The sequence below is a fragment of the Magnetospira thiophila genome (assembly GCF_054657015.1).
In genome coordinates this window covers 453,195-508,911 of sequence record NZ_BAAHXF010000002.1, presented here as the reverse complement: position 1 = coordinate 508,911, position 55,717 = coordinate 453,195, and the positions used below count along the sequence as shown (strand labels likewise).

57 protein-coding genes, 1 tRNA gene and 1 pseudogene (2 of these 59 only partly in view) are annotated in these 55,717 nt (G+C 60.8%); 23 read left to right on the top strand and 36 right to left on the bottom strand.

Annotated features, from left to right (window positions below; all coding sequences use genetic code 11):
* The 8 genes from ACYQ1P_RS12045 to ACYQ1P_RS12010 form a co-directional block, all read right to left on the bottom strand.
* On the bottom strand, window positions 1–985 hold the 5' portion of the coding sequence (locus ACYQ1P_RS12045; protein ID WP_460020596.1) for a hypothetical protein. Its footprint begins 344 nt before the window's first position; 985 of the gene's 1,329 nt are visible here — the first part of the coding sequence; its start codon is at window positions 983–985; its stop codon lies off the left edge, out of view.
* A gap of 90 nt (window positions 986–1,075) precedes the next feature.
* A complete protein-coding gene (locus ACYQ1P_RS12040) occupies window positions 1,076–1,627 on the bottom strand; it encodes a NapC/NirT family cytochrome c (RefSeq protein WP_460020595.1) in 552 nt (183 codons plus the stop codon).
* A 160-nt stretch (window positions 1,628–1,787) separates the two neighbouring features.
* Window positions 1,788–3,089, bottom strand: a complete 1,302-nt coding sequence (locus ACYQ1P_RS12035; protein ID WP_460020594.1) for an FCSD flavin-binding domain-containing protein — start codon at window positions 3,087–3,089, stop codon at window positions 1,788–1,790.
* A gap of 16 nt (window positions 3,090–3,105) precedes the next feature.
* Window positions 3,106–3,741, bottom strand: a complete 636-nt coding sequence (locus tag ACYQ1P_RS12030; RefSeq protein ID WP_460020593.1) for a c-type cytochrome — start codon at window positions 3,739–3,741, stop codon at window positions 3,106–3,108.
* A 265-nt stretch (window positions 3,742–4,006) separates the two neighbouring features.
* Window positions 4,007–5,071: a class II fructose-bisphosphate aldolase gene (gene fba / locus ACYQ1P_RS12025; protein ID WP_460020592.1), complete on the bottom strand. Its 1,065-nt coding sequence runs from the start codon at window positions 5,069–5,071 to the stop codon at window positions 4,007–4,009.
* Between the two features lie 35 nt (window positions 5,072–5,106).
* Window positions 5,107–7,083: a transketolase gene (tkt, locus tag ACYQ1P_RS12020; protein WP_460020591.1), complete on the bottom strand. Its 1,977-nt coding sequence runs from the start codon at window positions 7,081–7,083 to the stop codon at window positions 5,107–5,109.
* 66 nt (window positions 7,084–7,149) lie between these two features.
* Window positions 7,150–8,091 (bottom strand): phosphoribulokinase, encoded by a 942-nt coding sequence (locus ACYQ1P_RS12015; RefSeq protein WP_460020590.1) that lies wholly within the window; start codon window positions 8,089–8,091, stop codon window positions 7,150–7,152.
* Window positions 8,092–8,281: 190 nt separating this feature from the next.
* Window positions 8,282–8,917, bottom strand: coding sequence for a LuxR C-terminal-related transcriptional regulator (locus ACYQ1P_RS12010; protein ID WP_460020589.1), 636 nt, complete (start codon window positions 8,915–8,917; stop codon window positions 8,282–8,284).
* A gap of 241 nt (window positions 8,918–9,158) precedes the next feature.
* On the opposite strand from ACYQ1P_RS12010, the gene ACYQ1P_RS12005 reads away from it, so the two are divergent.
* The 3 genes from ACYQ1P_RS12005 to ACYQ1P_RS11995 are packed head-to-tail and all read left to right on the top strand — an operon-like array spanning window position 9,159 to window position 13,791.
* Window positions 9,159–12,077: a molybdopterin oxidoreductase family protein gene (locus ACYQ1P_RS12005; RefSeq protein ID WP_460020588.1), complete on the top strand. Its 2,919-nt coding sequence runs from the start codon at window positions 9,159–9,161 to the stop codon at window positions 12,075–12,077.
* 1 nt (window position 12,078) lies between these two features.
* Complete coding sequence (locus ACYQ1P_RS12000; RefSeq protein WP_460020587.1) at window positions 12,079–12,822, top strand: 4Fe-4S dicluster domain-containing protein; 744 nt, start codon at window positions 12,079–12,081, stop codon at window positions 12,820–12,822.
* A gap of 18 nt (window positions 12,823–12,840) precedes the next feature.
* Window positions 12,841–13,791, top strand: coding sequence for a dimethyl sulfoxide reductase anchor subunit family protein (locus ACYQ1P_RS11995; RefSeq protein WP_460020586.1), 951 nt, complete (start codon window positions 12,841–12,843; stop codon window positions 13,789–13,791).
* Here ACYQ1P_RS11995 and ACYQ1P_RS11990 read toward each other — a convergent pair.
* Together ACYQ1P_RS11990 and ACYQ1P_RS11985 are read right to left on the bottom strand one after the other, a co-directional pair.
* Window positions 13,788–14,384: an OmpA family protein gene (locus ACYQ1P_RS11990; protein WP_460020585.1), complete on the bottom strand. Its 597-nt coding sequence runs from the start codon at window positions 14,382–14,384 to the stop codon at window positions 13,788–13,790. The genes ACYQ1P_RS11995 and ACYQ1P_RS11990 overlap by 4 nt on opposite strands.
* A gap of 18 nt (window positions 14,385–14,402) precedes the next feature.
* The gene (locus ACYQ1P_RS11985; protein WP_460020584.1) at window positions 14,403–14,867 is read right to left on the bottom strand and encodes a FecR family protein; all 465 of its coding nucleotides are present in this window, start codon (window positions 14,865–14,867) and stop codon (window positions 14,403–14,405) included.
* A 329-nt stretch (window positions 14,868–15,196) separates the two neighbouring features.
* On the opposite strand from ACYQ1P_RS11985, the gene ACYQ1P_RS11980 reads away from it, so the two are divergent.
* The 4 genes from ACYQ1P_RS11980 to ACYQ1P_RS11965 all read left to right on the top strand — a co-directional run bounded on the left by ACYQ1P_RS11980 (window position 15,197) and on the right by ACYQ1P_RS11965 (window position 17,961).
* Window positions 15,197–15,517 carry a c-type cytochrome gene (locus tag ACYQ1P_RS11980; protein ID WP_460020583.1) on the top strand — a complete coding sequence of 107 codons (321 nt, stop codon included), beginning with the start codon at window positions 15,197–15,199 and terminating at the stop codon, window positions 15,515–15,517.
* Window positions 15,518–15,540: 23 nt separating this feature from the next.
* A complete protein-coding gene (locus tag ACYQ1P_RS11975; protein WP_460020582.1) occupies window positions 15,541–16,821 on the top strand; it encodes an FCSD flavin-binding domain-containing protein in 1,281 nt (426 codons plus the stop codon).
* 83 nt (window positions 16,822–16,904) lie between these two features.
* Entirely contained in the window at window positions 16,905–17,468 is a 564-nt protein-coding gene (locus ACYQ1P_RS11970) for a thioredoxin family protein (RefSeq protein ID WP_460020581.1), read from the top strand.
* A gap of 19 nt (window positions 17,469–17,487) precedes the next feature.
* Window positions 17,488–17,961 carry a deoxycytidylate deaminase gene (locus ACYQ1P_RS11965; RefSeq protein WP_460020580.1) on the top strand — a complete coding sequence of 158 codons (474 nt, stop codon included), beginning with the start codon at window positions 17,488–17,490 and terminating at the stop codon, window positions 17,959–17,961.
* Between the two features lie 65 nt (window positions 17,962–18,026).
* On the opposite strand, the gene ACYQ1P_RS11960 is transcribed toward ACYQ1P_RS11965, so the two are convergent.
* Window positions 18,027–18,230 carry a hypothetical protein gene (locus ACYQ1P_RS11960; RefSeq protein WP_460020579.1) on the bottom strand — a complete coding sequence of 68 codons (204 nt, stop codon included), beginning with the start codon at window positions 18,228–18,230 and terminating at the stop codon, window positions 18,027–18,029.
* 314 nt (window positions 18,231–18,544) lie between these two features.
* A tRNA-His gene (locus tag ACYQ1P_RS11955) sits at window positions 18,545–18,621 on the bottom strand.
* A 298-nt stretch (window positions 18,622–18,919) separates the two neighbouring features.
* Here ACYQ1P_RS11955 and ACYQ1P_RS11950 point away from each other — a divergent pair.
* The gene (locus tag ACYQ1P_RS11950) at window positions 18,920–19,258 is read left to right on the top strand and encodes a P-II family nitrogen regulator (protein WP_460020578.1); all 339 of its coding nucleotides are present in this window, start codon (window positions 18,920–18,922) and stop codon (window positions 19,256–19,258) included.
* Window positions 19,259–19,306: 48 nt separating this feature from the next.
* Window positions 19,307–20,728 (top strand): type I glutamate--ammonia ligase, encoded by a 1,422-nt coding sequence (gene glnA / locus ACYQ1P_RS11945; RefSeq protein ID WP_460020577.1) that lies wholly within the window; start codon window positions 19,307–19,309, stop codon window positions 20,726–20,728.
* Between the two features lie 110 nt (window positions 20,729–20,838).
* Here the strand turns inward: glnA and ACYQ1P_RS11940 are convergent, their stop codons facing one another.
* Window positions 20,839–22,254: an IS4 family transposase gene (locus tag ACYQ1P_RS11940; RefSeq protein ID WP_460018917.1), complete on the bottom strand. Its 1,416-nt coding sequence runs from the start codon at window positions 22,252–22,254 to the stop codon at window positions 20,839–20,841.
* A 203-nt stretch (window positions 22,255–22,457) separates the two neighbouring features.
* Between ACYQ1P_RS11940 and tnpA the strand changes: the two genes are divergently transcribed.
* The 6 genes and pseudogenes from tnpA to ACYQ1P_RS11910 form a co-directional block, all read left to right on the top strand.
* Window positions 22,458–22,829, top strand: coding sequence for an IS66-like element accessory protein TnpA (tnpA, locus tag ACYQ1P_RS11935; RefSeq protein ID WP_460020576.1), 372 nt, complete (start codon window positions 22,458–22,460; stop codon window positions 22,827–22,829).
* Window positions 22,826–23,173, top strand: coding sequence for an IS66 family insertion sequence element accessory protein TnpB (gene tnpB, locus ACYQ1P_RS11930; RefSeq protein ID WP_460020575.1), 348 nt, complete (start codon window positions 22,826–22,828; stop codon window positions 23,171–23,173). Before tnpA ends, tnpB begins: the two co-directional genes overlap by 4 nt.
* Before the next feature lie 65 nt (window positions 23,174–23,238).
* Window positions 23,239–24,900: an IS66 family transposase gene (gene tnpC, locus ACYQ1P_RS11925; RefSeq protein WP_460020574.1), complete on the top strand. Its 1,662-nt coding sequence runs from the start codon at window positions 23,239–23,241 to the stop codon at window positions 24,898–24,900.
* Window positions 24,901–24,904: 4 nt separating this feature from the next.
* Window positions 24,905–25,132 carry a hypothetical protein gene (locus ACYQ1P_RS11920; protein ID WP_460020573.1) on the top strand — a complete coding sequence of 76 codons (228 nt, stop codon included), beginning with the start codon at window positions 24,905–24,907 and terminating at the stop codon, window positions 25,130–25,132.
* Between the two features lie 119 nt (window positions 25,133–25,251).
* Window positions 25,252–26,667, top strand: a complete 1,416-nt coding sequence (locus tag ACYQ1P_RS11915; protein WP_460018917.1) for an IS4 family transposase — start codon at window positions 25,252–25,254, stop codon at window positions 26,665–26,667.
* Window positions 26,668–26,676: 9 nt separating this feature from the next.
* Window positions 26,677–27,330 (top strand): annotated as a pseudogene (locus tag ACYQ1P_RS11910) (IS3 family transposase); the annotation flags it as partial.
* Between the two features lie 289 nt (window positions 27,331–27,619).
* Here the strand turns inward: ACYQ1P_RS11910 and radC are convergent.
* The 5 genes from radC to ACYQ1P_RS11885 form a co-directional block, all read right to left on the bottom strand.
* Window positions 27,620–28,579, bottom strand: coding sequence for a RadC family protein (gene radC / locus ACYQ1P_RS11905; RefSeq protein ID WP_460020572.1), 960 nt, complete (start codon window positions 28,577–28,579; stop codon window positions 27,620–27,622).
* A 5-nt stretch (window positions 28,580–28,584) separates the two neighbouring features.
* Window positions 28,585–29,385 (bottom strand): type I methionyl aminopeptidase, encoded by an 801-nt coding sequence (gene map / locus ACYQ1P_RS11900; protein WP_460020571.1) that lies wholly within the window; start codon window positions 29,383–29,385, stop codon window positions 28,585–28,587.
* Window positions 29,386–29,414: 29 nt separating this feature from the next.
* Window positions 29,415–30,119 (bottom strand): DNA/RNA nuclease SfsA, encoded by a 705-nt coding sequence (gene sfsA / locus ACYQ1P_RS11895; protein ID WP_460020570.1) that lies wholly within the window; start codon window positions 30,117–30,119, stop codon window positions 29,415–29,417.
* Between the two features lie 3 nt (window positions 30,120–30,122).
* The gene (locus ACYQ1P_RS11890; protein ID WP_460021644.1) at window positions 30,123–30,980 is read right to left on the bottom strand and encodes a methyltransferase domain-containing protein; all 858 of its coding nucleotides are present in this window, start codon (window positions 30,978–30,980) and stop codon (window positions 30,123–30,125) included.
* Between the two features lie 100 nt (window positions 30,981–31,080).
* Window positions 31,081–32,430: a c-type cytochrome gene (locus tag ACYQ1P_RS11885; protein ID WP_460020569.1), complete on the bottom strand. Its 1,350-nt coding sequence runs from the start codon at window positions 32,428–32,430 to the stop codon at window positions 31,081–31,083.
* A gap of 212 nt (window positions 32,431–32,642) precedes the next feature.
* On the opposite strand from ACYQ1P_RS11885, the gene ACYQ1P_RS11880 reads away from it, so the two are divergent.
* Complete coding sequence (locus tag ACYQ1P_RS11880) at window positions 32,643–34,058, top strand: IS4 family transposase (protein ID WP_460018917.1); 1,416 nt, start codon at window positions 32,643–32,645, stop codon at window positions 34,056–34,058.
* Between the two features lie 213 nt (window positions 34,059–34,271).
* Here the strand turns inward: ACYQ1P_RS11880 and ACYQ1P_RS11875 are convergent, their stop codons facing one another.
* The gene (locus tag ACYQ1P_RS11875) at window positions 34,272–34,928 is read right to left on the bottom strand and encodes a hypothetical protein (protein WP_460020568.1); all 657 of its coding nucleotides are present in this window, start codon (window positions 34,926–34,928) and stop codon (window positions 34,272–34,274) included.
* A gap of 53 nt (window positions 34,929–34,981) precedes the next feature.
* Between ACYQ1P_RS11875 and xth the strand changes: the two genes are divergently transcribed.
* Complete coding sequence (gene xth, locus ACYQ1P_RS11870; protein ID WP_460020567.1) at window positions 34,982–35,773, top strand: exodeoxyribonuclease III; 792 nt, start codon at window positions 34,982–34,984, stop codon at window positions 35,771–35,773.
* 4 nt (window positions 35,774–35,777) lie between these two features.
* On the top strand, window positions 35,778–36,677 hold the full coding sequence (locus tag ACYQ1P_RS11865; protein WP_460020566.1) for a D-hexose-6-phosphate mutarotase: 900 nt from the start codon (window positions 35,778–35,780) through the stop codon (window positions 36,675–36,677).
* Between the two features lie 63 nt (window positions 36,678–36,740).
* On the opposite strand, the gene ACYQ1P_RS11860 is transcribed toward ACYQ1P_RS11865, so the two are convergent.
* The 4 genes from ACYQ1P_RS11860 to ACYQ1P_RS11845 form a co-directional block, all read right to left on the bottom strand.
* Complete coding sequence (locus ACYQ1P_RS11860) at window positions 36,741–38,132, bottom strand: NAD(P)(+) transhydrogenase (Re/Si-specific) subunit beta (RefSeq protein WP_460021643.1); 1,392 nt, start codon at window positions 38,130–38,132, stop codon at window positions 36,741–36,743.
* A gap of 24 nt (window positions 38,133–38,156) precedes the next feature.
* Window positions 38,157–38,576 (bottom strand): NAD(P) transhydrogenase subunit alpha part 2, encoded by a 420-nt coding sequence (locus tag ACYQ1P_RS11855; protein ID WP_460021642.1) that lies wholly within the window; start codon window positions 38,574–38,576, stop codon window positions 38,157–38,159.
* Window positions 38,577–38,607: 31 nt separating this feature from the next.
* Window positions 38,608–39,759: a Re/Si-specific NAD(P)(+) transhydrogenase subunit alpha gene (locus ACYQ1P_RS11850; protein WP_460020565.1), complete on the bottom strand. Its 1,152-nt coding sequence runs from the start codon at window positions 39,757–39,759 to the stop codon at window positions 38,608–38,610.
* Window positions 39,760–39,862: 103 nt separating this feature from the next.
* Window positions 39,863–41,170, bottom strand: a complete 1,308-nt coding sequence (locus tag ACYQ1P_RS11845; protein WP_460020564.1) for a hypothetical protein — start codon at window positions 41,168–41,170, stop codon at window positions 39,863–39,865.
* A 255-nt stretch (window positions 41,171–41,425) separates the two neighbouring features.
* Here ACYQ1P_RS11845 and ACYQ1P_RS11840 point away from each other — a divergent pair, with 255 nt between their 5' ends.
* Together ACYQ1P_RS11840 and ACYQ1P_RS11835 are read left to right on the top strand one after the other, a co-directional pair.
* Window positions 41,426–42,760, top strand: coding sequence for an ammonium transporter (locus ACYQ1P_RS11840; protein WP_460020563.1), 1,335 nt, complete (start codon window positions 41,426–41,428; stop codon window positions 42,758–42,760).
* A 31-nt stretch (window positions 42,761–42,791) separates the two neighbouring features.
* Window positions 42,792–43,130, top strand: coding sequence for a P-II family nitrogen regulator (locus ACYQ1P_RS11835; RefSeq protein WP_460020562.1), 339 nt, complete (start codon window positions 42,792–42,794; stop codon window positions 43,128–43,130).
* Window positions 43,131–43,184: 54 nt separating this feature from the next.
* On the opposite strand, the gene ACYQ1P_RS11830 is transcribed toward ACYQ1P_RS11835, so the two are convergent.
* Genes ACYQ1P_RS11830 through miaA form a run of 3 tightly spaced genes read right to left on the bottom strand, consistent with a single transcriptional unit; the run spans window position 43,185 to window position 45,240 of the window.
* Entirely contained in the window at window positions 43,185–43,514 is a 330-nt protein-coding gene (locus ACYQ1P_RS11830) for a YbjQ family protein (RefSeq protein ID WP_460020561.1), read from the bottom strand.
* A gap of 13 nt (window positions 43,515–43,527) precedes the next feature.
* Complete coding sequence (locus tag ACYQ1P_RS11825) at window positions 43,528–44,268, bottom strand: DUF4197 domain-containing protein (protein ID WP_460020560.1); 741 nt, start codon at window positions 44,266–44,268, stop codon at window positions 43,528–43,530.
* A 15-nt stretch (window positions 44,269–44,283) separates the two neighbouring features.
* Complete coding sequence (miaA, locus tag ACYQ1P_RS11820; protein ID WP_460020559.1) at window positions 44,284–45,240, bottom strand: tRNA (adenosine(37)-N6)-dimethylallyltransferase MiaA; 957 nt, start codon at window positions 45,238–45,240, stop codon at window positions 44,284–44,286.
* 63 nt (window positions 45,241–45,303) lie between these two features.
* On the opposite strand from miaA, the gene ACYQ1P_RS11815 reads away from it, so the two are divergent.
* Window positions 45,304–45,969, top strand: coding sequence for a B3/B4 domain-containing protein (locus tag ACYQ1P_RS11815; protein ID WP_460020558.1), 666 nt, complete (start codon window positions 45,304–45,306; stop codon window positions 45,967–45,969).
* On the opposite strand, the gene ACYQ1P_RS11810 is transcribed toward ACYQ1P_RS11815, so the two are convergent.
* The 6 genes from ACYQ1P_RS11810 to hflK all read right to left on the bottom strand — a co-directional run bounded on the left by ACYQ1P_RS11810 (window position 45,970) and on the right by hflK (window position 52,654).
* Entirely contained in the window at window positions 45,970–47,232 is a 1,263-nt protein-coding gene (locus ACYQ1P_RS11810; RefSeq protein ID WP_460020557.1) for a DUF1015 domain-containing protein, read from the bottom strand.
* An 81-nt stretch (window positions 47,233–47,313) separates the two neighbouring features.
* A complete protein-coding gene (locus ACYQ1P_RS11805; protein WP_460020556.1) occupies window positions 47,314–48,684 on the bottom strand; it encodes a TrpB-like pyridoxal phosphate-dependent enzyme in 1,371 nt (456 codons plus the stop codon).
* A gap of 124 nt (window positions 48,685–48,808) precedes the next feature.
* The gene (locus ACYQ1P_RS11800; protein ID WP_460020555.1) at window positions 48,809–50,338 is read right to left on the bottom strand and encodes a DegQ family serine endoprotease; all 1,530 of its coding nucleotides are present in this window, start codon (window positions 50,336–50,338) and stop codon (window positions 48,809–48,811) included.
* A gap of 118 nt (window positions 50,339–50,456) precedes the next feature.
* Entirely contained in the window at window positions 50,457–50,639 is a 183-nt protein-coding gene (locus tag ACYQ1P_RS11795; protein ID WP_460020554.1) for a DUF2065 domain-containing protein, read from the bottom strand.
* Window positions 50,640–50,642: 3 nt separating this feature from the next.
* Window positions 50,643–51,506: a protease modulator HflC gene (gene hflC, locus ACYQ1P_RS11790; protein ID WP_460020553.1), complete on the bottom strand. Its 864-nt coding sequence runs from the start codon at window positions 51,504–51,506 to the stop codon at window positions 50,643–50,645.
* A gap of 2 nt (window positions 51,507–51,508) precedes the next feature.
* The gene (gene hflK, locus ACYQ1P_RS11785) at window positions 51,509–52,654 is read right to left on the bottom strand and encodes an FtsH protease activity modulator HflK (RefSeq protein WP_460020552.1); all 1,146 of its coding nucleotides are present in this window, start codon (window positions 52,652–52,654) and stop codon (window positions 51,509–51,511) included.
* A 143-nt stretch (window positions 52,655–52,797) separates the two neighbouring features.
* On the opposite strand from hflK, the gene ACYQ1P_RS11780 reads away from it, so the two are divergent.
* Entirely contained in the window at window positions 52,798–53,898 is a 1,101-nt protein-coding gene (locus ACYQ1P_RS11780; protein ID WP_460020551.1) for an Mrp/NBP35 family ATP-binding protein, read from the top strand.
* A gap of 198 nt (window positions 53,899–54,096) precedes the next feature.
* On the top strand, window positions 54,097–54,309 hold the full coding sequence (locus ACYQ1P_RS11775; protein ID WP_460020550.1) for a hypothetical protein: 213 nt from the start codon (window positions 54,097–54,099) through the stop codon (window positions 54,307–54,309).
* On the opposite strand, the gene ACYQ1P_RS11770 is transcribed toward ACYQ1P_RS11775, so the two are convergent.
* From ACYQ1P_RS11770 to ACYQ1P_RS11755, 4 genes are all read right to left on the bottom strand, one after another.
* Window positions 54,306–54,803 (bottom strand): dihydrofolate reductase, encoded by a 498-nt coding sequence (locus tag ACYQ1P_RS11770; RefSeq protein ID WP_460020549.1) that lies wholly within the window; start codon window positions 54,801–54,803, stop codon window positions 54,306–54,308. The genes ACYQ1P_RS11775 and ACYQ1P_RS11770 overlap by 4 nt on opposite strands.
* A gap of 17 nt (window positions 54,804–54,820) precedes the next feature.
* Window positions 54,821–55,231: a type II toxin-antitoxin system VapC family toxin gene (locus tag ACYQ1P_RS11765; RefSeq protein WP_460020548.1), complete on the bottom strand. Its 411-nt coding sequence runs from the start codon at window positions 55,229–55,231 to the stop codon at window positions 54,821–54,823.
* 8 nt (window positions 55,232–55,239) lie between these two features.
* The gene (locus ACYQ1P_RS11760) at window positions 55,240–55,506 is read right to left on the bottom strand and encodes a type II toxin-antitoxin system Phd/YefM family antitoxin (RefSeq protein WP_460020547.1); all 267 of its coding nucleotides are present in this window, start codon (window positions 55,504–55,506) and stop codon (window positions 55,240–55,242) included.
* A gap of 68 nt (window positions 55,507–55,574) precedes the next feature.
* Window positions 55,575–55,717 carry the 3' portion of a thymidylate synthase gene (locus ACYQ1P_RS11755; protein ID WP_460020546.1) on the bottom strand. It continues 652 nt past the right edge of the window, so the window shows 143 of its 795 coding nt (coding positions 653–795); the start codon falls outside the window, past its right edge; the stop codon is at window positions 55,575–55,577.

The following is a 55,717-nucleotide window of genomic DNA, read 5'->3' as shown; positions in this document are numbered from 1 at the left end:
AGCGATCCATACCATGAGTCTGGTCCTCAAGGATCTTGACGATGGTCAGCGGATGCGCCCCGGCCATGTTACGGATGCCGCGGAAACCCGCCGTGCCCTTGTAGTCCCAGCCGTGACACTCGATGCAACGCCAGGAGTTGCTGCCCACGTCCACCTTCTTGTCCTTGGGATAGAGCGGATGGGGGTCCTCCGGATAGCGCCGGTCCACCGAGGCGGCCCAGTCGTCATACAGCTTGCCGCCCCGGGAAATGGAGGCCAGGCGGTCCCTGGAGGGCAGGGTCTGAGAATAGGCCAGCACCCCCAGAATGGTCTGGATATTGAAGGCCCGCAGGGCCGGCATGTCATCACCCGGGTGACCATTCAGCATTTTGTGCAAAGCCTGCCAGGGATCGGCCCGGGACACATCGCCAATGGGCGGAATGGTTTCCATCATCCGGCCGTCCGCCCCGTGGCAATTGACGCAAATGGTCGAGAAATAAACTGACGTCATTTGAGGTTCGGCTTTGGCGCGACGGCTCACCGGGTCGATCACCGAATCCACATCGGTCTGCCCGGACTGGACGAACGTCGCCAAATCGAGCAGTTCCTGATTATTCAACAGATCGCCATACCCATGCTTGGGATCGGAGAGAATCTCCACGATCTCACCGATGGGCGCCCCCTTCTTGCCGACGATGCCTTTGGCTCCGGTGAAATCGGGGCCAGTATGAAACACCCCGTCCACGCCCTTGTAATCCCAGCCATGACAGGTCACGCACCGCCAGGTCTGCCAGGGTTGCTTGGAATACTGACCTTCTTTGGGATAGAGCGGATGCAGGTCGCTGGGCTTGCGGGCCGCGGTCTCACGCATCCAATCGTCATAGAGGCGACCACCGGAGGCCACCGAGGCCACCAGATTGTCCTCATGGGTTTCGGAGACCTCCCGGGCTTCGGCGTGCGCTCCCCAAAGAGCCCCCGCCATGAGGAGGGCGGCAGCGGCAACCATCCCTCCAAATTTGTAACGACAAAACATATCTCGGCCTTTCCTTATCCAAATCGGGTTGGGTTCTTATAGCGTGAATCGCCGGACAAGGCTTCAGCCTTCGTAGCCTTGTGGCAATTCATGCACGACACCTTTGTGACATTGGATGCAATGGCCGCCCTCATTTCGGGCTTCGGCATGCTTGCGTTGGGCGCGTCGCCCCTGCTCGTCGGACAGCATGTCCTCGAAATCATGGCAGGTCCGACATTCGCGAGATTCGGTGGCCTCCATCTTGGCCCAGACCCGCTGAGCCATCTCCATACGATGTTGCTCGTAGAGTTCCGGAGTCGCGATACGACCAATAATCTCACCGTAGACATCCTTGGCGGCCATGATCTTGGCGATCAGCAGGTCTGGATAGGTATGTGGCACATGACAATCTGGACATTCAGCCTGTACACCGACCGTATTTTTATAATGGAAACTCTTTTTATACTCCGCCAACGGAAAGGTCATGGAGTGACAAGACGTGCAGAACTCCAAGGTGTTGGTATGCGCGACCACGACATTGAATCCAACAATCCCCGCGAATGTCCCCACAACGCCAATAATCAGCCCCCATCTGGCCCCCGGATTCTTCAGCCAATTCCAGATTTTGCGCACCATCGTTTCCCTCCCTACGTATGCTCCAACTCGACCACACCCCATGTCGAGTCAATAACGTTACTGATTTTTTGTTATTCGTCGAGGCGGCGGAAGGCCCCTGCCCGCCAGGGACAAGGGCCTTCGCCATTTGGGTTCATCTCTTCCTGGACGGAAACCCGGTTCAGCCCCAGGTATCCTTGAGGATGTTGTCGTACCAGCTGTAAGCGAATTCCACCTCGCGCCGACGCATCTCGGCGGATGCATCGCCCGGAGTCAGACCGCCCGATCCGGCGACACCTGCAATGACGTCTTTCTCCTTGTCGTACTTGTAGACTGCGGCAACGGAGAAGCCATAGTCCTTGCCGGCAATGGAGTAGCAGGTATTGACGTAAGACGGAGTCCCCATCTCCTGACCCTTGAGGGCCGCATTGATGGCCACCGCACAGACTTTGCCCTGCGAGTTGGCGGAATAGCCCGACTTGAGCATGGAAGTCGCCACTGAAGCGTCGCCCAGCACATGAATGCCCGGATGCACTTTGGACTCGAAAGTCACTTTGTCCACATCGCACCACCCCTTGTCGTTGGTCAGACCAGCCGAGATGGCGATCTCACCGGCCACTTGCGGCGGGATGTAGTTGATGACGTCGGCTTTGACAGTCTCGAAGTCGGTCTTGACCGTCATGGTCGAGGGATCAATGGACTCGATAGTCCCCACCTCGGCCGCATTCACCCAGCGGATGATGCTGTTGTCGGTGCCGTAGCCATACAGTTCCTTCCAGGCCCCCATGAACAGGCCCTGCTTGGAGAACTTGTCCTTGCGATCAAGGATGACGACCTTGGATTTCGGCTTGTTGTGCTGGAAATACATGGCGATCTGGCTGGCCCGTTCGTACGGCCCCGGAGGACAGCGGAACGGGTTTGGCGGGGCCACCAGACAGAAAGTGCCGCCATCGGGCATGGCTTCCAACTGCTTGCGCAGCAGGGCGGTCTGCGGACCGGCCTTCCAGGCATGCGGGATCTTGTCGAACATGGCATCGGACACACCGCCGAACCCATCGAGCTTGAAGGAAATGCCCGGGGCGACCACGCAACGGTCATAGGCAAAGGTTTGCCCTCCGGCGGTGGACACCTTCTTGCCCGCCGCGTCGATGCCGGAAACCGTATCCTTGACCACATTGATGCCGATGGCCTTCAGGCCGTCGTAGGTCACAGCAATCTGATCCAGGGTCCGTTCGCCGGACAGCACCTCATTGGACATGAAGCAGGTGTGATAAGTGGCATTGGGCTCGATCAGTGTGACGTCAATGGCCGGATCGGCCAGCTTCAGATAGCGCGCGGTGGTCGCACCACCCACACCGCCACCCACGATGACAACCTTGCCCCCGGCGGCCTTGGCCACATGCGGGGCAGCCACGACGGCTCCGGCAACGGCGGCAGCGCCACCCGTCAGCTTGAGAAATCCGCGACGATTAAAATTGGTCATTTGTATGTCTCTCCCCTTACTTGCGGCTGCCGTAGAATTGAACAACGGCCTCCACACCGTCCTTGCCGAATTTCTCGTGGAGATCCTGAAGTTTGCCCTTTTTCTTCCGGAGTTCCTTGGCGGACAACGCCGGATTTTCATCCAAGTTCCTCGCGCCGGATTCAAAATCGGCCAGATTGTTGCGCAGATAGGGCATCATCTGACCGGCCAGAACGGGATAATCTTCGGCAACATAGCCGTCCTTCTCGTGACAACCCTCACACAGGTCCCGAGTGATTTTCTGCCCCATCTCGACCATTTTAGGATCGGCCGCCTGGTTCGCGACACGTTCAAGCTTCTGGCCGGTGAAGTATTTCGCAATGGCCGTCAGTTCCGCATCGCTATACCCCTTGGCAATCCGCCCCATGATGGTCGAGGAACGCTTGCCATTCTTGTAAGCGATTAACGTATCAGTCAGATACAGGTCGTTCATGCTGGCGATAGAGGGAGTAGCCGGCCCATAACTGCTCCCGTTGGGGCCATGACAGCCGTTACAGGTATTGGCCAGCATACTGGCTGTTGCCATGTCCTCTGCGTGAGCAGCTCCGGCACCAGCCAGACCGCCAACAACGGCAGCGGCGAATGCGGCACGTAAAATCATCTTGGACACCATTTTGCCTCCCTGAAATAGACGTTTGTGAGAAAAAGCGATACCACACTAAATTTAGCCTGAAAACACAAAAGTATAATATTTATTGTTACAGAGCCCCATATACAGAATATAATTTCAACACGAACAACACATTCATCAAATGTTTCTAATTTTAGAATATTCTAATATTTAGTAAAAAGGCATGCAGATAAATACAAAAGGGGCACTCAAAGAGCGCCCCTTTCATAAATATTACACCCAACGAAAATCCGTTGAGTAAATCCGATTAGTTGATTTTCGGATTCAACTTGCCAGCTTCATAATCCATGAACATCTTCTCGAGGCTGACAACCTTGATCTTGTCGGCGTTGCCGGCCGTCCCGAAGGCTTCATAACGGGCCTTGCAGATTTCCGTCATGGCGTCCTGGGCCACTTTCAGGTACTTGCGCGGATCGAAGTTGGAACGGTTTTCATCCAGGTGACGACGGATGGAACCGGTGGAGGCCATACGCAGATCGGTGTCGATATTGACCTTGCGCACCCCGTGCTTGATGCCTTCGACGATTTCCGCCACCGGAACGCCGTAGGTCTCGCCCATTTCGCCCCCGTGTTCGTTGATGATCTTCAGCCAGTCCTGCGGCACCGAAGACGAGCCATGCATCACCAGATGGGTATTGGGGATGCGGGCGTTGATTTCCTTGACCCGCTGAATGGCCAGGATGTCACCGGTCGGCGGACGGGTGAACTTGTAGGCCCCGTGGCTGGTGCCGATGGCGATGGCCAGGGCGTCCACATGGGTCTTGCTGACAAAATCAGCGGCTTCGTCGGGGTCGGTCAGCAACTGGGAATGATCCAGCTTGCCCTCGGCCCCGACGCCATCCTCGGCTTCGGCCTCGCCGGTCTCCAGAGAGCCCAGGCAACCCAGCTCGCCTTCGACGGAAACGCCGCAGGCATGGGCCATGTCGACCACCCGACGGGTGGTTTCGACGTTGTATTCATAGGACGACGGAGTCTTGCCGTCGGTCATCAGGGAGCCGTCCATCATGACCGAGGAAAACCCGGACTGGATGGAGCGCTGGCAGACCGCCGGAGAGGTCCCGTGATCCTGATGCATGCAGATCGGAATATCGGGATATTCTTCAATCGCCGCGATGATCAGGTGACGCAGGAAGGCTTCACCGGCGTACTTGCGCGCCCCGGCGGAACCTTGCAGGATGACCGGGCTGTTGGTCGCCTGGGCGGCCACCATGATGGCCTTGACCTGCTCCATATTATTGACGTTGAACGCCGGGATGCCATAGTTGTTTTCGGCCGCGTGGTCGAGCAACTGACGCATGGATACTAGAGGCATAGTTTAACTCCTTTACAGACTGTTGCAGTCGTTTCTTACAGTCGGCTCTTCGCTTCGGCGGCCACCGCATCGGCGGTAATCCCGAAGTGCTTGTAAAGATCCGGGGCCGGAGCCGAGGCACCGAAACCGGTCATGCCAACGAACCCGCCATTGGACCCGAGATACTTGTCCCAGCCCTGCTGCACGGCCGCTTCGACCGCCACGCGGGCCCCTCCATCGGCACCCAATACGGTATCCCGATAGGCCTTGTCCTGGGCATCGAACAACTCGAAACAGGGCATGGAAACCACCGCCGTGGGCACGCCCTCGGCTTGCAGCTTGTCGCGTGCCGCCATGGCTACGGAAACTTCCGAGCCGGTCGCCAGCAGGGTGACCTTGCGGGCACCGCCCTCGGCTTCGCGCAGCACATAGCCGCCCTTGGCACAAAGGTTGTCGTCCGTGTGGGTGACCCGCACCGCCGGGAGCGCCTGACGGGACAGGATCATGCCCGACGGGGTTTCCGGAGTCTTGAGGGCGGACATCCAGCATTCGGCGGCTTCGATCACATCGGCCGGACGATAGACGTTGAAGTTCGGCAGGGCGCGCAGGTTGGCGACCGTTTCCACCGGCTGGTGGGTCGGGCCGTCTTCGCCGAGGCCGATGGAGTCATGGGTCAGCACATAAACCACCTGCTGCCCCATCAGTGCCGACAGGCGCATGGCACCGCGCATGTAATCGGCAAACACCGCGAAGGTGCCGGAATACGGGATGAACTCCCCATGCAGGGCGATGCCGTTCATGACGGCGGCCATGCCGTGCTCACGCACGCCATAGTGCATATAGCGTCCGCCGTAATCATTCGGCTGGATGGCGGTCATGAAGGAGGTCTTGGTATTGACCGAGCCGGTCAGATCGGCCGAACCGCCGATCATTTCCGGCACCGCGTCGGCCAGCACTTCCAGAGCCATGCCGGAAGCCTGACGGGTCGCCTTCTTGGGCTGCTCCGCAGCCATCTTCTTCTTGTAATCGTTCATGGCGATTTCCCAGCCACCGGGCAGTTCGCCCGATTGCAGGCGCATGAACTCGGCCTTGTTGGCGGCCTTGTTCAGACGGCCTTCCCAGGCGCTGCGCGCGGCACTGCCGGTCGCCGCGACCTTGCGCCACTCGGCCAACACATTCTCCGGCACGGCGAACGGCGCGGCGGTCCAACCGAGAGCCTTGCGCATGCCTTCGATTTCCTCGGCACCCAAGGGCGCGCCGTGGGTATGGTGGGAACCGGCCAGGGTCGGTGCCCCGTAGCCGATCACCGACTTGCAGCCGATCAGGGTCGGCTTGTCGGACGCCTTGGCGGCGGTCAAAGCCTTTTCGATGGCGGCGGGATCATGCCCGTCGATGCTCATCACGTTCCAGTTCGACGCCTTGAAGCGGGCCAACTGATCGTCGGACAGGGTCAGGTTGGTCTTGCCGTCGATGCAGATTTCGTTGTCGTCCCACATCACGATCAGCTTGTTGAGCTTCATGTGACCGGCAATGGACAGGGCTTCCTGGCTGATGCCTTCCATCAGGCAACCGTCACCGGCGATCACATAGGTATAGTGATCAACCAGTTCGTCGCCGTAGCGGGCATTCATCATGCGCTCGGCCAGCGCCATACCGACGGCCATGGAAATGCCCTGGCCCAGCGGACCGGCGGTGGCTTCGATGCCTGCCCCATGACCGTATTCCGGATGACCGGCGCAACGGGACCCGAGTTGACGGAAATTCTCCAGTTCCTTCATGGTGAAGTCCTCGACTCCAATCAGGTGGAGCAGCGAGTACAGCAGCATGGAGCCGTGACCGGCGGAGAGGATAAAGCGGTCGCGGTCGGCCCATTTGGTGGCCTTCGGGTCGAACTTCATGAACTTGGTGAACAGGACGGTGGCGACATCGGCCATGCCCATGGGCATGCCGGGATGGCCGGAATTCGCCTTCTGCACAGCGTCAGCCGCCAGAAAACGGATGGCATTGGCCATTTCTTTATGTGTAGCAGTCATGACTGGACGTCTCCTCGTTTTCTCTCTTGGTCTTTGAATTTGGTCAGGTGGTCGTAGGATCGTTCTCTAAATGGCATGTTGGCCAAGCGCCGCCTTGACCATGTGATAGGTGATCAGAAGCTGCGACAGCGCCAGCGGATGAGACATCATCTGCCGGTTGCTCCGGTCGGTGAAAGTGCCAACGTTCTCCCTCAGATGCCGGGCCTCCGGGATAAGGTTCCATAACAGGTCTTCCATGGCCTTGGCGCGGGCATCGTCAATTTCCCCCGGGATCTCGAATACATCAACCGGCTTGCCGTCGATATCCCTTTTCAGGTCCAATCGCAAGCCACTCTTCGCGCCCGCGTCGAGCAGCGGCGTCAAATCCGGGTGCGGCAAGGTCGGTCGCAGGCTATGGCGAACGTTAAGGTGGGCACCGGTTTCCTCCGAGTGACCCTGTGGCGGATAGAATTGTACCACAATATCGGCGAAAGTCCGTTGCGGTTGGATGAATTGTCGGCAATCGTCGCGGCGCTTCGCCAGGATGGCCTGCACCTGCTCGACAGTATAGCCGCGCTCCGCCGTGTCCCGCTGTACTTTCCACTTGATCCGCAAGTCCTCCTGCGGTTCCAGATAGATCTTAACGTCGAAGCAATCGCGCTGAACCTTGGTGGCGAAGGCCAGCAGTCCCTCGACGATGATATAGTCTTTGGGCTCGACCAGCACCGGCGGGCCGGACACCCCCAGACGGTGATCATAGACCGGCTTGAGGATCGGCTGCCCGGAACGCAATAGCTGCAAGTGCTGACCGGCGATCTCCAGGTAATTGGCCTGCGGATTGAGCGCCGTCAGACCTTGCGCCCGACGCTGCTCCCGCGACAGGGAATGATAGTCGTCGGAACATAGGGACACCACGCGCTCCGGGCCGAGAATCTGTGCGATTCCCGCCGCCAGCGTTGTTTTGCCGGACGCCGAATCCCCGACAATCCCGAGGATGATCGGATGATCGACTCTGCGATCCAACGGCATGATGTACAAAGTCCCCCCTGCCCCGCGTCTGTCCTGGTCATTCACCGGAGGCCCGGAACCTCCCCCAAGGACCGCACCCGCTGCGTAACAATATTACTAGCACCCGACCCTGGTGGAAGAAACACCCCCGAGGGCGGGTAGCAAAACTCTTCCGGAGAGGCCCACCCCAACCTGTCCGGGTAGCCTGTCCCTACCCATCGTGTCCGCGCGCCCGCAGATAGCAGGCCACCGCCTGGGCCCGATTATGGACCGTCAACTTGCTGTAGAGATTCTTCAGATGGAATTTCACCGTATTGAGGGAAATATCCATGTCTGCGGCGATCTGGGCATTGGTCCGCCCGCCGGCCAGCGAGGCCAGCAGCTCGTGTTCACGGGTGGTCAGGCCGGCCAGCGGATCGTCGATGGCCTTGTGCACATCAATGAAGGGGAACATCATCCGCCCCTCGGCCACCGCCAAAACGGTTTCGATGAGCCGTTCCGGGGCCTCGCTTTTGGAACAGAAACCGGCCCCGCCCAGGTTCATCACCTGACGGGGAATATCGAGACTGGCATTGCCACTGTAAATCACCAGGCGCGGACCATCCGAACGACCGCGCAGAGCCTCCAGGACTCCCCGACCATGCAGGTAGGGCATATCCCACCCGATCACGCCGATACTAAAGGCCAGACGGTCTACCGCTTCCATGAATCGCTCCCCATCGGCACAGACGGCGACCAGATGGAAGCGCTTGTCGCCGCCGAAAAGACTCGCCAAAGCCGTCTGCACCAAAGGACTCTTGTCGGCAATGACCAGGTCGATGGGCACCGTATCGGTGGATTCGTCCACGTTTCTTTCCTCTCGACTCCCCTGCCTTCTTGTGGGTGGGTTCAGGTGGGTCCGGGCTCTATGTACCCGTCCATTCGGGTAGTTGCAAGGGCCTTCCTACCCGACCTCCCCTTTTCGGGTAGGAAGCCTCTCGAGTCGCTCAACAAGCCGTTTGACACATATAAGATATTTCTAATATTATAAGGATTCTGAAATACAAAAGCCGACTCGAAGGCACGCGCAAGGGGGAAGGATATCAGGCATGGCCAATCGCTTCTGGCCGATCACCAAGCGGGAAGTGGTGGAAACTTCTCCGGAGGTCGCCGATGACATCAAATATTCGACCTGCTACATGTGCGCCTGCCGCTGCGGCATCAAGGTCTACCTGAAAGACGGCAAGATCCGCTACATCCAGGGCAACCGGGACCATCCGACCAATCGGGGGGTGCTCTGCGCCAAGGGCTCGGCGGGCATCATGACCCAATATTCCCCGGCCAAGCTGACCCAGCCGTTGTTGCGCGTCGGCGAACGCGGCGAAGGCAAATTCAAGCCGATCAGTTGGGACGAAGCCCTCGGCATCGCCAGTGGTTGGCTACAAAACATCCGTGACACCGACCCGCGCAAGCTGGCCTTTTTCACCGGGCGCGACCAGAGCCAGTCGCTGACCGGTTGGTGGGCCAGCCAGTTCGGCACCCCCAACTATGCGGCGCACGGCGGATTCTGTTCGGTCAACATGGCCGCCGCCGGTCTCTATTCCATCGGGGGGTCGTTCTGGGAATTCGGCGAGCCGGACTGGGACCGCACCAAATATTTCATGATGTTCGGGGTGACCGAGGACCACGATTCCAACCCCATCAAAATCGGCCTGGGCAAGATCAAGACGCGCGGCGCCAAATTCGTTTCAGTCAATCCGGTGAAAACCGGCTATTCGGCCATCGCCGACGAGTGGGTCGGCATCCGTCCCGGCACCGACGGCCTGTTCGTCATGGCGCTGATTTACGAATTGCTGCGCGCCGACAAAGTGGATTTCCAATATCTGGTGCGCTACACCAACGCCCCCTGGCTGGTCATTCAGGACCCGGGCGCGGCAGATCACGGGCTTTTCCTGCGCGATGAATCGGGCAATCCGCAGATTTGGGACTCCGATAGCAAGTGTCTGGCCGATGCCATGGACCCGGAATTGAAACCGGCCATGGTCGGCACCTACGTGGCCCCCGATGGCCGCAAGGCCGTACCCGTGTTCCAATTGCTGGCCACCCGTTACATGGACCCGCAATATGCGCCGGATCAGGTCGCCAAGACTTGTGGCCTGAAAGCCGAGACCATCCGCCGTCTGGCCGCCGAACTGGCCCATGTGGCGTTCAAGGAACAGATCGAACTGCCAATCCGCTGGACCGACTGGGCCGGTCGCGAGCATGACAAGGTGATCGGTCGCCCCATCGCCATGCATGCCATGCGCGGCATTTCGGCGCACAGCAACGGCTTTCACACCTGCCGCGCCATTCATCTGTTGCAGGTGCTGCTGGGCTCCATCGAATGCCCCGGCGGTTTCCGCTACAAGCCGCCCTTCCCGCGCCCGGTGCCGCCGCCGCAAAAGCCGACCGGCAAGCGCGATCAGGTCAAGCCGGGCCAGGGTCTGCCCGGCGCGCCGCTGGGCTTTCCCACCGAACCGGCCGACCTGCTGGTCGATCCGGACGGCACGCCGTTGCGCATCGACAAGGCCTATTCGTGGGAAAACCCGCTGTCCAGCCACGGTTTGATGCACATGGTCATCACCAACGCCTGGAAGGGCGATCCCTACCCCATCGACACCTTGTTCATGTACATGGGCAACATGGCCTGGAACTCCTCCATGAACACCAAGGGCGTCATGGAGATGCTCAAGGACAAAGACCCGGCAACCGGCGAATACAAGATTCCCCACTTTATCTATGTGGACGCTTTCGAGTCTGAGACGGTCGCCTTCGCCGATCTGATCCTGCCCGACACCACTTATCTGGAACGCTGGGACTGCATCTCGCTGCTCGACCGCCCGATCTGCGAGGCCGACGGTCCGGCCGACGCCATTCGCCAGCCGATCATTCCCCTGGATCGCGATGTTCGCCCCTTCCAGACGGTGATGCTCGACCTGGGGGCCCGTCTGGGCCTGCCGGGCATGACCAACGACGACGGCACGGCCAAGTATCCGGGCGGTTACGAGGACTATATCGTCAACCACGAGCGCGGACCGGGCATCGGCCCGCTGGCCGGTTGGCGCGGCGAACAGGGCAAGCAGCACGGACGCGGCACCCCCAACCCGGACCAGCTCAATCGCTACATCGAAAACCAGTCCTTCTGGGCCTATCACCTGCCTGATGAGCACAAGTTCTACAAGTTCGCCAATGCGGGCTATCTGGAATGGGCGGTGGATTTCGGCCTGTTGGGCTCCGCCGAGCCCATCGTCATGCAGCTCTATTCCGAGCCGATCCAGAAGTTCCGGCTGGCCGCCGAGGGGCACGGGGAATATCAGCCGCCGGAAGAACATCGCCAACGGGTGAAAGACTATTTCGACCCCCTGCCCATCTGGTATGTGCCGTTCGAGGAAGCGATGGTGGACAATGCGGAATTTCCGCTGCACGCCCTCACCCAGCGGCCCATGCAGATGTACCATTCCTGGGGCTCCCATAATGCCTGGCTGCGTCAGATCAACACGGCCAACCGGCTGTATATCCACCGGGCTACGGCGTCCAAATTGCATATTGCCGACGACGACTGGATCTGGGTGGAAAGCCACCACGGTAAAATCCGCGTCCAGGCCCGATTGGTCGAAGGGGTCAACCCGGACACCGTCTGGACCTGGAACGCCATCGGCAAGCGAGCCGGAGCCTGGGGCCTCGATCCGAAATCCCCGGAAAGCCAAAAGGGTTTTCTGCTCAATCATTTGATCTCCGAACTGCTGCCGCCGAAAAAAGACAAGGACGCCTACGCCTATTCCAACTCCGATCCGGTAACCGGTCAGGCCTCCTGGTTCGACCTCAAGGTCAAAATCCGCAAGGCGGCACCGGAGGAACAGGGATCGACCTGGCCGCAATTCGACCCGCAGCAGCGCCCCTCCGGCGCACGTCCGGCCCCGAAGCACAACCGCTTCGGCCACTTCTTCAATCCCAAATCCTGGCACAGAAAAAACGGGGAGGACGCCTGACATGACCAGCCTTCCCGAATATCCCTCCGGTCGCCGCCTCGGCCTGGTCATCGACCTGGACATCTGCGTCGGCTGTCATGGCTGTGCGGTTCATTGCAAGGAATGGAACACCGGCGGCCACCCGGCCCCGCTGACCGACCAAGATGCCTACGGGGCCGATCCGGTCGGCGTCTGGCTCAATCGCATTCATACCTTCGAAGCCGGTGAAGGCAACGACTGCCGGACCATCCATTTCCCCAAATCCTGTCTGCATTGCGAAAATGCCCAATGCGTCACCGTCTGCCCGACCGGGGCCTCCTACAAGCGCGAGGAAGACGGTATCGTGCTGGTCAACGAGGATTGGTGCATCGGCTGCAAGCTCTGCTCCTGGGCCTGTCCTTATGGGGCGCGCGAGTTCGATGAAAACGAGGGGGTGATGAAGAAATGCACCCTCTGTGTGGATCGCATTTATAACGAGAACATGCAGCAAATCGACCGCCAGCCCTCCTGCGTCGTCACCTGCCCCACCGGTGCCCGGCATTTCGGCGATCTGGGCGACCCGGCCTCCGAGGTGTCGCGGCTGGTGGCGGCCCGTGGCGGCTTCGACCTGATGCCGGAACTGGGCTACAAGCCGACCAATAAATATCTGCCGCCGCGCCCCCGCAAGACCCGCGCCCGGGACATTGGCGCGCCCCGTCGTCTGGTGCCCATGGGCAAGACCGAACGGCTGCTGGCCCGCTGGCTCGACAAACTGTTCACGCGCTGACGGAAAGGACTCCTCCCCATGCATCCCGCCTATTCCGTCATTTTCTTCACCACCACCTCCGGGGCCGGCTACGGCATGTTGACCATCATGGGCTTCCTGTCCGCCGCCGGGGTGCTACCCGCCGACTTCTGGTTCGGCCTGACCGCCTTCGCCCTGGCCCTGGGTACGGTTTCCGTCGGGCTGCTGTCCTCGACCTTTCACCTGGGCCACCCGGAACGGGCCTGGCGGGCGTTGACCCAATGGAAATCCTCCTGGCTGGCCCGCGAGGGGGTGTTTGCGGTAATCACCTACCCCATCGCCGGGATCTTCGCCCTCGGCTGGTTGGTGTTCGAGGATAATTACGGTCCTTGGGCGCTGGTCGGGCTGGCCACGGCGGGCATGGCCATGCTGACCGTGTTCTGCACCAGCATGATCTATGGCAGCCTGAAGACCATTCACCAGTGGTACAACATCTGGGTGCCGCCCAGTTACACCATCCTCGGTGTGATGACCGGCGGCATCTGGTTCAACGTGCTGGTGGAGAGCTTCGGCCTGCACAACCCCTATATCTCCGGCTGGGTGCTGGCGACCATTGTCGCCGGTTGGGGGGCCAAGCTGTTTTATTGGAACTTCATCGACAATACCGAGGCCATCAGCACCCCGGAAACCGCCACCGGCCTGCGGGTTTATGGTCGCATCCGGGCCGTCGAGAGCCCCCATTATGTGGATAACTACCTGCTCCGCGAAATGGGCTATCAGGTGGCGCGCAAACATGCCGCCAACCTGCGCGGCGTCACCCACCTGTTCGCCTTTGCCCTGCCGGTGCTTTTCACCGTCGTCTCCATGGCCTTCGACGGGTCCTGGATCGCCATCACGGCCACCGTCTTGGCCGCCTTCTCGGTAAGCCTGGGCATCGTGGTCGAGCGCTGGCTGTTCTTCGCCGAGGCCAAGCACACGGTCACCCTGTTCTACGGCGCCGAAGCAGTTTAACGGATATTGATCTCCACTCGGCGATTGCGCGGTTCAGCCACACCGTCGGCCGTAGGAATCCAGGTATCCATTTCACCATGGGAACGCGCGTCGATGGCGGTTGCCGCCAGACCGGCATCGACCAACAGGTCACGGACTTCCGCAGCGCGTTTTGCCGCCAGATTGGCATTCAAGGCGGCATCCCCGGCCCGATCCGTATGGCCGATCACCGAGACCTTGGCATAAGCCCGCCCCTTGGCAGCTTCAACGATTTCCGCCAACCGGCCCTGCGACTCAGCATCCAGTTTTGTGGTGCCGGTCTCAAAAAACAGCTTGAAATGATAGGGCCGCGGCGGTTGGGCCGCCAGGGTCGCCCCAAACAGACTGTCGATCTGGGCGGCATCCAGCGTCTCTGGAGCCGAGGGGGCCTGTTCGGCAGAGTCGATCACCGTCGCCAATCCCGCCTGATCCAGCACTTGCGAGCCGCCTTTTGTCGTCACGATCACCTGACCGACGGAGCCATCCTCCTCAGCCAATAAAACCACGACATTATCCGGCGGTTGCAAGGCGAAAACCGACCCGGCAAACAAGGCTATCAAAATCCAATCAATCATCGACGTATTCTCCCTGACTCACTGCGGAGTAGCTTTGACGACAAACCGGGTGCCCCGGATTCCAATAGTCGCGATGGGGGTATGGACCGACACCTTGTCCGGTGCCAAATGGGCAATGGTCCCGGACACATAAGCCAGAGTGCCTTGCAACAGATTCAATCCCAAGCCCAGGTCCTCACCCACCGGATCGTAAACAAATGCATCCAAAATCAACTGACTGTCCGGCCCTAAGGATAAAGTGGTGCTATCCTCCAGGGTGATACCCAGGGTGCCGTCGCCGCCTGTCACCGCCTCATCGTTGAGGTGGATCTCCTGTCCTTCCGTCACCGCCAATGTCTTTCCATCACGCACAATATGAACGGCTCCGGTGGCGATTTTGATTTGCCCGATCACTGGATTATCTGCCCCCCAGGCCCAATGAAGAGGCGTAAATGCCAGCAGAACAAACAGTCCGATAAGATTCAGTATCCGCATCAGAGGCATCCCTATTCTTAAGCGTATGAGCATCTTTTGTTATTACACGATTTTTTTTGGAATAGCGCGGCGGAATATTTCGATCCTATTTCGCCATCCGCCCTATTCAGGCCGCGTCGAAAATCCGCCAATACCCCAGATGGAAGTGGAATATATAAACATTCCACTTCCTGCTCGTTTGGGCCAATAACGGTTTGCAAACGCACCATGGTGTGTTATCCGTAACTTATACATGATCCCAAGTCATGGGTGGTTCCTGGGAACCGCGATGGCAAGGGCCATACCGGGAAAAGCCGGAAATCAAACAACGCGTAACGAGCGACGACTGGGAGGAACAAATGAATTACAAACGGAGCGCCCTTTACGGGGTTGCGCTGGCTGTTGTTTTCGCAATCGCGGGAGCCTCTTCCGCCAAGGCCGAGGACATGGCGCGGGCCGAACTTCTGGCGGCCAATTGCTACAACTGCCATGGTCCCAAGGGAGAATCTTTGGGCATCATCCCCGGCCTTTCCGATATCAAGGCCTCGCGGATGATCGGTTACATGTCGGACTACAAAGGGGACAACAAGGTCGCCCCGATCATGAACCGGATTGCCAAGGGTTATTCCGACAAGGAAATCGAGGCGATCGCCAACTACTTCGAAAAAATCAACAAATAATGCATTTAGGGAGGAACAGACCCATGGCACGTACCAGCCGCAGGTCATTTCTGAAGCTCGCGGGCACGGCGGGCGCCGTTTCCGCCTTCGGCATCGCAGGCTGCGAAAAGGGCGGCGCGCGCGTCGTCGTCGTCGGCGGGGGCTTTGGTGGCGCGACCGCCGCGAAGTACATCCGTTTGTTCGATCCGACCGTCCAGGTCACCCTGATCGAACCGAAAACGCATTTCACCACTTGTCCCTTCTCCAACCTTTATCTGGCTGGAATCCGCAGTTACGACTCGATCACCTTCGGGTACGACAATCTGCGTGATGATGAAGGCGTGATCGTGGTTCACGAGACCGTCACCGGTTTCGATGCGGACAAAAAGACCGTCACCACCGACAAGGGAAGTATTTTCCCGTACGACAAGCTGGTGGTTTCGCCGGGCGTCGGCTTCAAATGGGAAGATACCCCGGGCTACGACATGGCGGCGGCGCAGCTCGTCCCCCATGCCTGGAACGGCGGTCCGCAGACCAAAATCCTGCACGATCAACTGCGCGCCATGGATGACGGCGGCGTTGTCATCATTGCCCCGCCGGCCAATCCGTTCCGCTGCCCCCCGGGGCCGTACGAGCGGGCCAGCATGATCGCCCATTACCTGAAGTACAATAAGCCCAAATCGAAGGTGCTGATCCTCGATTCCAAGGACAAGTTCTCCAAGCAGGGCCTGTTCCAGGAAGGTTGGCAGTTGCACTACGGCGACATGATCGAATGGGTGCCGCGGTCCAAGGACGGCAAGGTCGTCTCCATCGACGTCAAGAACAACACCGCCGTCACCGAGTTCGAAAAGCATAAAGCAGCGGTTCTCAACTATATTCCGCTGCAAAAGGCCAACGACATCGCCTTCACCATGGGCCTCACCGATGCCCTGGGCTGGTGCCCGATCGACCACAAGACCTTCGAGTCGACCCTGCAAAAGGACGTCTACGTCCTGGGCGACGCGGCCACGGTGAACGGCATGCCGAAATCCGGCAACGCCGCCAACACCCAAGCCAAGGTCTGCGCGGCGGCCATTGTCGATGAACTGGCCGGGCGTGAGCCGGGCGTGCCGACCACCACCAACACCTGCTACAGCCTGATCACCCCCGTGTACGGAATCTCGGTCACGGCGGTTTATCAGCTGACCGATGAAGGCTATCGGGGCAAAGCCGGTTCCGGTGGTCTGTCACCCCTGGGCGAAGGGCCCAAGTTCCGCGCCGCCGAGGCCCGTTATGCCCGTGGCTGGTACGGCAACATCACCAACGATATCTGGAGCCGGACCTGATCCTTCGGCTTCGGCCCGCAGAAAACCGCGAAAACGGGGGCCAACTGGTCCCCGTTTTTCTGCTCAGTCTCATGGAGGTATGCATGTTGCGTCGTCTTTCCATTGCCCTCGCCGCCCTGTTGCTTCTGAGCCTTCCGGCCCAGGCCGAAAGCATCGAGCGCGACGACGGCGTTCATACGGAATCCTGGTTCAAGAATCTGTCCTTTCTCGATCTCAAGGAAGATCTCAAGGAGGCCCTGGACAGCGGCAAAAAGGGCCTGGTGCTGATTTTCGAACAGCAGGGCTGTGGGGCCTGCAAACGGCTGCACGAGGTGAATTTTCAGGAACCGGAAATCATTGATTTCGTTTCGGCCAACTTCGATGTCATGGTCATCAATATGTACGGTGCCAACGAGGTGACCGACTTCGACGGCGAAGTGTTGGCCGAAGCCCGCTTCAACGAAAAGCTGATGGTCAATTTTTCGCCGACGACCATCTTCTTCGGCGCCGAGGGCACGGAGATCTTTCGAGTGCCGGGCTATCTGGCCCCGCAGTTCTACCTCCGGGCCTTCCAGTACGTGGCCGATGGCGGACCGCAAAAAGGCATCTTGTTCCCGCGCTGGCAAAAGCAGCAACGGGACAAGGCGAAGGCCGAAAACCCCTCCTGACCGCGAAGGTCCTGCGACAATGAACAACAAATGGCACGAGCGGTTTTTACGTCTGGCCCATGAGGTGGCCTCCTGGTCCAAGGACCGCAGCACCCAGGTCGGGGCTGTCCTGATCACCGATGACCGGACACCTGTTACCTTTGCTTACAATGGCTTTCCACGTGGTATTGATGATACGGTTGAAGAACGTCACGAGCGTCCGACAAAATACCAATGGACCAGCCATGCCGAGGAAAACGCCATTTGCAATGCCGCCCGCATGGGGGCCAGCACCGAGGGCACGACCCTCTATGTGACCCACTACCCCTGCTGTGGCTGCGCCCGCAAGATCATCCAGTCTGGCATTTCCCGGGTGGTCGTCGATGCGGCGACCATGGATGGCCCGTTCATGGAACGCTGGGAGGCGGACATCCGCACCTCCACCGCCATGTTCGCCGAAGCCGGGGTCGTGGTCATCAAAGCCACGACCGATCCGGACACCTCGGCAACATAAAAGAGGGTGACGGATCGCCCCGTCACCCTCCCGTTTCTCCCGGCACTTTTTTTATTTTATTCTCATCAGGCGGCCAGATTCAGCGCCTCGGTGATCATGTGCAGGCGCTCCCGCGCCACGTCGGCTTCTTCGCCCGGGTAACGGGCCAGATCATCACAAAGCAGCTTGGCCAGCCGCACACCTTCGAAGTCGTCACCATTCTCGTAGGCGACCATCACCCCGTCCAGCAGGGCCGTCCATTCGGGCTTCAATTCAATGATCGTGTTCATAATATCTGTCTCTCTATGTTGAACTATGGGGTGAAGGCCGCTTGCTTGGCGTTGCCGTTCGAGCGGCACAGATCCTTCCGTTGAACTTTCGTTTCCTGAACCGTTGTTCATCCTGACAACCTGATCGCCATAATATTAGATTTTACTAATGTTTGTCAATTAGATTTTTCTAATATTAATAAAATGCCTCATCCATCACGACTCCCTCCGCGATCAGACATGGAAAAGGTCTAGGGAGGCGCATTCGCCTGCCCCGTGGGCCGATCCCCGAGGACCGTACCGCTAAAAAGAACATCATAAGGGATTGGGAAATATGGGGCGAGTGATCGGATTTGAACCGACGACCCCCTGGACCACAACCAGGTGCTCTAACCAACTGAGCTACACTCGCCACAAGAGGCGCATTCTTTAACCGCTGGGCAAAGTGGCGTCAAGGAGTTTGCTGATTTTTGCCCTCCCTTGTCCTCTGAGTGTGCCGCCCGATTATTATGCAGCCGCCTAATATTTGGGCACATAAATGCGCTTATTTTTGACGCATCTTCCGCTAGAATGCCCCGGAATCGGGTCAAACCGGATCAAAATATTGGATTGGCGTGGCTGGCACGGCATGTGCTAAGAAAGGGCCGGGCCGAAAGGCTTTGGCGTTTCCCGGCGAGGGATCGCCCAAATTGGCAAAGGGACAGTATTCCATGAAGAAAATCGAGGCGATCATCAAACCCTTCAAACTCGATGAGGTGAAGGATGCCCTGCATGAAGTGGGACTTCAAGGCATCACCGTTGTCGAAGCCAAGGGGTTCGGCCGCCAGAAAGGCCACACGGAACTCTATCGCGGCGCCGAATATGTTGTCGATTTCCTGCCGAAGGTAAAAATCGAGCTTGTGGTGGATGAGGACCTGGTCGAGCGGGCCGTGGAAGCCATCCAGCAGGCTGCCTATACCGGTCGCATTGGCGACGGCAAGATTTTCATTTCCACCATTGAAGACGCCATCCGCATCCGGACCGGCGAACGCGGCAAGGAAGCCGTCTGACGGCGTCCCCTCGAACCCTCATCTATACGTTTGAAAGGTACCTGAACTATGACGTTGAAGTGCGAAACTCCCGCTGACGTCCTGAAAGTCATCAAGGACAACGAGATCAAATTTGTCGACCTGCGCTTTACCGATCCGCGCGGAAAGTGGCAGCATCTGAGCATGGTGTCGGCTTTCATTGATGAGGATTCTTTCACCGACGGGATCATGTTCGATGGCTCGTCCATCGCCGGATGGAAGGCCATCAACGAATCCGACATGGCGCTGATCCCCGATCCGGCCTCGGCGGTCATGGACCCCTTCTCCGCCCAGAGCACCATGATCGTCAACTGTGACATCATGGAGCCCGGCACCGGCCAGCTCTACAATCGCGACCCCCGTTCCATCGCCAAAAAGGCCGAGGCCTATCTGAAGAGCACCGGCATCGGCGACACCGCCTTCTTCGGTCCGGAGCCGGAATTCTTCGTGTTCGATGACGTGCGTTTCGACGTCTCCATGAACCGCGTCATGTACGAATTCGACTCTGAGGAAGGCCCCTATGTCACCGGCAAGATCATGCCGGAAGGCAATACCGGCCATCGTCCGCCGGTCAAGGGCGGCTATTTCCCGGTCCCGCCGGTGGATTCCGTATCCGACCTGCGCGGCGAAATGGTTTCCGTGATGCAGGAAATGGGCCTCAAGATGGACAAGCACCACCACGAAGTGGCGCCGTCCCAGCATGAACTCGGCCTGACCTTCGACACCCTGGTGAAATCGGCCGACAACGTGCAGATCTATAAGTACGTGACCCACATGGTCGCCCATACCTATGGCAAGACCGCCACCTTCATGCCGAAGCCGGTGATCAACGACAACGGCTCGGGGATGCATACCCACCAGTCCATCTGGAAAGACGGCAAGCCGATCATGGCCGGTTCGGGCTATGCGGATTTGTCCGACACGGCGCTGTACTACATCGGCGGCATCATCAAACATGCCCGGGCGCTGAACGCTTTCACCAACCCGACAACCAACTCCTACAAGCGGCTGATCCCCGGCTTCGAAGCCCCGGTGCTGCTCGCCTATTCGGCTCGCAACCGTTCCGCTTCCTGCCGCATTCCGTTCTCGGCCAGCCCGAAGGGTAAGCGCGTCGAAATCCGCTTCCCCGATCCGCTGGCCAATCCGTACCTGGCTTTCTCGGCCATGATGATGGCCGGTCTCGATGGCATCCAAAACAAGATCCATCCGGGCGATGCCATGGACAAGAACCTGTACGACCTGCCGCCGGAAGAACTGGCCAACGTGCCGACCGTTTGCGGCAGCCTGCGTCAGGCCCTCGAAGCCCTGGAAGCCGATCAGGACTTCCTGCTCAAGGGTGACGTCTTCACCAAGGACATGATCAGCGGCTATATCGCCCTGAAGTGGGAAGAAGTTTACAACTTCGAACACACCCCGCATCCGGTCGAGTTCCAGATGTACTACTCGTCGTAAGCCACGGCTTCACGATCACTGCACAAGACATGGGGGAGAGGGCTCAGGCGCTCTCCCCTTTTCTTTGGACTGTGCCCATCCGGTTAAGGCGTAACCCCTCGTCGAGCCTTTCAATTACCCACAAGTGTTTTTCCATTACCATATGCGGCTTCGAAGCCCATAACGAGGTCGGCGAGGCGGGAGAATCCCCGCCACAGGACGGTGGTTCCAGGCGGAGGGTCGTGTCGTCGGGCGAGGTAGCCGCCAAGGCGGGCGACGGCGACGATATAGAAATCGAGGTTACGCGCTTGGCCGGGGCGAGTGGCGGGCGCGGTGCGATCCAGGAGCGCCAATTCCGTGTCTGTGAAGACGGCCCGCGGCGTGCTCGCCGGTTCGGTACGGCGAAGCCACGTCATCCAGGAGATCCTCCAGGCCGTCACGCTGGCAAGCGCGATGCAATTGGCCAATCGGTCGGCAGTGCTGAGACGGATGTCTTCGATCCGGCATCCGGTCTTGAGGGTCTTGAAGAAGGTTTCGATACTCCAGCGCCGAGCGTACCAATCGAGCTTGTGGACGGCCTCCTCGAAGGAGGTTACGGCAAGGTTGGTGATCAGTTTCCACAGCAGCGGTTCCCGGTGGATGGGAGGATCGACCTCGATGGCATGGATGATCTGGAGCCGTTGATGTTCGTACTTTTTCTGTTTCCCAATTGGTGGACACACGGTCATGGTGGAGAACTTGATAGCCAGCTGGGCTTCCTGTGGCTGGCCGGTGGCATCCCGGAAGCGGATGAAATGCGTACCGCTGGGCTCGATCCCCTCCATTACCTGCGCGATCGTCGTCGCCCCGTCTTGGGCAAGCCGGTTGACGCAGGAGCGCACCAGGAAATGGGTGCCGAGTTCCCGGGCGAGGCTGAAGAGCTCATAGATATCGCTCTCCCGGTCACCGATATGGATGCACCGCTCGGGCGCGCCGATCAACTCGGTCGAAAGTCGAAGATTGTCGAGCCAGCGCATGCTCTCCTTCTGTTCGATCGGAACCCGTGTGGGATTGATCTTGCGTTTCAGAGCCTTCGTGCCTTTGAACTTGTCTCGCGACCAAAACCGCGCGGCGGCCAGCCCGAGCGGCAGGCCGTCGGGTGTAACGGCCAGGCTTACGTGCATGAGCATGCCGCAGATCGTATGCTGATGATGGCGCCCTTCCTTGGTTTTATGGCCGCAGGAGGTCTTCGTGAAACCGACTTTCTCGGGCTTGCTCCGTTTGAACGAGAATTCGGTGGTGTCCTGCAGCACGAGAATTGGTCCGTCTATGGCCTGTACCCGCAACGCGGTGGCCGCGAAGTGTCCCGCCAGGATCTTGTCCTCGCTGACATTCTCATTTGCAAAGAAGCGGTAAGCCGCCTTCGTATTCGCCCAGTCCTGGAACGCGGTGGGCAGCGATCCACCCGGTCGCTCTCCCATGGCAGCCAGCATCGCTCCCATCCGCCGGTTCAGCCGCGCATCACCCAGATCACAGCTTGCCGTTTCGTCATCCACCCACGATCCCATGTTTGCACCCTATACTGTGAGGTGCCCAACAACGAATCATGGCCGATTCCTGAGAGTCAAGCCTAAATGTGGCCCATCATCCATCAAGACCCACAAACTGTGGGTAATTTCAAGTCGTCGAGCACCGCCTTCCCATCTTGATTGATATCCATGACCCTGTCTCTGCGGACGATAGATGTCCGTTTAAGGATAGATGGACATCAATGGCAATGACGGATTGGCGGTCAGGGAAGCGGCGTCGGTACAGTGACGCGTTCAAGCGACAGGTTGTGGCGGAGGCTTCGGCTGCGGGCGTATCGGCGTCGGCTGTGGCGCGGCGTCATGGATTGAATGCGAACCTGATCTTCAATTGGCGTCGCCGGTTTGGGGGAGAGCCGCCCGTGACGTTTGTCCCGGCGGTGATTGTTCCAGAGGAGACTTATGGCGAGCCGACGGATAGAGATCAATCCGGCTTGGCGGGGCCTTCGCCTGGTCGGCTGGAGATCGTCTGCCACGGGGGGCGGCGGATCACTGTGGAGGGGGCGTTTGATCCTGGCGCCCTGCGGCGTCTTCTGGCTGTGGTTGAGGACCGATGATCCCGGTCCCGGCGGGGGTTCGGGTGTGGCTGGCGGCGGGTCACACGGACATGCGCAAGGGATTTCCGGGCCTGTCCCTTCTGGTCCAGGAGGTATTGCGTCAGGATCCTTCTGGCGGCCAGCTTTTTGTGTTCCGGGGTCGGCGGGGCGATTTGCTGAAGATCATCTGGCATGACGGCCAGGGGGCCTGCCTGTTCACCAAGCGCCTGGAGCGGGGTCGGTTCGTCTGGCCGTCGCCGGCGGGGGGCAAGGTGAGCGTGACGCCGGCGCAACTCTCGATGCTGTTGGAAGGCATCGACTGGCGGATGCCGGCGCGGACTTGGCGGCCCCTGAGCGTGGGCTGAATTTTGTTTTGATAATCTTCCAAAAGCACTGGATTTACGCGGGTTATCGTGATTCCATCAAGGTCATGGAAAGCCTCCTGCAGACCGAAAATGACGCCCTCAAAACCGCGCTTGCGGCGGCCTTGGTCCGTGCCGATGAGGCCGAGGCGAAGGCCTTTGAGGCGGAAGCGAACGCGGCGGAAGTCCAGGCCCGGGTGGCGGATGCGAGCGCCAGGATCGCGTTATTGCAGCTGGAGATCGCCAAGCTCAAGCGGCAGATCTTTGGCACGCGTTCGGAACGCTCGAAGCGGCTTTTGGACCAGTTGGAGCTGGAACTGGACGAACTGGAGAGCCAGGCCACCGAGGACGAACTGGCGGCGGAAGCCTGCGCGTCCCGAACCACTCAAGTCAAGGCATTCACCCGCAAAACAGGCGGACGCAAGCCGTTCCCGGACCATTTGCCGCGCGAGCGCGTGGTGGTGGAAGCCCCCAAGACCTGCGCATGCTGTGGTTCCGATCGGCTGCGCAAGCTGGGCGAGGACGTGACCGAGACGCTCGAAGTGATCCCGCGCCAATGGAAGGTGATCCAGACGGTGCGCGAGAAGTTCAGCTGCCGGGACTGTGAGAAGATCAGCCAGCCGCCGGCGCCCTTTCACGCCACGCCCCGGGGCTGGGCGGGGCCGAACCTGCTGGCCATGATCCTGTTCGAGAAGTATGGCCAGCATCAGCCGCTGAACCGGCAAAGCGAGCGCTACGCCCGCGAGGGCGTGGAGCTGAGCCTGTCCACCCTCGCCGACCAGGTGGGGGCCTGTGCCTTCCAGCTGCGCCCGCTGCACGATCTGATCAAACACCATGTGCTGCAGGCCGAGCGGCTGCACGGCGACGACACCACGGTGCCGGTGCTGGCCAAAGGCAAGACGCGGACCGGGCGGCTGTGGACTTATGTGCGCGACGATGCGCCGTTTGGATCCCAGGATCCGCCGGCGGCACTGTTTTATTATTCCCGCGACCGCACGGCGGAGCATCCGGAAATCCATCTGAACGGGTACGGCGGCATTCTGCAGGCCGATGCCTATACCGGGTTCAACCGCCTGTTCGAGGACGACCGGGAACCGGGTCCGTTGCCCCTGGCCCTGTGCTGGGCCCATGGACGGCGCAAGTTCTTCGAACTGGCAGATCTCAAGGCGGCGGCACGGAAGAACAGCAAATCCAAGGGCAGAACCAGGACCCCGGTGGCGCCCCTGGCCCTGGAGGCGGTGACGCGGATCGACGAAATCTTCGCCATCGAGCGCGAGATCAACGGCTTGAGCGCCGGTGAGCGCCTGGCCGTCCGCCGGGAACGGTCGGCACCGCTGGTTCGGGACCTCAAGACCTGGATGGATCACCAGCGGGCCGAACTGTCGCGTCACGCCCTGGTGGCCAAGGCCATGGACTATATGCTCCGGCGCTGGACGGACTTCACCCGCTTCCTCGAAGACGGCCGCATCTGCCTCAGTAACAACGCCGCCGAACGGGCACTCAGGGGGATTGCCCTGGGGCGGAAATCCTGGCTGTTTTGCGGCTCGGATCGCGGCGGGGAGCGGGCCGCGCTCATGTACACCCTGATCGTCACGGCCAAGATGAACGACGTCGACCCTCAGGCTTGGCTCTCCGATGTGCTGACCAGGATCGCCAACCACCCGGCCAAGCGGCTCGACGAGTTGCTGCCCTGGACCTGGAAAACCAACCGCCAGGCCCTGGCCGCGTGACCCTATGGCGGCACCTTCTCATGCCTTCACCCTGAAACGCGCCGCCCAGATCCTGGAATGCGACGAGGACCTGATCTGCGAGATCGCCGAACAACTCGAACCCGAAGACGGCATGCTATGGATCTACGACACCGAGGAAACACATGCCCTCGCCTTTACCCAACGCAGCTACGAATCCTTGAAGGAAATCATCGAGGACCAATTCTCCCAAACCGACATGCCTGCGGTATAGGGCGGCTTGAAATTACCCACAGTTTGTGGGTCTTGATGGATGATGGGCCACATTTAGGCTTGACTCTCAGGAATCGGCCATGATTCGTTGTTGGGCACCTCACAGTATAGGGTGCAAACATGGGATCGTGGGTGGATGACGAAACGGCAAGCTGTGATCTGGGTGATGCGCGGCTGAACCGGCGGATGGGAGCGATGCTGGCTGCCATGGGAGAGCGACCGGGTGGATCGCTGCCCACCGCGTTCCAGGACTGGGCGAATACGAAGGCGGCTTACCGCTTCTTTGCAAATGAGAATGTCAGCGAGGACAAGATCCTGGCGGGACACTTCGCGGCCACCGCGTTGCGGGTACAGGCCATAGACGGACCAATTCTCGTGCTGCAGGACACCACCGAATTCTCGTTCAAACGGAGCAAGCCCGAGAAAGTCGGTTTCACGAAGACCTCCTGCGGCCATAAAACCAAGGAAGGGCGCCATCATCAGCATACGATCTGCGGCATGCTCATGCACGTAAGCCTGGCCGTTACACCCGACGGCCTGCCGCTCGGGCTGGCCGCCGCGCGGTTTTGGTCGCGAGACAAGTTCAAAGGCACGAAGGCTCTGAAACGCAAGATCAATCCCACACGGGTTCCGATCGAACAGAAGGAGAGCATGCGCTGGCTCGACAATCTTCGACTTTCGACCGAGTTGATCGGCGCGCCCGAGCGGTGCATCCATATCGGTGACCGGGAGAGCGATATCTATGAGCTCTTCAGCCTCGCCCGGGAACTCGGCACCCATTTCCTGGTGCGCTCCTGCGTCAACCGGCTTGCCCAAGACGGGGCGACGACGATCGCGCAGGTAATGGAGGGGATCGAGCCCAGCGGTACGCATTTCATCCGCTTCCGGGATGCCACCGGCCAGCCACAGGAAGCCCAGCTGGCTATCAAGTTCTCCACCATGACCGTGTGTCCACCAATTGGGAAACAGAAAAAGTACGAACATCAACGGCTCCAGATCATCCATGCCATCGAGGTCGATCCTCCCATCCACCGGGAACCGCTGCTGTGGAAACTGATCACCAACCTTGCCGTAACCTCCTTCGAGGAGGCCGTCCACAAGCTCGATTGGTACGCTCGGCGCTGGAGTATCGAAACCTTCTTCAAGACCCTCAAGACCGGATGCCGGATCGAAGACATCCGTCTCAGCACTGCCGACCGATTGGCCAATTGCATCGCGCTTGCCAGCGTGACGGCCTGGAGGATCTCCTGGATGACGTGGCTTCGCCGTACCGAACCGGCGAGCACGCCGCGGGCCGTCTTCACAGACACGGAATTGGCGCTCCTGGATCGCACCGCGCCCGCCACTCGCCCCGGCCAAGCGCGTAACCTCGATTTCTATATCGTCGCCGTCGCCCGCCTTGGCGGCTACCTCGCCCGACGACACGACCCTCCGCCTGGAACCACCGTCCTGTGGCGGGGATTCTCCCGCCTCGCCGACCTCGTTATGGGCTTCGAAGCCGCATATGGTAATGGAAAAACACTTGTGGGTAATTGAAAGATAGGGCGGATGCTTACTCTGTACCGGGAGGAAGGCCTCCAGGTGCGCAAGCGCGGCGGCCGCAAACGGGCCCTCGGCACGCGGGCGCCAATGACCCTGCCGGACGGGCCGAACCGGCGCTGGTCGCTGGATTTCGTCTCCGACGCCTTTGCCGATGGCCGCCGGTTCCGCATTCTCGCCGTGGTCGACGACTTCACCCGGGAGTGTCTGGCGCTCGTCGCCGACACCTCCCTGTCGGGCCTGCGGGTGGCCCGGGAACTCGATGCCCTGATCTGGCAAAGGAAGGCCAGGCCGAAGACTATCGTCAGCGATAACGGCACCGAACTGACCAGCATGGCAATCCTCAAATGGTCTCAGGACCGCAAGGTCGACTGGCACTACATCGCCCCCGGCAAGCCGATGCAGAACGGTTTCGTCGAGAGCTTCAACGGAAGGCTCCGGGACGAATGCCTTAACGAGACACTGTTCGGCTCGCTGTCCCATGCCCGCGCCGTCCTGAATACCTGGAAGGCGGACTACAACACCGTCAGGCCCCATTCGAGCCTCGGCGGGCGCACCCCCGCCGAGATCGCCGGCAAAGCCAGTCCGGGGCATGCCCCGGACTGGCTTGTCATCCCGACCCAAAAGGGCAAGCATTGCAAACCTGGACTCTACCAATGACTGGAGGGAAACAGGGGCTCAGGTCAGAGGAAATTCCGGATTTCGGTGACGCTGCATTTATTTCGGATTGCGAAGTCGCCACCAGATGGGCGCAAGGCTGTCTGGGGGGGGTGAAAAAACATAACCCCATACTTCGAGACAGCTCGTCGGACTTCCTCAGCAGGAGGTTGGCCAGGGTGCCGGTCGAGGAGGCCAGCCCCTACAGTTAACGGGTGCGACTTCGCAAGGCTGACAGAGCATGACCTGCAAATCCGCAAAAAAATCGAGCCTTCCCCAACCCAGCTACCCCCTACATCAGCCCCATCTGCTTGAAACTGCTGTGGCCTTTGCGGGAAATGATCACGTGGTCGTGCAGGACGATGCCGAGCAGGCGGGCGGCTTCCTTGATGTCCTTGGTCATCTCGATGTCGCCGCGCGACGGGGTGGGGTCGCCGCTGGGGTGGTTATGGACCAAGATAATCGCCGTCGCCCCCAGGTCGAGGGCACGTTTGACCACCTCGCGCGGATAGACCGGGGTGTGGTCGACAGTGCCGCGTTGCTGCTCCTCGTCGGCGATGACCTCGTTGGTCCGGTTGAGGAAAACGATGCGGAAGCATTCGCGGGTCTCATGGGCCATGATGCTGCGCAGGTAGTCGATCAGCGCCTGCCAGGAGGCCAGGACGGGACGGTCCAGAACCTGTTCGCGGCCCAGGCGCAGGGTGGCGTCACGGATGGCGCGCAACAGCACGGCGGTCGGCTGGTTGACCTTGTCGAACTCGGCCAACCGGTCCGGATCGGCGGCCAGAACGCCCCCCAATCCGCCAAAGCGCGCCAGAAGCTCCTTGGCCAGCGGCTTGACGTCGATGCGCGGAATGGCGAAGAACAGAATCAGTTCAAGCAGTTCATAGTCGGAAAGCTGGCCCGGCTCACTGTCCAAGAAACGCTCACGCAGCCGTTGCCGGTGGCCGTGATAGTGGGGCTTGGGCTGGTTGTGGCCGAGACCCGGCGCACCGTCCTCGGCCAGGCCCCGTTGCGCCTCATGGGCGGTGACCTGTTGGGCGATGGCGGCGCTGGGGTTATCCCCGCTGAACACCCAAAGCTGCTTCATCTTGTGCCAGTGCCCCCCGGCAGCGCGCAGGGCATGGCGGTGCGGATGGGTGTTGCCGGAAACCTGGAATTCCGGGCTGCCGTCGGCGGCCTCGCGTTCCGACAGGATCAGCCCGGCCTCGGCGAGGGTGGCGGAATCCGGGTCCGGCTTGCCGCGCCCCAAGGTTTCTAGGCTCCGATATAGGGCGGCTGGTGCCAGCCTTTGGGCGACAGGGTGAAGATCTCGCAGCCGTCCTCGGTGACGCCGATGGAATGTTCGAACTGCGCCGAAGGGGATTTGTCCCGAGTCACAGCCGTCCAGCCGTCGGCGAGGATTTTCACGTCGTGCTTTCCGGCGTTGATCATCGGCTCGATGGTGAAGAACATGCCGGGGCGCAGGATCATGCCCTCGGCCGGGCGTCCGAAATGCAGCACGCTGGGCGGCATATGAAACACCCGCCCCAGGCCGTGACCACAGAAATCACGCACCACAGAGAAACGTTGCTCCTCGGCGAAGGACTGGATGGCGTGGCCGATATCGCCCAGGGAAGCACCGGGGCGGACTTGCTCGATGCCGCGCATCATCGCCTCATAGGTCACATCGACCAGCCGCCGCGCCTTGACGCTGACATTGCCGACGAAGTACATGCGGCTGGAATCCCCATGCCACCCGTCGAGGATCGGGGTGACGTCGATATTGATCAGGTCGCCGTCCTGCAAGACCTTGTCGCCGGGAATGCCGTGGCAGACCACATGGTTGATCGAGGTGCAGATGGAACGGGGGAATCCCTTATAGCCCAGAGGGGCCGAAATGCCGCCCCGCTCACTGACAAAATCGGCGCAGAGCCGGTCCAGTTCGCCGGTGGTGACGCCGGGCTGCACATGGGGGGTGATGAAATCGAGGCACTCGGCGGCCAGCCGTCCGGCCCTGCGCATGCCCTCGAAGTCGGCTTCGCTATGAATGATGATGTTGCTGGAATCGGCGTCCAAGAGGTCGCTCCTTGGTTTCGTTTGTACTTCTATATCGTAATCGGCAGGGGTTTTGCCACCGTGATTCCGTCCGGCGTGAGATTGCAGGCATGGCACAGGGTTTCCACACCGGCCTCGACGGCGGCCTTGAGCGCCCGATCATAGGTCGGGTCGATGTCCGTCGCCACCCGGAAGCGCGTGCAATCCTCGCGTTGCACCAGATAGACCATAACTGCCCGCGCCCCCTCGGCCACCATGTCCGTCAGTTCCTGAAGATGCTTGGTGCCACGGCTGGTCACCGCATCTGGAAATTCGGCCAGACCGGAGCCGTCGCGCATCAGGGTGACGTTTTTCACCTCCACGTAGCAGGGCGGACGGTCCGGGTCGGAAAGCAGAATGTCGATGCGTGAGTTTTGGCCGTATTTCTGTTCCGGCTTCAGGGTCGCATAGCCCTGCAATTCAGTTATGGTGCCGTCGGTGATCGCCTCGGCCACCAGCTTGTTGGGCAGACCGGTATTGATCCCGACCAGCCCGGTGCCGATACGGATCAGTTCCCAGGTGTATTTGAGCTTACGCTTGGGGTTGTCGCTCTCCGAGAGCCAGACTTCGGAGCCGGGGTCTTTGCACGAGAGCATGGAGCCGGAATTGGCGCAATGGGCGGTCACCAGATCGCCGTTGTCAAGTTCCACATCGGCCAGGAAGCGCTTGTAGCGTTTGATCAGCTTGCCGCGCAGCAGCGGGGTCGGGAAGTCCATGGGTTACTCCAGAATATCGGTCAGGCAGACCTGGGCACTGCCGCGCGCCGCCGCTTGGGGTTGGTCGGGGTGTGGCGCCCAGCCGAGCAGATACAGCACCTGGAAGGTGGCCGGGACACGTCCGTCCTCGCCCGCAAAATCCTCCAGATACTGTTGCCGTGCGGTCATCAGAGTGGCGCGGCGACTGAAGCCCTTGCGTCGTTCCAGCACGGCATTGCTTTCCCCCATGCCGCGCAGATCGGCCATCAGCTTCATCGGCTCGCCATAGGACACGGTGAGCAGGTCCGTATCGACCACCGGCAGAGTGAACCCGGCGCGGGCCAGCAGGTTGCCCACGTCCTTGACGTCGGCGAACGGCGAGACCCGGGGACTCTGGCCGCCTTCTAATTGCAGTTCCGCCGCCCCCAGGGACTGGCGCAGTTCGGCCAGGGTCAGACCGCCGAACAGGGCGGCCATGAACAGGCCGTCCGGCTTCAGGGCGCGGCGGATTTGCAGCAGCGCGCCGGGCAGGTCATTGACCCAATGCAGGGACAGGCAGCTCAACACCAGATCGAAGCTCTGTTCGGCGAAAGGCAGGGCTTCCTCGTCGGCACAGAGCGCATGGGAACCGGCGCGCGCCGCCATGGCCGGGGACAGATCGCTCTGTATCAGCGTCTCGATACCGCCCCGCCCGTTCAACAAAGACCCCAACTCGCCCGTGTGACAGCCCAGATCAAGAGCGGTGGGGAAGCTGCGTTTCACATCGTCCAACCGATCAAGCAAGCGCTCCGCCACCTCGGACAACAAAAAGTCGAAGTCGGCAAAGCCGGGTGCGGCCCGGTCCCGATGGCGGCGCACCGCCCGGCGGTCGAAAACGGTCATGGACATGGCGGCGACTATGGCCGCTTGAGCGGCGTTTGTCACCGGGGGAGTTCATCCCTGTGCAGCCGCCGGAGGCCCCCGGCGGAAGATGCTTGTTTCCTCAGGGCAACGTTTGGGTATGCGCCAAGATATTGACCAACGCGCGGTCCTCCAGAACCCCTTGCAGGCCAGGCATGGTTTCGCCGGGATGGCCGTTGCGTATTTTATGCAGCGTCTCCCACGGGTTGGCGCGTGCGAGGTCGCCGATATCGAATCCCGTCGCCAGGGCATGCCCGTCAATGCCATGACAGGTGGCGCAAAAGACGTCGTATTTCTCTTTCCCGTCGGCGGCCTGACCGTTGGCTTTTTTGGTCTTGGGGTCGATGAAGCTGTCCATGTCCACTTGACCCGCTGCGACGAAATTCGCCAGATCCGTGAGATCCCGTTGATTCAACAGGCTGCCCGTCCACCTTGTGCCATGGTATTGGTGGTTCTCATCCATCAGCAGATTGCGCAGGTCATCAGGCGACGCGCCAGCCTGGGCTCGAATGCCCACAATGCCGGTGAAATGGGCGCCCTCGCCATAGGCCCCGTCGCGCCCCTTGTAATCCCATCCGTGACATTCCTTGCATCGCCAATTGGTCGACGGCAGTTTCGCCTGCGCCCCGGTCAGCGGATAGGCCGGGTGGCGGAAGGTTTGCTCGGGTGCGTCCTTTTCCTTTTGCCAGTTATCATAAAGTCGCCCCCCACGGGTGACCGAAGCCGCCAACTGAAGATCCGGCAGCGTCTGAAGATAGGCCAGCAAATTCCCCAGGCGGTCCAGGGAGATGATCCGCATGGGCGGCATGCGAACGCCGGGATGTCCATTCAAGATCGTATGCAGAGCTTTCTGGGGATTCTTCCGCGAGGTGACGCCCAGGGGCTCGATTTCCGCGAGGCGTTTTCCATCGCCGCCGTGACAATTCAGGCAAACCGTATCATAGAGGTTTTGTTCCCGGGCCGGATTGCCCCGGGATATCCCCGTATCCTGCTCGATATGGGCGGACATATCCACCCGACCGTCGGCGAGGAAGGCGGATAAATCCACCAGATCGCGGTTTGACAGTTTTCCCTGGTAGCCATGTGTCGGCCCCTGGAGCAGCGCCGTCAATTGCGCGACGGAAGGACGGTATTCTGCCGCCAGAGGGCCGGTCCGTTGCGCGGTCACCCCCGAATAATCCCATCCATGACAGCTAACGCAACGCCAACTGTTCTCGGTGTCATGCATGGAGGGCCGACCGGGAATGAATTGTGGATGGATTTCGGTGGGGGGCCGGTCCTTGTTCTCCACGATCCAGTTGTCGTACAGCCGTCCGCCCCGGGTGAGAGAGACACCGTCAAACGCCCCCGCCTCCACTGGGCAGCAAAACGCCAACAGGGCGATGCCCAGGGCCGCCCGCCCCGCCCAAGACAAAGATTTCTCAGATCGCATCAAGGCCTGCCCCCACAAAGCATCCGGTTGAAAAGCACAGCATACACCACTCCTCTGAATTCATTGACCAAATTATGGAGAGCTGAGGGCGTCAGCATCTTGAAATTACCCACAGTTTGTGGGTCTTGATGGATGATGGGCCACATTTAGGCTTGACTCTCAGGAATCGGCCATGATTCGTTGTTGGGCACCTCACAGTATAGGGTGCAAACATGGGATCGTGGGTGGATGACGAAACGGCAAGCTGTGATCTGGGTGATGCGCGGCTGAACCGGCGGATGGGAGCGATGCTGGCTGCCATGGGAGAGCGACCGGGTGGATCGCTGCCCACCGCGTTCCAGGACTGGGCGAATACGAAGGCGGCTTACCGCTTCTTTGCAAATGAGAATGTCAGCGAGGACAAGATCCTGGCGGGACACTTCGCGGCCACCGCGTTGCGGGTACAGGCCATAGACGGACCAATTCTCGTGCTGCAGGACACCACCGAATTCTCGTTCAAACGGAGCAAGCCCGAGAAAGTCGGTTTCACGAAGACCTCCTGCGGCCATAAAACCAAGGAAGGGCGCCATCATCAGCATACGATCTGCGGCATGCTCATGCACGTAAGCCTGGCCGTTACACCCGACGGCCTGCCGCTCGGGCTGGCCGCCGCGCGGTTTTGGTCGCGAGACAAGTTCAAAGGCACGAAGGCTCTGAAACGCAAGATCAATCCCACACGGGTTCCGATCGAACAGAAGGAGAGCATGCGCTGGCTCGACAATCTTCGACTTTCGACCGAGTTGATCGGCGCGCCCGAGCGGTGCATCCATATCGGTGACCGGGAGAGCGATATCTATGAGCTCTTCAGCCTCGCCCGGGAACTCGGCACCCATTTCCTGGTGCGCTCCTGCGTCAACCGGCTTGCCCAAGACGGGGCGACGACGATCGCGCAGGTAATGGAGGGGATCGAGCCCAGCGGTACGCATTTCATCCGCTTCCGGGATGCCACCGGCCAGCCACAGGAAGCCCAGCTGGCTATCAAGTTCTCCACCATGACCGTGTGTCCACCAATTGGGAAACAGAAAAAGTACGAACATCAACGGCTCCAGATCATCCATGCCATCGAGGTCGATCCTCCCATCCACCGGGAACCGCTGCTGTGGAAACTGATCACCAACCTTGCCGTAACCTCCTTCGAGGAGGCCGTCCACAAGCTCGATTGGTACGCTCGGCGCTGGAGTATCGAAACCTTCTTCAAGACCCTCAAGACCGGATGCCGGATCGAAGACATCCGTCTCAGCACTGCCGACCGATTGGCCAATTGCATCGCGCTTGCCAGCGTGACGGCCTGGAGGATCTCCTGGATGACGTGGCTTCGCCGTACCGAACCGGCGAGCACGCCGCGGGCCGTCTTCACAGACACGGAATTGGCGCTCCTGGATCGCACCGCGCCCGCCACTCGCCCCGGCCAAGCGCGTAACCTCGATTTCTATATCGTCGCCGTCGCCCGCCTTGGCGGCTACCTCGCCCGACGACACGACCCTCCGCCTGGAACCACCGTCCTGTGGCGGGGATTCTCCCGCCTCGCCGACCTCGTTATGGGCTTCGAAGCCGCATATGGTAATGGAAAAACACTTGTGGGTAATTGAAAGCGTCAGCATCGCCTTACATGGCCGCCGTCAAATCACGGTGCCTGAAAGCCCTTCAGATCTACGCCCTTGCCTAACCAGTTTGCTGCTTCAAAGGTGGGGTTCTGCTTTTTCAGCCTTTCGTCAATCTGGAGGCGTCTTTGCCACCCGAAAAACGCACCGTCATCCCTAAGAGTCGGGGGGAAACAGGGTAGGCGAAGAGCCCCTGCCCTCTCACCAATCCTCGCACTTGCTATGTTCGCGCCGGTAGGCGGCGGGGGTGTCGATCTGGCTGTTGGCCCAGTCCATGCGGTCTTCCAGGGCCTGGAAATCTTTTTCCAGGGACCGGTAAAGGTCGTTGAGCATGGCCTGGGTGGCGGCGTTGGGGTCGTGGGTCCAGACCACCGGCACCCGCATGGCGGCGTTGATCGCCCGGGCCTTGAAGGATTCCAGGGAATCGTTGAGTTCGCGCCGGTACAGGGCCACATGGGTCAGTTCATGTTCCTTGGTCACCCGATAGGCGCAACTGCCGGGCTGGTAGCGGCGGGCGATATAGACCTCGAAATCCTTGAATCCCAGATGCAGATCCACTTTCGACAGGGAGACGCAGAACTGCCGTCCGTCGTTGGTTTCGGTGCGGGTGCGGGCCTGCAACCGGTAATCCAGCAGCCGCCGGGTCAGGCCAAGTACCTGGGTGCCATCGGCGTAGTTGCCGGCCCCGGTCAGCCGTCGCAGGTCGTTCAAGGTCTTGGTATTGTAGAAGCGCACGCCGCCGCGATCACTGGTCAGGGTGACGTCGATCAGGCTGTCGCCGCCCGGACAGCGGGCCGGGGCGGCGTTCACCGGAACACCGACAGTCATCAGCAACAGTGTCAACAGGAGCGTTTTCATCCTCTCAAGATAAGCCGATGGGGACTGTCTTCCAAGAGGGAGCGTGCTACAAGATGGACCAGGAGGAACCGCCCATGCCGACCATCGCCACCTGGAACGTCAACTCAGTCAAGGCCCGCCTGCCCCACCTGCTCGATTGGCTGCAACAGGCGGCCCCGGACGTGGCCCTGTTGCAGGAAATCAAATGCCTCGACGAGAACTTCCCGACCCTGGAAGTGAATGGCCTGGGCTATGAGGTGGCCACCGTCGGCCAGAAGACCTACAACGGCGTGGCAGTCCTCTCCAAAACGCCCATCAAGGTCTTGCAGCGCACCCTGCCCGGTGCCCCGGACGATGAACAAGCGCGCTATCTGGAGGCCCGCACCGGCGGCCTGCGGGTGGCGGCAATCTATCTGCCCAACGGCAACGGCGGCGATGACAAATATGCCTACAAGCTCGATTGGATGGCGCGGCTCTACGATCATGCTCGCAGCCTATTGCAAACCGAGGAACCTCTGGTTCTCGGCGGCGATTACAACGTCGCCCCGGAAGATGCCGACTGCCACGACCCCAAGGGCTGGGCCGATGATGCCCTGTGCCTTCCGGCCAGCCGTGCCGCGTTCCGCAAACTGCTGTGGCTCGGCCTGACCGATGCCTTCAAAAGCCAACACCCAGAGCCCGGGCGCTATACCTGGTGGGACTATCGCGGCGGCGGCTGGCAGAAAGATCTGGGCGTGCGCATAGATCACCTTCTACTCTCCCCCCAGGCCGCCGACCGGCTTGCCGAGTCGGGCATCGACCGCACCCCGCGCGGCTGGGAAAAACCCAGTGACCATACCCCTGTCTGGTGCCGATTGGAGGACTGACGAAATGACCATCGACCAACTGAACACCGATTTCGGCATTGCCGGGAAACTGACCCTGGTCGAAGGCCCCGGCGGTCTGACCATGCTCGATGTGAGCACCGCCCTGGCCACCGCCCGGGTGTCGCCCTACGCCGGTCAGGTGCTGGCCTATCGCCCGACCGGACAGACCGAGGACCTGCTGTTCCTCAGCCAGCAGGCCTATTACGCGCCGGGCAAGGCAATCAAGGGCGGGCTGCCGGTCTGTTGGCCCTGGTTCGGCCCCGACCCGGACGGCCTGGGACGCCCCGGCCATGGCTTCGTGCGCAACCGGGCTTGGAGCCTGTTGAGCACCGCCGAGCGGCCTGATGGGACCATCGAGATTCGCCTCGGCCTGAGCGACACGGAAGAGACCCGCGCCATCTGGCCGCATTCCTTCGAACTGGAACTGCGGGCGATCATCGGAGCGACCCTGGAGGTGGCCCTGATCACCCGCAACAGGGGCACCGAGGCGTTCCCCCTCACTCAGGCTCTGCACAGCTACTTCCGGGTTGGCGACATCGCCCAGGCCCGGGTGCTGGGGCTCGAGGGCTGCACCTACATCGACAAGATGGACAACAGCACCGAGAAGCCGCAAGCGGGGGCAGTGACCATTTCCGGCGAGACCGACCGCATCTATACCGGCGTCGGCCCCCATCTGAGCATCGAGGACCAGGCGCTGGGCCGCACGCTCGCCCTGACCTCGCAAGGCAGCGCCAGCGCCGTGGTCTGGAACCCCTGGGCCGCCACCGCCCAAGCCATGGCCGACCTGGGCGACGACGACTACAAGTCCATGCTCTGCGTCGAGACCACCAATGCCGGGCCGGATGTGGTCACCGTCGCTCCAGGCGGCGAACATGTGATGCAAGTCGCCATCGCAGTCAAATAAAATTCCCATACAAAAACGGCGGAGCCCGCAAGCTCCGCCGTTTTTTTGTCTGACCCTGGTCGGTCAGCCGAGGGCCTGAACGATCTGTTCGGTCATCTTCTTGGCATCGCCGAACAGCATCATGGTCTTGTCTTCGTAGAACAGCGGGTTGTCCACCCCGGCATAGCCGGGCGACAGGGAGCGCTTGACGAACAGCACCGTTCCCGCCTTGTCCACGTCGAGGATCGGCATCCCGGCGATGGGGCTTTGCGGATCGGTGCGCGCCACCGGATTGGTGACATCGTTGGCCCCGATCACATAAGCCACGTCGGCGGTGGAGAATTCGTGATTGATATCCTCCAACTCGAACACTTCGTCATAGGGAATGTTGGCTTCGGCCAGCAGCACATTCATGTGACCGGGCATGCGACCGGCCACCGGATGAATGGCATAGGCCACTTCCACGCCCTCTTTCTTCAGCAGATCGGCCATCTCACGCACCGCGTGCTGGGCCTGCGCCACCGCCATGCCGTAGCCGGGCACGATGATGACCTTGGAGGCATTGGACATGATAAAAGCCGCATCGTCCGCCGAACCGGCCTTGGCCTGTTTGTTGGGGTCGCGGGCACTCGCCCCGGCCCCGCCGCTATCACCGCCGAAGCCGCCCAACAGAACGTTGAAGATTGAGCGGTTCATACCCTTGCACATGATGTAGGACAGGATGGCACCGGACGAGCCGACCAGCGCGCCGGTGACGATCAGCGCCATGTTGGACAGGGTGAAGCCGATGCCGCAGGCCGCCCAACCGGAATAGGAGTTGAGCATTGAGACTACCACCGGCATATCGGCCCCGCCGATGGGCACGATGATCAGGAAACCGAGCACGAAGGCCAGCAGAGCCAGCAGCCAGAAAGCCGTATAGGCTTCCTCGGAGGAGAACCAGACGACCAGCACCACCATGATCACAGCCAGCAGGGCGTTCAGCGCATGTTGGCCCTTGAACACGATGGGATTGCCGCTCATCAGCCCTTGCAGCTTGGCGAAGGCGATCAGCGAGCCGGAGAAGGTAATGGCGCCGATGGCCGTGCCCAGGGACATTTCCACCAGCGATCCGGCATGAATCTGTCCAGCGATGCCAATGCCATAGGCTTCCGGGTTGTAGAGCGCTGCGGCGGCCACCAGCACGGCGGCCAGACCGACCAGACTGTGAAAGGCGGCGACCAACTGTGGCAATGCCGTCATCTGAATGCGCAGGGCAATGACAGTCCCCAGCGATCCACCGATGAGCATGCCGACGATGATCATCCAGTAGCTGATGACGCCCGGCTGCACCAGGGTGGTGATGACGGCGATCAGCATACCGACGACGCCGAACAGGTTGCCCTTGCGCGCCGTTTCCGGCGAACTCAGGCCCCGCAGCGCCAGGATGAACAGGACGGACGCGGCCAGATAGGCGAAGCCCGTGATATTTTCCATTCCACTCATGGGTCCGGCCCTCTCCTATTTCCGTTCTTTTTTCTTGAACATGGACAACATCCGTTGGGTGACGATGAATCCGCCGAAGATGTTGACGGAGGCCAGAGTCACAGCCAGGAAGCCCATGATCTTGGAAAAGCCGTAGCCATCCGGTCCGGCGGCCAGCAAGGCCCCGACGATGATGACCGAGGAAATGGCGTTGGTGACGCCCATGAGCGGTGAATGCAGGGCCGGAGTGACGCTCCAGACCACGTAGTAACCGACGAAAACCGCCAGCACGAAAACCGAAAACAAAAACAGGAACGGCGTGCTGTGGCTGACACCGGCCACATTCTCGACCATCGTCGAAGCACCATTGGAGGCGCTCAAAGCAGCGGCGGCGGTCTCGTTGCCCAGTCGCAGGGCCTCCTCGGCCATTTCCTTGGCCTGGGCGGCCATCTGCATGGCCTGTTCGGCGAGCTTGGTTGCGTCCATGTTACTTGCCCTCCCCGGTCAGTGCTGGATGGACCAGCCCGCCGTCCTTGCAGATCAATGTTCCCTTCACCGTCTCGTCGTCCCAATCGAAAGCCAGCGTCTTGCTGTCCTTGTTCACGTGAGGGGTGATGAAATTGAACAGGTTCTTGGCGAACAGGGAGCTGGCGTCCTCGGCCAGTCGGGACGGGACATTGTCGTGACCGACGATGGTCACCCCGTGCTTGACGATGACCTTGCCCAGTTGCGCCAGCTTGCAATTGCCGCCCATTTCCACCGCCAGATCGACGATGACCGATCCCTGCTTCATGGATTTGACCATGTCCTCGGTGATCAGTTCCGGGGCCGGGCGTCCGGGAATCAGGGCCGTGGTGATGACCATGTCCTGCTTCTTGATATGCTCGGCCACCACCGCCTTTTGCTTGGCGTAATATTCCGGCGGCATTTCCTTGGCGTAGCCGCCCGCCGTCTGGGCGTCCTTTTCCATTTCCGGATCGACCACCAGGAACTTGCCGCCCAGGCTTTCCACCTGTTCCTTGGTCGCCGGGCGCACGTCGGTGGCGGTCACCACCGCGCCGAGACGCTTGGCCGTGGCGATGGCCTGCAATCCGGCGACGCCGACGCCCATGATGAAGACCTTGGCCGGGGGAATGGTGCCCGCAGCCGTCATCATCATCGGGAAACCGCGTCCGAATTCCGAGGCCCCGTCCAACACCGCCTTGTAGCCGGACAGGTTGGACTGCGACGACAGGATATCCATGCTCTGCGCACGGGTGATGCGTGGCATCAATTCCATGGCGAAAGCGGTCAGACCGGCCTCCGCGTAGGCTTTCATGGTCTCGGCATTGGTCAGCGCGTCCATGCGGGCGATAACCACGGTGCCTTTTTCATAGGCCGACAGTTCGTCATCCTTGCCGCCGACCATCGGGCCTTGCACCTTGAGCACCACATCGGCCCCCTTGAGCAGGGTGTCGGCCTTGGCGGCAATGCTGGCTCCGGCAGCCTTGAAGGCGTCATCGGTGAACGAGGCACCGGCTCCGGCCCCCTTTTCCACCGCGACGTCGAAACCGAGAGCAACCAATTTCTTGATCGTATCCGGTGAGGCGGCCACGCGTTTTTCGCCAGCACGCCTTTCCTTGGGAATGGCAATTTTCATTATCGACTGTCTCCGCTTCCTCGAATTCGTTTGAGGGAGTCTGAATCGTGAGTTGTGGTTATGCCCTTTTCCAGGGCTCTAAGCAAGTGTGCGCCGCACAAACTTAAGATTCTCCTTCTCCGTCGGACAAAATGATTTTGGCCTTGGAAAGCGGCCCCGTGCGGCCGGGGGCCTTGAGGGTGACCGGGGCCACTCCCGCACCTTCAAACAGTGAAATGCCCGCCTGCAAAGACGCCGCGACCGACTTGCGATCCGGCATGTTCCACAAGTAGGCCACCGCATGGGGGGCGTCTTGCAGGCTCTGATGCAGCTTGCGGCGCACGCCGCCTTCGGTCCACATGCCGCCCACCCCGTCGGCCCCGGCGCGCAGCAGAACCAGCGGATCGGGCGACGAGGGGCTGAGGCGCAGCAGTACCCCGCCGCCAATCGGGCGCAGCACGTCGAGTACATCGCGGGCCAGGATTTCGTTGCCCGCCCCCACCGCCTCGAAAATCAGATGGCGGCGCGTACAATGCCCGGGAATTCCCTGCAAACAGTCATTGATTCGATCCCGACCGCCGCTCAGCACGGTCATCGCATGAATGGGCAGGATCACGTCCGTCCGTTGCGCCTCCGCCGGGGCATAAATCCGGGCCACCAAGTCGAGCAGGTCGCGATCCAGGTCACACAGAAAATCCACCCCGGCATTGGCTGGATAGAAGGCCCCATCGGACGTCTTGCGCCCCTCCACCTCGCGGATCGGAATGCATCGGTAGCCGACGATTCGCGCCACCCGCGCATCCCATATCGGCCGATAGCGGGCCTGCACCACGTTGCTGCCCAGATCGAACATACCCAGATCCAATGCCATGGCCGCCTTGAGGGTAGCGGGCTTGGGCTCGCGCGCCCGCACCTCGGTGACCGAGGCGGCGAGAACGTCCAGCCTGACCTCGCCGTCGGGGCCGAAGGCCTGCGCGGTGGGGACCTCCGCCGTATGGACCAGCGCCCCGCCGCCCGGATCGAAATGCGAGCCCATCAAACGATTACCCAGATCAATGGTGATCTCGCGCGCCTTGAAATGCGCCGAATCCGGCGTCTTGGCGGGAAAGGCGAGAACGAACATATCCTCTGCCGGTTGCTGGTAAATGTCTTTCGGGTCGAGATATTTCTGGATCAGGTTCTCGCTCATCAACTGAACCTTGGGGGCCAGACGCTCCCAGGCATCCCCCACCACCTCGCGAAACGCCGACAGGCTGATGACGTGGACCGCCGTCCCCAAATCCGGCGGCGTGCTGTCCAGAACATCGTCCAGGGTCTGGGTGAAACCCTCCAGGCGTTCCGACCAATGGGGCGGCTTGGGCGCCTCGGCCTCGGGCGACGGCTTGGCGGTCTTGTGAAAGCGTTTCCAAAGTCGACGCACAAAATGAGCCATCGAAAATTTTCGCCCCTCTAAGGCTTCGTGACGACCGATTGTAGCGTCCGGTCTCCGTTGTGCAAGAAGGCAACCAGATCACCCACCCAATCAATTTGCACCAATTTTGTGCAAATTCGCATTTTTATGACTCCCCAACTCGGTCCTCCCTTGACCGGACTCCCTTCTGTTTGTCAAAACTGCGTACTGCTTAGGCAGACATTGATATTGGGCTACCGGACTTCTCGATCCGGACGCCCCCAAGGGGGAAAGATCATGATGAGTAAATGTGCGAAAGCGCTCCCTGTCGCGCTGCTTCTGGGCGGGCTGGCGACCCTCTGGTCCGCCACGGCCCATGCTGCCGAAGGCGTGGACAGCGGTCATACGGCCTGGATCATTACTGCTACCGCTTTGGTGCTGTTCATGACCCTGCCCGGCCTGGCGCTGTTTTATGCGGGTCTGGTGCGGGCCCGCAATACCCTCAGCGTGCTGATGCATTGTTTCACCGTGGCCTGCATTTCCTCCATCCTCTGGGTGGTCATTGGCTACAGCATGGCGTTCGGCACAGTCGGCGGCGGCATCGTCGGCGGCATGGACAAGCTCTTCCTGTCCGGGATGACTCCTGAGTCGACCTCCGGTGCCTTGCCGGAAGTGGTTTTCATGATGTTTCAGATGACCTTCGCCATCATCACCCCGGCACTTATCCTCGGGGCCTTCGTCGAACGGGCCAAGTTCACCACCACCATGGCCTTCAGCGGCCTGTGGATGCTGCTCGTCTATGCGCCAGCGGTGCATTGGATCTGGGGCGGCGGCATGATGAGCGACGGCGGCCTGTTCGGCGAGTTGTTCGGCGTCGGGGTCAAGGATTTCGCGGGCGGCATCGTGGTTCATGCGACGGCAGGTTCGGCGGCGTTGGTGGCGGCCCTCATGATCGGCCCGCGCAAGGGCTTCCCGAACCATCTGCAACCGCCCCATTCCCCCGGCATGGTGATGACTGGAGCGGCCATGCTGTGGGTCGGCTGGTTCGGCTTCAACGGCGGCAGCGCCCTGGCGGCCAATGGCGGCGCGGGCATGGCCATCGCGGTGACCCATCTGTCCGCCGCCGTCGCCTCGCTGACCTGGATGGCGATGGAATGGCGTCAATACGGCAAACCGACCCTGGTCGGCATCGTCACCGGCATGGTCGCCGGGCTGGCAACGGTGACCCCGGCCTCGGGCTTCGTCGGCCCGCTGGGCGGCATGATCTGCGGTCTGGTCGGCGGCGGCGTCTGCTATGTGGCGGTAAACACCATCAAAATGCGCTGGCACATCGACGATTCGCTGGACGTTTTCGCCGTTCATGGAGTCGGCGGCATCCTCGGATCGCTGATGTTGGCGGTGCTGGCCCTGCCCTCCCTGGGCGGCATGGGGCTGGGCGACGGCGTCTCCGTGGGCAGCCAGTTGGCGTCCCAGGCGGCGGGAATCCTCATCGCGGTCGTCTGGTCCTCGCTTTTGACGTTCCTGATATTCAAGGCTCTGGCTGGGATTTTCGGCCTGCGCGTGGACCCGTCGGAAGAAACCGAGGGCGTGGATTTGACGGAATACGGCGAACGGGCCTACGATTTCAATTAATGCCAAGAGCATTCTTACCAAGGGACAACCCATGAAACTGATCATAGCCATCATCAAGCCGGCCAAGATCGAAGAAGTGCAGGATAATCTGCGCGACCTCGGCATCACCGGTGCCACGGTCTCCGAGGTTCGGGGCTACGGGCGGCAAAAAGGCCAAACCGAGATTTATCGCGGGGCCGAATATCACATCCAGTTCGTGCCCAAGCTGAAACTGGAAATCGCCGTGCCGGACGAATACGTGGAAAGCACCATCGACGCCATCAGCAAGGGGGCGCACACCGACAAGATCGGCGACGGCAAGATCTTCGTCCTGGATCTGGAACAGGCGGTCCGCATCCGCACCGGGGAAACCGACCGCGACGCGCTATAAACGAAAAAAAGGGCACCCCGAACAGCGAGGTGCCCTTTTTTTGAAAGTGCGTCCTCAGCCCAGCTTGACCGCCGTGCCGTTGGCGCTGACCATCAACAGAGTCTTTTCGTCGCCGCCGATGGTGTCGTAATCCAGGTCGATGCCGATGACCGCATCGGCCCCCATTTCCTTCGCCTCTTCCACCAGATCCTCAAGCGCCAATTCCTTGGCCTTGCGCAATTCCTTCTCGTAGGAACCGGATCGGCCCCCGATGAAATCGCGCACGCCGGCGAACAGATCCTTGAAGAAATTGGTACCCATCACCGCATGTCCGGCGACGATTCCGAGCACCTGGGTGACTTGACGGCCTTCGACCGTGTCGGCAGTGGTGGTGGTCAAAATCATGAAACTTATCCTCCTAATTTCCAAAAGTGCGTTGCAGAATTTCGGTCACCCGCTTGGCCGGTTGCTGACGGATTGCCGCTTCCTCGCGGGCCAGATACAGGAACATGCCGCCAATGGCTTCTTCCAGCACATGGTCGGTCAGATCCAGATTGAGTTGCGGCGCGAAGGGCACGGTTTTCACCCGCGCCACCACCTGCTGATAGAGCTGCACCGCCCCGACCTGGGCAATGTTTTCCTCGACGATGGGCCGCATCGCGGATTTCAGTTCCGGGGTCATATGGCCCTGGAAATAGCGGGTCGCCGCGTCCTCCGGCCCGTCGTAAATGGCCTTGGCATCATCCAGGCTCATGGCCGTGATGGCATTCCAGAACAGTTGCTTGGCCTGCGGCGTCGCCTGCTCGGCGGCCCTGTTCATGCGCAGCTCCAGGTCGTCGAGGGTGCCCGACAGGCCCAGGCCGCCCAACAGGCTCTTGGCATCGGAAAGGGCCTTGGGCAACGGAATATGAACTTGCGGATCGGCGTTGAATCCGTCCGGGCGGCCCAGTTGGCCGACCACCGTCTCGGTGCCGACGCGCAAGGCCTCTTTCAGTCCGGCGATCAGATCTTCATTGCCCAGGATCAGGGAGTCGTTGCCCGTGGACTTGTTCGCGCCGCCGCCCAGCACCCCTTGCATCAGGGTATCGAACGGCCCCGCCTGAGCCACCGGCATCCCCGCCAATAGCACGCCCGTCACCACCAGTAGCGCTTTCCGCATTTTCATTCTCCTTGTTCAGCCGTTCGGGCTACCATGCAACCGTGCCCCAAGATAGGTCAACAGGTCGTCGCGGACCTGCGGAATATTGGGGTGCCTCGCCACCTGCTCGGCCTTCATCTGATGGCGAAACCAGGTGGTCTGCCGCTTGGCATATTGGCGGGTCGCCCGCTGCGCCGCCGCACGGGCCTCGGCCTCGGACAAATCCCCCCGCCACAGGCCGAGCAGCGCCGGGACCCCCACCGCCTTCATGATCGGCAGGTCGGGATCGAGGTCCAGGGCCGCCAGGGCTGCCACTTCCTGCAAGCCCCCCTGTGCCAACATGGCATCGAACCGCCGGTCACAGCGGGCATAGAGCACCTCGCGCGGCGGCTCCAGGAGCAATCTGGTGAACCGTACTCCGGGTAAAGGGGACTGCGGCGGATAGTCTTTCTGCCATTGGGATAGGCTGCGACCGGTCCCCCGAACCACCTCATAGGCGCGAATCAGCCGCTGTCGGTCGCCGTCGGGCAGTCGGGCGGCGCTTTCAGGGTCCAAGTCCGCCAGATGGAGCCGGAAGGCCGCGCCGCCCAAGTCGTCGAACAGCGACGACGCCTCCTGACGCACTCCGTCATCCACCGCCGGAATGGGCGACAGGCCCTCGACCAGCGCCTTGAGATACAGCCCGGTGCCGCCGACCAGCAGCGGCAATCTCCCGGACTCCCAGCATAACTGAATCTCGCTCAGCGCCAGATCCAGCCAGTGGGCCACCGAACAGGCCTCCCGACCGGACAGGCAGCCATAGAGGCTGTGCGGGGCCTGCGCCTCCTCCTCAGGGGTCGGACGGGCGGTAATGATCTTCAATTCCCGATAAATTTGCATGCTGTCGGCATTGATGATGGTGGCCCCGAATTCGGCGGCAATATCCAGCGCCAACGCCGTCTTGCCGCTGGCGGTCGGTCCGGCGAGCAGCAGAATGTCATTTGATTTTGTCATGAGATCGTCATACCACGACTGAGGAGCTGGACCCTTCACCCGATTGGGGCACCCCCGAGACAGATGATACCGATCACCATATCCGACGATTTCGCGCAACGAAACATTACTGTCTCCCTGGGGGGGCTGGGGTGCCGTTTGCGGGTGCAAGAAAGCCACCCGGACCTGGAACGCGCCCTGGACGATGAGATCCAAATCGCCCACCAACAGATTGAACAGACCCCCATCTCCCAATGGCCGCCCATCGAAGGCACCCGCAAGGCCTATCGCGCCCTGGGCAAGGACCCGGCCCGCTACCGCCCGTCCGCCGAAGCGTTGTTGCGACGGGTGCAGTCGGGCAAGGACATTTATCGGGTCAATACGGTGGTCGACGTGAACAACCTGATTTCCATCCGCACCGGCTATTCCATCGGCGCCTATGACCTGAGTAAGGTGCGGGGAGCGATTCAATTCCGCCGCGCCGCAGCGGGCGAGAGCTACGCCGGTATCGGTCGCGGACCGCTGAATCTGGAAGGATTGCCGATCTTTGCCGACGACGATGGCCCGTTCGGTAGCCCGACCTCTGATTCCGAACGTACCTGTATTGATCTCACGACCCAAAACCTGTTGATGGTATTGATCGGCTTTGGAGACGCGCCCGGCCTGCGCGAGGCCATGGCCCATACCATAGGGGCGCTGGAAGTCTTCTGCGATGCCGGAGACGTGGAAATGAGTCTGCTGACGGGCTGATCAATCCAACGGGTTGGAGACCAAACCGTCGGCCAGCTTGGGCTCGAACCAGGTGGATTTGGGCGGCATGATCTCCCCCGCCTCGGCCACCGCCATCAATTCCTCCATGGCGGTCGGATAGAGGGCAAAAGCAACGGCCCAGCCGTCGTCATCCACCCGCGCCTGCAACCCCTCCAGACCGCGAATGCCGCCGACGAAATCAATCCGCGAATCCCGGCGTAGATCGGTGATGCCGAGGATCGGATCGAGCAGCCGGTCGGTCAACAGACTGACATCAAGGCCCGCCTTGGGGTCCTCGGGAACCGGCTCCTTGAGGGTCAGGCCGTACCATGTGCCGCCCAGATACATGCCGAAATGGCCCTTGGCGGACGGCTTGAACATTCCAACAGAGGGCGTCACGTGAAATGCGCCGGTCAGTCGCTCCAGAAAAGCGTCGGTCGTAAGGCCGTTCAGATCGCGGACAATCCGGTTGTAATCCAGAATACGCATATGATCGCTGGGAAAGGAAACGGCCAGGAACGACTCATAGGGCTCGTCCCCCTGTGGCGCCGGGGCAGCTTCACGCCGGGCCTGGGCCACCCGCGACGCGGCGGCCGAACGATGATGTCCATCGGCGATATAAATCGCTGGCATGGACTCGAAAATCTCGGTGATTTGATCACAGATCTCCGACTCGAAGATCACCCACAGGCTATGGGTCACCCCGGCCTCGTCGGTCACCTCGTAACTGACGGGGAACGCCGTCACCCGCTTGAGCAGCGCCGTCAAACGGTTGTCAGGGCGATGGGCCAGCAGCACCGGCCCGGTCTGCGCATTGACCGTGTCGATTTGCCGTACCCGGTCGTCTTCCTTGGCCGGACGGGTCAGTTCGTGCTTGCGAATGCGGTTGGCATCGTAGGCCGCCACTGAGGCCGCGCCGACGATCCCGGTCTGCACATGATCGCCCATGCTCAGACGATAGGCGGAATAGGTCGGGATCTCGTCGCGGACGATCACTCCTTGGTCAATCAAGCGGCGCAGATTGACCGCCCCGGTCGCGTAGACCTCCGGCGCATAAGGATCGGTGCCCTCGGGCAGGTCGATTTCCGGACGTGATATATGCAGAAAACTCGATGGCTTACCCCGGGCCAGCGCCGCCGCCTCCTCGAAGCTTACCACGTCATAGGGAGGGGCAGCCACATCGGCAGCCTGATCGGGATGGGGACGCAGCCCGGTGAACGGGCGAAGCAGCGGCAGCGGGCGCGGAACGGACTGATCAGACACCGAAAATTCCAATTGCATTTGTTAACTTGGACTTGCAGGGCGGAAGTCCTCGGACTCCCGCCCTCACAAAAAATGAATGACCTATTCCGCCGCCACTTGCGGCAGGCCGTTGAGCGCTTCCTGGAGCGCCGCCGGATCATAGTCGCGGTCTTCCAGCTTGCCGGCGAAGTAGTCCGTATAGGCCGCCATATCGAAATGACCATGGCCGGACAGGTTGAACAGGATGTTGCGCGATACCCCCTCGGCCTTGCAGCGCAGGGCCTCGTCCACCGCTTCCTTGACCGCATGGGTGGATTCCGGAGCCGGGATGATGCCCTCGGCACGGGCGAAGGCCACCCCGGCCTCGAAGCAGCCGGTCTGGTGATGGGACACCGCCTCAATCAGTCCCTGGTCGAGCAGGTGGCTGACGATGGGCGACATGCCATGATAGCGCAATCCCCCGGCATGGAAACCCGGCGGCATGAAGGAGGAGCCCAGGGTATGCATCTTGACCAGCGGGGTCAGGTGGGCCGTATCGCCGAAATCGTAAGCAAAGGTGCCGCGAGTCAGGGTCGGACAGGCCGCCGGTTCGACAGCCACGATGCGCACGTTCATGCCGTCGCGGATTTTCTTACCGACAAAGGGGAAAGCCAAACCGCCGAAGTTGGAACCGCCCCCGGCGCAACCGATCACCACATCCGGCTGCTCACCGGCCATGGCCATCTGTTCGATGGCTTCGACGCCGATCACCGTCTGATGCAGCAAGACGTGATTGAGCACCGAGCCCAGGGAATATTTGGTGTCGTCCCGCTGCGCCGCCAGTTCCACCGCCTCGGAAATGGCGATGCCCAACGAGCCATTGGAGTTGGGGTCCTTCTCCAGGACGGCACGACCGGAGGCCGTCTCCATGGAGGGGCTGGGCACACAACGCGCCCCGTAGGCTTCCATCAAGGCGCGGCGATAGGGTTTTTGATGATAGGACACCTTCACCATGTAGACGTCCACCTGCAACCCGAACAGATGACCGGCATAGGCCAACGAGGAGCCCCATTGCCCGGCCCCGGTCTCGGTGGTCAGTTTCTTGACCCCTTCCGCGGCGTTATAGAAGGCCTGCGCCACCGCCGTATTGGGTTTATGCGAGCCGGACGGGCTGACGCCTTCGTATTTGTAGTAAATATGGGCCGGGGTATCGAGGGCCTTCTCCAGGCGGCGCGCCCGGTATAGCGGCGATGGCCGCCACTGACGATAGACCTCACGCACCGGCCCGGGAATCTCAATATGCCGTTCGGTGGAGACTTCCTGGGCGATACAGGCCATGGGAAACAGCGGCGCCAGATCCTCCGGCCCGATCGGCTGGCCGGTTCCCGGATGCAGCACCGGCGCCATGGGCACCGGCAGATCGGCCAGCACGTTGTACCAATCCTTCGGAATGCGATCCTCGGACAACAGATATTTTACCGTTTCGTCGCTCATGTCCCCTCCCCCGTTGGTTTTGGTTGATGGTTGCTGCCCCTTTCTAGCCCCCAACCCGAAGACTGGCAAAACAAAAACGGCGTCCCGCGAAGGACGCCGTTCCATATCCGGGGACAATTGGGGTTTAGCCCTCGCGCAGCCGCACGCCGACGATGCGCAGGTCGCCCTGCCGCTCGACGAACAACAGCACCGAACGACGGCTGCTCTTGCGGGCTTCGTCGATGCGCTGCACCACGTCCTTGGGCTCGGTAATTTCGTACTGGTTGACCTCGACGATGATGTCGCCTTCCTGGACGCCCTTTTCGGCGGCCGGGCCATCCTGATCGACGCTGGTGACCACCACACCCTTGATCTCGCCCTCGCCGAGGCTGAAGCGGTTGCGGACCGCATCGTTGGCCTGGGCCACACTGAGACCGAGGGAGTCGATATCCAGCGACCCGGACTTAGTGTTGGTCGGCTTGGCGGTGGTTTCGGCGTCGGCGACTTCCGACTCCTCCAACTCACCGATGACCACGGAGAGTTTCTGCGTTTCGCCATTGCGCCAGACGGTCACCGGCACCGCCTTGTCGATTTCCGTCTCGGCGACCATGCGCGGCAGATGACGCATTTCATCGACGTCCTGGCCGTTGAACGACAGGATCACGTCACCGGACTGAATCCCGGCGACCTTGGCCGGGCCGTCGTCACTCACCCCGGCGACCAGCGCGCCCTTGGGTTCCTTGAGACCAATGCTCTCGGCGATTTCCTCGGTGACATGCTGAATACGCACCCCGAGCCAGCCGCGCTTGGTGCGACCGAACTTGATCAACTGACCGATCACCGGCTTGGCGACGTCCATGGGCAGGGCAAAGCCGATGCCCACACTGCCGCCGGAGGGCGAATAGATGGCCGTGTTGATGCCGATCACCTCGCCATCAAGATTGAACATGGGGCCGCCGGAGTTGCCCTTGTTGATGGAGGCGTCGGTCTGAATGAAATCGTCGTAGGGACCGGCGTTGATATCGCGCCCCTGGGCCGACACGATGCCCGCCGTCACGGTGCCACCGAGACCGAACGGATTGCCGATGGCCAACACCCAGTCGCCGACCCGCACCTTGCCGGAATCCCCCAGGGCCAGCGGCGGCACATCGAGTTTCTTGCCCTCTGACAGCTTGAGCACCGCCACATCGGTCTTCGGATCACGACCGACCAGTTCGGCTTCCAGCCGGGTGTCATCCTGAAGAATGACGAAAATCTTGTCGGCGCCTTCGATCACATGGTTGTTGGTCACCACAAAGCCGCCTTCGATGACGAAGCCGGAGCCGAGGGAAGAGGCGCGCCGCTTACCCGGCTCATGCCCTGGTCCCTGGCCCTCGCCCTGTTGATCGAAAAAGTGCTTGAAGAAATCCTCGAACGGCGAGCCTGGAGGAAACTGCGGCATTTCGATGCCCGGTTGCCCCTGCACGACCTGAGAGCTGGAAATATTGACCACGGAAGGCGACAGGCGCTCGGCCAGATCGGCGAAGCTCTCCGGGGCACCGCGCGCCTGGGCGGCGGCGGCGGCGGCCAGCGTGGCAATGGCCAGCAGACCGATGATCATCCAGCGCACCATGCGGTCATCGGGCAATGCCTCGCGCGCTGATATAAACACCCGCGACAACTTTCGTTGGCTCATTTTGGAATTCTCCGTCATTTCTTAAACAGGTCCTTTACCTGAGCGAATATGCAAAAAGAATGTGGCCGAAGCTTGGCAAGGGCACAGTTGATCACGGCATTGTGAGGAAACCGTTAATTCAGGCCGACAACCAGACGATCAGCACGCCCAGAACCGCCGCCGCCAGACCGGCGGCGCGCAGGGTCCCGGAGGGGGTCCGAAGGAGCTGCGCCATCATCTTGCGCATGCCATCGGGAAACAGGGCATAGAGCATCCCTTCGAGGGCGATGGCCAAACCCAACGCCGTGAAGAGATGCGCCATGACTTAGCGTCCAGTGCTCGACTGGAAGTAGCGGAAGAACTCCGAGTCCGGGCTCAGAACCATGGTGGTGCCCTCGCCGAGCCCCTTCTCATAGGCCCCGAGAGTCCGGTAGAGATCGAAAAACTCCGGGTCCCGGACATAAGCGTCGCTGAGGATCAGGGTTCGTGCAGCATCGCCCTCACCGCGCAGTGTCTCGGATTTCTGCTTGGCTTCGGCCATGATGATGGTGCTTTGACGGTCGGCGTCTGCTTCGATGTTGAGCTTCTGCCGTTCTCCCTCAGCACGGATCTCGGCAGCATAGGCCTTACGATCAGACCGCATCCGGTTGTACACGGAAGCCGACGTGGCTTCCGGCAGGTCGGTGCGGCCAATGCGCACATCCACCACCTCGACCCCGAACTCCGGCGCCTTTTCTTTCAGGTTGGCCGTAATCCGATCCATGACTTCCTGCCGCTTGTTGCTCAGCATGTCAGCCAGAAAAACCTGCCCGACCTCGGCCCGAACCGCAGAGTTGAGCTGCGCCCCGAAAATGCTGCGGAAGTTGGTATCCGTGCCGGCTCTTTTGCGGAATTCCAACGGATCGACGATCCGGTAGCGAACAAAAGAATCCACGTTAACGCGCTTCTGATCGGCCAAGGGTGCTTCCTGCGGCGGCGGGTCCAGATCCAGAATGCGACGTTCGTAGTACTCCACGTTCTGAACAAAGGGCAACTTGAAGTGCAGGCCGGGTTCGTTGCGAACGGCAATGGGATTACCGAACTGAAGCACCAGGGCCTGCTGGGTCTGTTGCACCGTAAACATGGCACTGGACGCGATGACCCCCATCACCACCAATACGACAGCCAGAAATATGAAACGGGGCTTCATGATCAATTCCCTCTTGGCTGTTGCGGACCGAACCGGCCCAGTTGATTGAGCGGCAGGTAGGGCACGACGCCCTGTTTGCCCTGCGCCTTCTCATCAATGATGACTTTGTTGGCATTGCCCATGACATCCTGCATACGCTCCAGATAGAGACGCTTGCGGGTGATGCCCTTGTTCTGGGCATAGGCATTGTAAATATCGATAAACCGCTGGGATTCACCTTTGGCTTCCAGAACCATCTGTTCCTTGTAAGCCGTGGCCTGCTGGATCATCCGTTCACCCTGACCTTTGGCCCGGGGCACAATGTCGTTGCGATAGGTGTTGGCCTCGTTGACCAGACGTTCCTGATCCTGTTTGGCCCGCTGCACGTCGTTGAAGGCATCAATCACCTCTTTCGGCGGGTCGGTTTCCAGCAACTTCACTTCGGTAATCAGCACGCCGGACTGGTAGGAATCGAGAATCTGCTGCAATAAATCCTGGGAATTCGCCTGCACCTTGGGACGTTCCTTGGATAGGGTGTTCTCCAGGGTTGTCTGACCAACCACTTCGCGCATGGCGCTTTCCGCCGCCGCCTTGATGGTCGCCACGGGATTGCGAATATTGAACAGGAAATCCGCCGCGTTCTTGATCTTCCATTGGACCTGGAATTTCAGGTCAACAATGTTCTGATCGCCGGTCAGAATCAGGCTTTCCTGCGGCACGTCCTGCTTGCCGAGGCTCCGTCCGCCGACATCTTCACCGCCCCGGTAACCCACCGGGATCGTATTGATCTTCTCCACGTTCGGTCGGATGATCTCGCCCATCGGCGACGGCATCCACCAATGCAGGCCAGCCGGAGTCTGCGAGACATACTTGCCGAACAGCAGCTGCACGCCAACCTCGCCAGGCTGCACCCGATAAAAACCTGTACCGGCCCAAACCAGGGCCAGAACAATCACCACCAGGCCGAAACCGCGCGCCCCGCCCAGACCGCCGCCGGGGATGAATCCCTTCATGCGTTCCTGGGTCTTGCGCATCATTTCTTCGATATCGGGCGGGGTGGGTCCGCGACCGCCGCCTCCAGACGGGCCTCGGCCGCCGCCCCACGGGCCTTGCCCGCCGCCGCCGCCGCCGCCGCCCCAGGGGCCGCCTCCTTGTGGATTCCATGCCATGGATATCACCCTTTCCTTATTTAATTCGATTCCGGCCTTTGAACTCTCGAACGGTGGCCTTATATGACAGACAGCCGAGCGGCGCAACGCAGCTCGATGTAACTTATTGCCGAATATCGGTTGGTTGGTTTGGAGATTCAAGTATGACCCACGTGACAGAACAACAAATCCTTGAAGCCTTGCAGGGCGTAAACGATGCGGAACGCGGCAATAACGTCGTCGATCTGGGCATGATTACAGGCATGCAAATAAAAGACGGCCATGTGGCATTTGCCATCCAGGTGGACCCGGAGCGCGGTCCGCACATGGAGCCGCTGCGCAAGGAAGCGGAACAGACTGTGCATAATCTGCCCGGGGTGATTTCGGTCACCGCCGTGCTCACCGCCGAGCGCCCGCAGGAAGGCGGCCCGGTGGGTCAGCAGGAACTTGATAATGTTTTGCTGCCGCATGTGGCCTCCATCGTCGCCGTGGCCTCGGGCAAGGGCGGCGTCGGCAAATCCACCACCGCCGTCAATCTGGCCATCGCCCTGCGCGACAAGGGTCTGAAGGTGGGCATTCTGGATGCCGACATCTATGGCCCGTCCATGCCGCGCATGCTGGGCATCACCGGCGATCCGACCTCGGCCGACGGCCGTCGCATGGACCCGATGATGAACCATGGCATCAAATGCATGTCCATGGGCTTCCTGGTCGAGGAAGAAACCCCGATCATCTGGCGCGGCCCGATGGTCATGGGGGCCCTGGAGCAGTTCATGCGCGACGTGGACTGGGGGCAGTTGGATGTCATGGTCGTCGACATGCCCCCGGGCACCGGCGACGTGCAGTTGACCATGGCCCAGCGCGTCCCGCTGACTGGCGCAGTGATCGTCTCCACCCCGCAGGACATCGCCCTGGCCGATGCCCGCAAGGGTCTCAACATGTTCCGCAAGGTTGACGTGCCGGTGCTCGGCATCATCGAGAACATGAGCTATTTCGCCTGCCCGCATTGCGGCGAGCGGACCGACATTTTCAGCCACGGCGGGGCCAAGGACGAGGCCGACCTGCTCGGCATGACCTTCCTCGGCGAAGTGCCGCTGGACGTGCAGATTCGCGAGACCTCCGATGGCGGCAATCCGATCGTCGACTCCGATCCGGAGAGCCCGCATTCCAAGGCCTATCGGGAAATCGCCGACAAGGTTTGGGCTCAGGTCGAGCAGCAACTGGCCAAAAAAGCTGCCCAGGCGCCGAAGATCGTGCTGCAATAAGGCTCGATTCCCTACCGAAAAGGCCTCCACCCCGGTGGGGGCCTTTTTTCGGCCGCACTGAAAAGATAATTTGCAACTGCGTCAGCCGCTAATCTGATATGATCGACCAAACGACGGAATCCTGATTGGTCAGACGCAAAGAATGCGCTATTGCTGTCGCCCGCTCCGCCGCCCATTGGTTCGCAAGGAAGACACTCCATGAAGAGAGAAGATATCACGCAAGGTGATGTTTATGTGAAATCCGGCACGTCGCAGACCCGATGGGCCGTCGAGCGCATGTTCGAATACACCGACATTCCGCCGCACGTGCGTCTGGTCAGCCAGGGCGACCGCAACCGGACCATCACCGTCGCCCTGTCGGCGCTGCTCGACGGCAAACAGTTCCGTCGGGAAACGCCGCCCGCCGCCTAGGCTGGCCCACGCTCCAGGGTAACGAAGCTGTAGGGATATTGCGCCCCGTCGGTGGCCTCGTGGCGCTGGCGGGACAGCTCATGCCATTGTTCGCGGTCCCACTCCGGAAACAGGACGTCCCCCTCCACTTGCGCGTGCACTTCGGTCAGATACAGGCGCTCGACCTGCGGCAGGGCCTGCCGGTAGAGTTCCGCCCCGCCGATGACCAACGCTTCCTCGTCGCCCCAGCCTGCCGCCGCATGCAGGGCCGCGTCCAGGGTGCGGGCCACCTCCACGAAGTCGGGCGCAAAGGCCAGGTCCCGCGACACCGCAATATTGTGCCGTCCGGGCAGGGCGCGGCCGATAGACTCGAAGGTCTTGCGGCCCATGATGATCGCCTTGCCCATGGTGATCTGCTTGAAATGCTTCAGGTCCCCCGGAATCCGCCAGGGCAGCCCGTTGGCCCGCCCGATGACCCGGTTCTCGGCCAGAGCAACGATCAGGGAGAGGCGCATGGAAACCGTCCTTTCGATCAAGTCTGCCAGGGATTGACGATTGTAACCCCCAATGCCTCGAAATCACGCACATTCCGTGTCGCCAGGGTGAGACCATGAACAGAGCCCGTAGCAGCCAGCAGGCTGTCCACTACTGGCACAGGGCGCACGGCGGAAAGCTTTGCCCAGACTTCGGCGATCTCCTGGTCTATAGGAATCAACCGATCAGCGTAAAATAGTTTCAGTCCGTCGAGCCAATATTGCAGCGCGGCTCCGGCGACCGGGTCCCGTCGCGAGAGCAGCCGCGCCCCCTTGGAAATCTCCCCCAAGGTCAGCACACTCAGAAACAGTTTCTCGGGATTGGCCCTATCGAACCATGCCATAACTCGTGGGTCCGGAAATCTGCGTCGGGTTTCGGATATCACGTTGGTATCGAGCAGGAACCCCAAACCTCACCTCACAAGTCCAAGTCCCGCCCCGTATCGGATGCGCGCAGGTTCACCAGATCAATCACCTCATCGTCAAAGCGGGGACCGGCCTTGAGGTATTCTGTCAAAGTGGGCCGCGAGTCTTGTAGGCGATGATAGTCGGCGGCAGACAGCACCACTGCCGCTTCCTCACCGTGAAAAGTGACCATCTGCGGTCCTTCACGGGTCGCCCGGCGCACCAACTCGCTGAACTTCGCCTTGGCCTCTTGTAATTGCCAAGTACAAGGATGAGACATGAGCCCCTCCAACTAGTCTGACTAGTTTTAGCATAGCGCCTCACACTGCAAAGAGCAACGTCAACCCATCACACCGCAATCGGAGCCTTGATATGCGGATGGGGGTCGTAGCCGGTCAGTTCGAAGTCCTCGAAGCGGAAGCCGAAGATGTCGGTTACATCGGGATTGATCGTCATATTCGGCAGTCGGCGCGGGGTTCGGGTCAATTGCA

Bases quoted from the DNA above. Each gene is read 5' to 3' on its own strand.
- ACYQ1P_RS11965 (WP_460020580.1), top strand. From the start codon at position 17,488: ATGAACAACAAATGGCACGAGCGGTTTTTACGTCTGGCCCATGAGGTG.
- ACYQ1P_RS12000 (WP_460020587.1), top strand. From the start codon at position 12,079: ATGACCAGCCTTCCCGAATATCCCTCCGGTCGCCGCCTCGGCCTGGTC.
- miaA (WP_460020559.1), bottom strand. From the start codon at position 45,240: ATGACAAAATCAAATGACATTCTGCTGCTCGCCGGACCGACCGCCAGC.
- ACYQ1P_RS11800 (WP_460020555.1), bottom strand. From the start codon at position 50,338: ATGAGCCAACGAAAGTTGTCGCGGGTGTTTATATCAGCGCGCGAGGCA.
- ACYQ1P_RS11770 (WP_460020549.1), bottom strand. From the start codon at position 54,803: ATGCGCCTCTCCCTGATCGTTGCTCTGGCCGAGAACCGGGTCATCGGG.
- ACYQ1P_RS11915 (WP_460018917.1), top strand. From the start codon at position 25,252: ATGGGATCGTGGGTGGATGACGAAACGGCAAGCTGTGATCTGGGTGAT.
- ACYQ1P_RS12040 (WP_460020595.1), bottom strand. From the start codon at position 1,627: ATGGTGCGCAAAATCTGGAATTGGCTGAAGAATCCGGGGGCCAGATGG.
- hflC (WP_460020553.1), bottom strand. From the start codon at position 51,506: ATGAAGCCCCGTTTCATATTTCTGGCTGTCGTATTGGTGGTGATGGGG.
- ACYQ1P_RS11985 (WP_460020584.1), bottom strand. From the start codon at position 14,867: ATGCCTCTGATGCGGATACTGAATCTTATCGGACTGTTTGTTCTGCTG.
- ACYQ1P_RS12030 (WP_460020593.1), bottom strand. From the start codon at position 3,741: ATGGTGTCCAAGATGATTTTACGTGCCGCATTCGCCGCTGCCGTTGTT.
- ACYQ1P_RS11995 (WP_460020586.1), top strand. From the start codon at position 12,841: ATGCATCCCGCCTATTCCGTCATTTTCTTCACCACCACCTCCGGGGCC.
- ACYQ1P_RS11840 (WP_460020563.1), top strand. From the start codon at position 41,426: ATGATGAGTAAATGTGCGAAAGCGCTCCCTGTCGCGCTGCTTCTGGGC.
- ACYQ1P_RS11865 (WP_460020566.1), top strand. From the start codon at position 35,778: ATGACCATCGACCAACTGAACACCGATTTCGGCATTGCCGGGAAACTG.
- ACYQ1P_RS12005 (WP_460020588.1), top strand. From the start codon at position 9,159: ATGGCCAATCGCTTCTGGCCGATCACCAAGCGGGAAGTGGTGGAAACT.
- ACYQ1P_RS11795 (WP_460020554.1), bottom strand. From the start codon at position 50,639: ATGGCGCATCTCTTCACGGCGTTGGGTTTGGCCATCGCCCTCGAAGGG.
- ACYQ1P_RS12035 (WP_460020594.1), bottom strand. From the start codon at position 3,089: ATGACCAATTTTAATCGTCGCGGATTTCTCAAGCTGACGGGTGGCGCT.
- ACYQ1P_RS11825 (WP_460020560.1), bottom strand. From the start codon at position 44,268: ATGCGGAAAGCGCTACTGGTGGTGACGGGCGTGCTATTGGCGGGGATG.
- ACYQ1P_RS11775 (WP_460020550.1), top strand. From the start codon at position 54,097: ATGAAGAGAGAAGATATCACGCAAGGTGATGTTTATGTGAAATCCGGC.
- ACYQ1P_RS11885 (WP_460020569.1), bottom strand. From the start codon at position 32,430: ATGCGATCTGAGAAATCTTTGTCTTGGGCGGGGCGGGCGGCCCTGGGC.
- hflK (WP_460020552.1), bottom strand. From the start codon at position 52,654: ATGGCATGGAATCCACAAGGAGGCGGCCCCTGGGGCGGCGGCGGCGGC.
- ACYQ1P_RS11780 (WP_460020551.1), top strand. From the start codon at position 52,798: ATGACCCACGTGACAGAACAACAAATCCTTGAAGCCTTGCAGGGCGTA.
- ACYQ1P_RS11940 (WP_460018917.1), bottom strand. From the start codon at position 22,254: ATGGGATCGTGGGTGGATGACGAAACGGCAAGCTGTGATCTGGGTGAT.
- ACYQ1P_RS11850 (WP_460020565.1), bottom strand. From the start codon at position 39,759: ATGAAAATTGCCATTCCCAAGGAAAGGCGTGCTGGCGAAAAACGCGTG.
- ACYQ1P_RS11920 (WP_460020573.1), top strand. From the start codon at position 24,905: ATGGCGGCACCTTCTCATGCCTTCACCCTGAAACGCGCCGCCCAGATC.
- glnA (WP_460020577.1), top strand. From the start codon at position 19,307: ATGACGTTGAAGTGCGAAACTCCCGCTGACGTCCTGAAAGTCATCAAG.
- ACYQ1P_RS11760 (WP_460020547.1), bottom strand. From the start codon at position 55,506: ATGTCTCATCCTTGTACTTGGCAATTACAAGAGGCCAAGGCGAAGTTC.
- ACYQ1P_RS11860 (WP_460021643.1), bottom strand. From the start codon at position 38,132: ATGGAAAATATCACGGGCTTCGCCTATCTGGCCGCGTCCGTCCTGTTC.
- tkt (WP_460020591.1), bottom strand. From the start codon at position 7,083: ATGACTGCTACACATAAAGAAATGGCCAATGCCATCCGTTTTCTGGCG.
- ACYQ1P_RS11815 (WP_460020558.1), top strand. From the start codon at position 45,304: ATGATACCGATCACCATATCCGACGATTTCGCGCAACGAAACATTACT.
- ACYQ1P_RS11835 (WP_460020562.1), top strand. From the start codon at position 42,792: ATGAAACTGATCATAGCCATCATCAAGCCGGCCAAGATCGAAGAAGTG.
- ACYQ1P_RS11880 (WP_460018917.1), top strand. From the start codon at position 32,643: ATGGGATCGTGGGTGGATGACGAAACGGCAAGCTGTGATCTGGGTGAT.
- ACYQ1P_RS11950 (WP_460020578.1), top strand. From the start codon at position 18,920: ATGAAGAAAATCGAGGCGATCATCAAACCCTTCAAACTCGATGAGGTG.
- ACYQ1P_RS11990 (WP_460020585.1), bottom strand. From the start codon at position 14,384: ATGATTGATTGGATTTTGATAGCCTTGTTTGCCGGGTCGGTTTTCGCC.
- ACYQ1P_RS11890 (WP_460021644.1), bottom strand. From the start codon at position 30,980: ATGACCGTTTTCGACCGCCGGGCGGTGCGCCGCCATCGGGACCGGGCC.
- ACYQ1P_RS11975 (WP_460020582.1), top strand. From the start codon at position 15,541: ATGGCACGTACCAGCCGCAGGTCATTTCTGAAGCTCGCGGGCACGGCG.
- ACYQ1P_RS11830 (WP_460020561.1), bottom strand. From the start codon at position 43,514: ATGATTTTGACCACCACCACTGCCGACACGGTCGAAGGCCGTCAAGTC.
- ACYQ1P_RS11970 (WP_460020581.1), top strand. From the start codon at position 16,905: ATGTTGCGTCGTCTTTCCATTGCCCTCGCCGCCCTGTTGCTTCTGAGC.
- ACYQ1P_RS12015 (WP_460020590.1), bottom strand. From the start codon at position 8,091: ATGCCGTTGGATCGCAGAGTCGATCATCCGATCATCCTCGGGATTGTC.
- ACYQ1P_RS11855 (WP_460021642.1), bottom strand. From the start codon at position 38,576: ATGCAGATGGCCGCCCAGGCCAAGGAAATGGCCGAGGAGGCCCTGCGA.
- tnpB (WP_460020575.1), top strand. From the start codon at position 22,826: ATGATCCCGGTCCCGGCGGGGGTTCGGGTGTGGCTGGCGGCGGGTCAC.
- tnpC (WP_460020574.1), top strand. From the start codon at position 23,239: ATGGAAAGCCTCCTGCAGACCGAAAATGACGCCCTCAAAACCGCGCTT.
- sfsA (WP_460020570.1), bottom strand. From the start codon at position 30,119: ATGGACTTCCCGACCCCGCTGCTGCGCGGCAAGCTGATCAAACGCTAC.
- ACYQ1P_RS11845 (WP_460020564.1), bottom strand. From the start codon at position 41,170: ATGGCTCATTTTGTGCGTCGACTTTGGAAACGCTTTCACAAGACCGCC.
- ACYQ1P_RS11805 (WP_460020556.1), bottom strand. From the start codon at position 48,684: ATGAGCGACGAAACGGTAAAATATCTGTTGTCCGAGGATCGCATTCCG.
- ACYQ1P_RS11875 (WP_460020568.1), bottom strand. From the start codon at position 34,928: ATGAAAACGCTCCTGTTGACACTGTTGCTGATGACTGTCGGTGTTCCG.
- xth (WP_460020567.1), top strand. From the start codon at position 34,982: ATGGACCAGGAGGAACCGCCCATGCCGACCATCGCCACCTGGAACGTC.
- ACYQ1P_RS11960 (WP_460020579.1), bottom strand. From the start codon at position 18,230: ATGAACACGATCATTGAATTGAAGCCCGAATGGACGGCCCTGCTGGAC.
- ACYQ1P_RS11980 (WP_460020583.1), top strand. From the start codon at position 15,197: ATGAATTACAAACGGAGCGCCCTTTACGGGGTTGCGCTGGCTGTTGTT.
- tnpA (WP_460020576.1), top strand. From the start codon at position 22,458: ATGGCAATGACGGATTGGCGGTCAGGGAAGCGGCGTCGGTACAGTGAC.
- fba (WP_460020592.1), bottom strand. From the start codon at position 5,071: ATGCCTCTAGTATCCATGCGTCAGTTGCTCGACCACGCGGCCGAAAAC.